Origin of the sequence: Streptomyces sp. NPDC058240 (assembly GCF_042882135.1) — a bacterium.
Lineage (GTDB): Bacteria > Actinomycetota > Actinomycetes > Streptomycetales > Streptomycetaceae > Streptomyces.
In genome coordinates this window covers 1-41,226 of the sequence record NZ_JBHVWT010000048.1, presented here as the reverse complement: position 1 = coordinate 41,226, position 41,226 = coordinate 1, and the positions used below count along the sequence as shown (strand labels likewise).

The 41,226-nt window shown below is 69.2% G+C and carries 35 protein-coding genes and 3 pseudogenes; 20 read left to right on the top strand and 18 right to left on the bottom strand.

Annotation, left to right across the window (positions count from 1 at the left end):
- Positions 1-257: 257 nt before the first annotated feature.
- On the top strand, positions 258-1,790 hold the full coding sequence (locus ACFVX4_RS35910) for an alpha/beta hydrolase (RefSeq protein WP_389985884.1): 1,533 nt from the start codon (positions 258-260) through the stop codon (positions 1,788-1,790).
- A 119-nt stretch (positions 1,791-1,909) separates the two neighbouring features.
- On the opposite strand, the gene ACFVX4_RS35905 is transcribed toward ACFVX4_RS35910, so the two are convergent.
- The 6 genes from ACFVX4_RS35905 to ACFVX4_RS35880 form a co-directional block, all read right to left on the bottom strand.
- Positions 1,910-3,010, bottom strand: coding sequence for a hypothetical protein (locus ACFVX4_RS35905; RefSeq protein ID WP_389985881.1), 1,101 nt, complete (start codon positions 3,008-3,010; stop codon positions 1,910-1,912).
- Positions 3,011-3,281: 271 nt separating this feature from the next.
- Positions 3,282-4,124, bottom strand: coding sequence for a carbohydrate ABC transporter permease (locus ACFVX4_RS35900; RefSeq protein WP_389985878.1), 843 nt, complete (start codon positions 4,122-4,124; stop codon positions 3,282-3,284).
- Entirely contained in the window at positions 4,114-5,079 is a 966-nt protein-coding gene (locus ACFVX4_RS35895; RefSeq protein ID WP_389985893.1) for a carbohydrate ABC transporter permease, read from the bottom strand. Before ACFVX4_RS35895 ends, ACFVX4_RS35900 begins: the two co-directional genes overlap by 11 nt.
- A gap of 2 nt (positions 5,080-5,081) precedes the next feature.
- The gene (locus tag ACFVX4_RS35890; RefSeq protein ID WP_389985876.1) at positions 5,082-6,353 is read right to left on the bottom strand and encodes an ABC transporter substrate-binding protein; all 1,272 of its coding nucleotides are present in this window, start codon (positions 6,351-6,353) and stop codon (positions 5,082-5,084) included.
- A 46-nt stretch (positions 6,354-6,399) separates the two neighbouring features.
- Positions 6,400-7,998 (bottom strand): FAD-dependent oxidoreductase, encoded by a 1,599-nt coding sequence (locus ACFVX4_RS35885; RefSeq protein ID WP_389985873.1) that lies wholly within the window; start codon positions 7,996-7,998, stop codon positions 6,400-6,402.
- Complete coding sequence (locus tag ACFVX4_RS35880) at positions 7,995-9,044, bottom strand: LacI family DNA-binding transcriptional regulator (RefSeq protein WP_389985870.1); 1,050 nt, start codon at positions 9,042-9,044, stop codon at positions 7,995-7,997. Before ACFVX4_RS35880 ends, ACFVX4_RS35885 begins: the two co-directional genes overlap by 4 nt.
- Positions 9,045-9,219: 175 nt before the next feature.
- Here ACFVX4_RS35880 and ACFVX4_RS35875 point away from each other — a divergent pair, with 175 nt between their 5' ends.
- The 6 genes and pseudogenes from ACFVX4_RS35875 (at position 9,220) to ACFVX4_RS35850 (ending at position 15,985) form a co-directional block, all read left to right on the top strand.
- Positions 9,220-11,631 (top strand): hypothetical protein, encoded by a 2,412-nt coding sequence (locus ACFVX4_RS35875; RefSeq protein WP_389985867.1) that lies wholly within the window; start codon positions 9,220-9,222, stop codon positions 11,629-11,631.
- Positions 11,628-11,819 (top strand): annotated as a pseudogene (locus tag ACFVX4_RS35870) (carbohydrate ABC transporter permease); the annotation flags it as partial. The gene ACFVX4_RS35875 and the pseudogene ACFVX4_RS35870, both read left to right, overlap by 4 nt.
- A 125-nt stretch (positions 11,820-11,944) precedes the next feature.
- Positions 11,945-12,521, top strand: a pseudogene (locus ACFVX4_RS35865) (alpha-amylase family glycosyl hydrolase); the annotation flags it as partial.
- Between the two features lie 805 nt (positions 12,522-13,326).
- Complete coding sequence (locus ACFVX4_RS35860) at positions 13,327-14,187, top strand: DUF3592 domain-containing protein (RefSeq protein WP_389985864.1); 861 nt, start codon at positions 13,327-13,329, stop codon at positions 14,185-14,187.
- 43 nt (positions 14,188-14,230) lie between these two features.
- The gene (locus tag ACFVX4_RS35855) at positions 14,231-14,557 is read left to right on the top strand and encodes a hypothetical protein (protein ID WP_389985861.1); all 327 of its coding nucleotides are present in this window, start codon (positions 14,231-14,233) and stop codon (positions 14,555-14,557) included.
- Between the two features lie 465 nt (positions 14,558-15,022).
- Entirely contained in the window at positions 15,023-15,985 is a 963-nt protein-coding gene (locus ACFVX4_RS35850) for an alpha/beta fold hydrolase (RefSeq protein WP_389985859.1), read from the top strand.
- Between the two features lie 582 nt (positions 15,986-16,567).
- Here ACFVX4_RS35850 and ACFVX4_RS35845 read toward each other — a convergent pair.
- The 3 genes and pseudogenes from ACFVX4_RS35845 to ACFVX4_RS35835 all read right to left on the bottom strand — a co-directional run.
- Positions 16,568-17,167 (bottom strand): DinB family protein, encoded by a 600-nt coding sequence (locus ACFVX4_RS35845; RefSeq protein WP_389985856.1) that lies wholly within the window; start codon positions 17,165-17,167, stop codon positions 16,568-16,570.
- A gap of 416 nt (positions 17,168-17,583) precedes the next feature.
- Entirely contained in the window at positions 17,584-17,820 is a 237-nt protein-coding gene (locus ACFVX4_RS35840) for a hypothetical protein (RefSeq protein WP_389985890.1), read from the bottom strand.
- An 84-nt stretch (positions 17,821-17,904) separates the two neighbouring features.
- Positions 17,905-18,009, bottom strand: a pseudogene (locus tag ACFVX4_RS35835) (transposase family protein); the annotation flags it as partial.
- 319 nt (positions 18,010-18,328) lie between these two features.
- Here ACFVX4_RS35835 and ACFVX4_RS35830 point away from each other — a divergent pair.
- From ACFVX4_RS35830 to ACFVX4_RS35820, 3 genes are read left to right on the top strand one after another with little or no spacing between them, the layout of a single operon-like run.
- On the top strand, positions 18,329-18,817 hold the full coding sequence (locus ACFVX4_RS35830; protein ID WP_389985853.1) for a (2Fe-2S)-binding protein: 489 nt from the start codon (positions 18,329-18,331) through the stop codon (positions 18,815-18,817).
- A gap of 1 nt (position 18,818) precedes the next feature.
- Positions 18,819-19,796, top strand: coding sequence for an FAD binding domain-containing protein (locus ACFVX4_RS35825; protein WP_389985850.1), 978 nt, complete (start codon positions 18,819-18,821; stop codon positions 19,794-19,796).
- A 17-nt stretch (positions 19,797-19,813) separates the two neighbouring features.
- Positions 19,814-21,988: a xanthine dehydrogenase family protein molybdopterin-binding subunit gene (locus tag ACFVX4_RS35820; RefSeq protein WP_389985847.1), complete on the top strand. Its 2,175-nt coding sequence runs from the start codon at positions 19,814-19,816 to the stop codon at positions 21,986-21,988.
- Here the strand turns inward: ACFVX4_RS35820 and ACFVX4_RS35815 are convergent.
- Complete coding sequence (locus tag ACFVX4_RS35815) at positions 21,954-22,421, bottom strand: IS5 family transposase (RefSeq protein ID WP_389985844.1); 468 nt, start codon at positions 22,419-22,421, stop codon at positions 21,954-21,956. The two genes, ACFVX4_RS35820 and ACFVX4_RS35815, sit on opposite strands and share 35 nt — an antisense overlap.
- 553 nt (positions 22,422-22,974) lie before the next feature.
- On the opposite strand from ACFVX4_RS35815, the gene ACFVX4_RS35810 reads away from it, so the two are divergent.
- A complete protein-coding gene (locus ACFVX4_RS35810) occupies positions 22,975-24,444 on the top strand; it encodes a M1 family metallopeptidase (protein WP_389985841.1) in 1,470 nt (489 codons plus the stop codon).
- Positions 24,445-25,319: 875 nt separating this feature from the next.
- Here ACFVX4_RS35810 and ACFVX4_RS35805 read toward each other — a convergent pair.
- Positions 25,320-26,216 carry an aminoglycoside phosphotransferase family protein gene (locus ACFVX4_RS35805; RefSeq protein ID WP_389985838.1) on the bottom strand — a complete coding sequence of 299 codons (897 nt, stop codon included), beginning with the start codon at positions 26,214-26,216 and terminating at the stop codon, positions 25,320-25,322.
- Between the two features lie 329 nt (positions 26,217-26,545).
- On the opposite strand from ACFVX4_RS35805, the gene ACFVX4_RS35800 reads away from it, so the two are divergent.
- The 7 genes from ACFVX4_RS35800 to ACFVX4_RS35770 all read left to right on the top strand — a co-directional run bounded on the left by ACFVX4_RS35800 (position 26,546) and on the right by ACFVX4_RS35770 (position 31,299).
- Positions 26,546-26,707: a hypothetical protein gene (locus tag ACFVX4_RS35800; protein WP_389985835.1), complete on the top strand. Its 162-nt coding sequence runs from the start codon at positions 26,546-26,548 to the stop codon at positions 26,705-26,707.
- Positions 26,704-26,886 carry a hypothetical protein gene (locus ACFVX4_RS35795; protein WP_389985832.1) on the top strand — a complete coding sequence of 61 codons (183 nt, stop codon included), beginning with the start codon at positions 26,704-26,706 and terminating at the stop codon, positions 26,884-26,886. The genes ACFVX4_RS35800 and ACFVX4_RS35795 overlap by 4 nt, the downstream gene beginning before the upstream one ends.
- 265 nt (positions 26,887-27,151) lie before the next feature.
- A complete protein-coding gene (locus ACFVX4_RS35790; protein ID WP_389985887.1) occupies positions 27,152-27,961 on the top strand; it encodes an IPT/TIG domain-containing protein in 810 nt (269 codons plus the stop codon).
- Between the two features lie 613 nt (positions 27,962-28,574).
- Entirely contained in the window at positions 28,575-28,901 is a 327-nt protein-coding gene (locus ACFVX4_RS35785; RefSeq protein ID WP_389985829.1) for a Tn3 family transposase, read from the top strand.
- Between the two features lie 117 nt (positions 28,902-29,018).
- The gene (locus ACFVX4_RS35780; RefSeq protein WP_389985826.1) at positions 29,019-29,651 is read left to right on the top strand and encodes an ArsR/SmtB family transcription factor; all 633 of its coding nucleotides are present in this window, start codon (positions 29,019-29,021) and stop codon (positions 29,649-29,651) included.
- The gene (locus ACFVX4_RS35775; RefSeq protein WP_389985824.1) at positions 29,648-31,078 is read left to right on the top strand and encodes an MFS transporter; all 1,431 of its coding nucleotides are present in this window, start codon (positions 29,648-29,650) and stop codon (positions 31,076-31,078) included. The genes ACFVX4_RS35780 and ACFVX4_RS35775 overlap by 4 nt, the downstream gene beginning before the upstream one ends.
- 71 nt (positions 31,079-31,149) lie before the next feature.
- Positions 31,150-31,299, top strand: a complete 150-nt coding sequence (locus tag ACFVX4_RS35770; protein WP_389985821.1) for a hypothetical protein — start codon at positions 31,150-31,152, stop codon at positions 31,297-31,299.
- A gap of 191 nt (positions 31,300-31,490) precedes the next feature.
- Here the strand turns inward: ACFVX4_RS35770 and ACFVX4_RS35765 are convergent, their stop codons facing one another.
- The 4 genes from ACFVX4_RS35765 to ACFVX4_RS35750 form a co-directional block, all read right to left on the bottom strand.
- Entirely contained in the window at positions 31,491-33,638 is a 2,148-nt protein-coding gene (locus tag ACFVX4_RS35765; protein ID WP_389985818.1) for a PQQ-binding-like beta-propeller repeat protein, read from the bottom strand.
- Positions 33,639-34,035: 397 nt separating this feature from the next.
- Entirely contained in the window at positions 34,036-34,293 is a 258-nt protein-coding gene (locus ACFVX4_RS35760) for a hypothetical protein (RefSeq protein ID WP_331747910.1), read from the bottom strand.
- Positions 34,283-34,519: a hypothetical protein gene (locus ACFVX4_RS35755; protein WP_389985814.1), complete on the bottom strand. Its 237-nt coding sequence runs from the start codon at positions 34,517-34,519 to the stop codon at positions 34,283-34,285. Before ACFVX4_RS35755 ends, ACFVX4_RS35760 begins: the two co-directional genes overlap by 11 nt.
- A 146-nt stretch (positions 34,520-34,665) precedes the next feature.
- Positions 34,666-35,094, bottom strand: a complete 429-nt coding sequence (locus tag ACFVX4_RS35750) for a VOC family protein (protein ID WP_389985811.1) — start codon at positions 35,092-35,094, stop codon at positions 34,666-34,668.
- A 204-nt stretch (positions 35,095-35,298) separates the two neighbouring features.
- Here ACFVX4_RS35750 and ACFVX4_RS35745 point away from each other — a divergent pair, with 204 nt between their 5' ends.
- Positions 35,299-36,081: a Tn3 family transposase gene (locus ACFVX4_RS35745; protein ID WP_389985807.1), complete on the top strand. Its 783-nt coding sequence runs from the start codon at positions 35,299-35,301 to the stop codon at positions 36,079-36,081.
- A gap of 289 nt (positions 36,082-36,370) precedes the next feature.
- Here the strand turns inward: ACFVX4_RS35745 and ACFVX4_RS35740 are convergent, their stop codons facing one another.
- The 3 genes from ACFVX4_RS35740 to ACFVX4_RS35730 all read right to left on the bottom strand — a co-directional run bounded on the left by ACFVX4_RS35740 (position 36,371) and on the right by ACFVX4_RS35730 (position 39,978).
- The gene (locus ACFVX4_RS35740) at positions 36,371-38,068 is read right to left on the bottom strand and encodes a sensor histidine kinase (protein WP_389985803.1); all 1,698 of its coding nucleotides are present in this window, start codon (positions 38,066-38,068) and stop codon (positions 36,371-36,373) included.
- A gap of 123 nt (positions 38,069-38,191) precedes the next feature.
- On the bottom strand, positions 38,192-38,962 hold the full coding sequence (locus ACFVX4_RS35735; RefSeq protein WP_389985800.1) for an ABC transporter permease: 771 nt from the start codon (positions 38,960-38,962) through the stop codon (positions 38,192-38,194).
- Between the two features lie 44 nt (positions 38,963-39,006).
- On the bottom strand, positions 39,007-39,978 hold the full coding sequence (locus ACFVX4_RS35730) for an ABC transporter ATP-binding protein (RefSeq protein WP_389985797.1): 972 nt from the start codon (positions 39,976-39,978) through the stop codon (positions 39,007-39,009).
- 264 nt (positions 39,979-40,242) lie between these two features.
- Between ACFVX4_RS35730 and ACFVX4_RS35725 the strand changes: the two genes are divergently transcribed.
- Positions 40,243-40,923: a response regulator gene (locus ACFVX4_RS35725; protein WP_389985793.1), complete on the top strand. Its 681-nt coding sequence runs from the start codon at positions 40,243-40,245 to the stop codon at positions 40,921-40,923.
- Positions 40,924-41,226: the final 303 nt, after the last annotated feature.

The window sequence follows — 41,226 nt, the reverse complement described above, 5'->3', positions numbered from 1 at the left end:
CTGATCGAGCCCGAGCAGGGATTGTTCACCCAGCCGCGGCCATAGCCACCCGGAGAGGCCACCACCAGCCCGACAACTCCAGCTGCAAGCGCGAAACGGGCAGCACGTTACTTACTGCCCTCTGAGTAGTTGCGGTACGGAGAGCGCCGCAACTACTCACACCCCATGTGGGCTGAGTTCTTTCAGGGGGACAACCCCACCTGATTTCGGGGCTTTCCCGGAGTGTGCTGAGGTGTCCGCCGCCCTAGCGTGCGGGCATGTCAACTTCCCGACACATCAAGGCCTTCGCGGCGTGCGTGGCGGTGCTCGCCGCCACCGCGACGACCACCGCCACCGCCGCCGACCCGGACCCGTTGGCCCGCTTCCACGGCCAGCACGTCGACTGGCACGCCTGCGCCCTCGGCGCCGGCGACGAGCTCGGCCGGAAGCTGGACGCCGCCGGCGCCGACTGCGCCGACTGCGCCGACATCACCGTGCCGCTCGACTACGCCGACCCCGGCGGTCGCACCATCACCGTCGCCATATCCCGTCTGAAGGCCACCGGCACCGCCCACCGTGTCGGCTCGCTGCTGCTCAACGACGGAGGGCCGGCCGGCCCCAGCCTCCACATGCCACTGACCAAGTCGGAGGTCATGGGAGAGGTCGCCGACCGCTACGACCTGATCGGCATGGACCCGCGCTTCGTCGGCCGGAGCACCCCGCTGGACTGCGGCTGGGACCTCGGCTCCGCCCTCGTCCGCTCCGCGGGCGCCGACCTGACGGCGTACCGCGAGGAGGTCGCCGTCGCGCGCGAACTGGCCGGGCGGTGCGAGCGCGCCCACGGTGACGTGCTGCCGTACGTCACCACCCGCAACACCGCCCGCGACATGGACGTCATCCGCGCCGCCCTCGGCGAAAACGCCCTCTCCTACCTCGGCTACTCCTACGGCAGTTACCTCGGCGAGGTCTACACACAGCTCTTCCCCGGCCGCACCGACCGCATGGTGCTCGACGGCGTCAATTCCCCGGAGCACTACAGCCAGACCCTGCTGCGTGGCGCCGAGGCGGCCAACGAGGCGGCCCTGCGCGCGTGGGCGTCGTGGGCCGCCGCGCGCGGCACCTACGGGCTGGGCGCCACGCGCGGCGAGGTCCTGGCGACGGTGGAGCACATCCTCGGTGCCGCTGCGGAGGAACCGCTGCGGATCGGAAAGGCGTACCTGCTGGACGAGCACGTACTCCCCTCCGTCTTCATCGGCGGCCTCGGCAGCGACCTCGACGAGAGGCGCGCCGACCTGGCCGGGACCGTACGTCTCCTGGCGCGCGCTGCGGACCGGGAGCCGGTCGAACCGTCCGAAGCACTCGCCGGGCAGCTGGAGTTCCTGCTGACCGGGGCAGGCTCGGCCTCCTCCAGTCAGATGACCGCGATCATCTGCGGCGACGTGGCCGAGCGGCGCGGCGTCGGCAGCTACTGGCGCGCGGTCGAGGAGTCCCGCGAGCGGTTCCCCCTCGCCGGGCCGCTGGCCAACAACATCACCCCCTGCGAGTTCTGGGACCGGCCCGCCGAGGCGCCGACCGTGCTCGACAACGACGTCCCGGCCCTGCTCGTCAACGCCACCGGCGACCCCCGCACCCTCTACGCCGGCGCCGAGGCCATGCGCGAGCAGTGGCCGAGCTCCCGGCTGCTCACCGTGGAGGGCGCCCGCCAGCACGGCCTGTACGGCGAGTACGGCAACGCCTGCGTCGACGGGCGCGTCAACGCCTACCTGCGCACGGGACGGCTCCCCGCGCACGACCTGAGCTGCGAGGCGTAGCCCGGCAGCGGTTCCCGGCGACGCGGGCAGTACCGGCGTCGCCGGGGCGCACACACCGAGACCGGCCTTGGGGAACAGCGGTACCGGCGATCAGCGAGATGCGGCCGACGCGGCGGCCGTCAGTGCGCCGGGGTGCGCCGCACCACCTTGCCCTGCCCGTCCGCCTCCAGCAAGGCCGCTCCCTCGGCACCCGTCACACCGACCCTGATGGTGAGGGAGCCGGTGAGGCGTTCGACGGTGAGCTGCCAGGTCTGCGGGGAACCGACACCCCGGCCGCTCCTCGCCTCCTCGACCAGGGCGGGGAAGCGGTCGTACGGCAGGGAATCCGGGTCGAACGTCGGGGCCTGCGAGCCAGTGGGCGCGTACACGACCGACAGCAGCCGATCCTGTACGACGACGGTGAGCGCCGCGCGCGCGTCCGTGCCCTTGGTGAGCGAGCCGACGGCCTTGCGCAGCTCGCCCTTGTCGAGGAACGACTGGTTCGGGCCGAGGGTGACCGTGCCGGAGGCCGACGACACCACCGTGGTCGACGAAGAGGAAGAGGAAGAGGGAGAGGAAGAGGAAGAGGCCGACGGCCTGCCTGAGGCGCCCTCGTCGAACAGGTCGGCGCGGAACAGCAGGACCACACCGGCCGCGGCGAGCAGCAGGGCGAGCAGCGTGACGAAACCGACGGCACAGCCGTCGGAGGGCTCGCTCACCAAGACCGGCCCCGGCGCCGAGTCGAGGCGAGCGCCGGCCACCCGCTCCTCCCACTCCGGCGTCGGCCGCTTCACGATCCTCACCCGCCACGGCCGGTCCGGCGGGTACTGGACCACCACGACGCCGCCCGGCCGGTAATCGGGCAGGTCCGCGAGGTTGATGTCCTGCGTGAACGCGACGCGGTACGCCGGTACGTCGTCCGGCGCGACCGTCAGGTCGAACCGCACCGCCACGTCGCTCGTCGCCTCACCCCCGACGGCCTCCAGGCTCTCGACCACCGCGAGCGCGGTGCGCGGCGCGACCGCCGCCTCCCGGGCACGCCTCGGCACACCGGCGAGGAAGAAGAGCAGACCGTAGACCACGGGCAGTCCCACACCCGCGACACACAACGGCACACTCTCGATGACACAGCCGACGACGAAAGCGGCCAGCGACACCCCGATCACACCGCCCGTGAGGAAGCCCAGGGCGAGGGCGACGGGGGTGTTGCGCAAGGGCGGCGCGCCCGTGGTGATCGTCATACGGGTGATTGTGCCGGTCTCGGATGACGGTTGGTGGATCTTCAAGCGTCTGCCTCCGGGGTTGCCAGGATCGACCCCGTGCGGGGGCATGGGCGGCCCGCACCGGATGTCCGAGCCTGGTGCTTGGCAGGGACCGCCCCTCCTTGTTCCTGGTGTGGTGAAAGCCTCTTCGCGTACGCGTCCCGGACATCGCCGGTCCGACGCGGATGTCACGTCCGCGGGTTCTGGGACACGTAGTTCGTCAGTGGGATGTGGTCGTGTGGTTCCGGCCTCATTTGAGGCCCGAGTGGGCCAGGCCCTCGACGAACTGGCGCTGGGCGATGACGAAGACGATCAGGACTGGCAGGACGGTCATGGTGGCGGCCGCCAGTTGGGTGTTCCACATGTCGCCCCCGTAGGCGTCGGTGAATCTGGTGAGTGCCTGCGGCAGCGTGAACAGCTCCGGCGAGGTGAGGTACACGGTGGGTTCCAGGTAGAGGTTCCACGACGTGAGGAAGGTCAGGATCGCGACCGCGGACAACGCCGGCTTGGCCAGCGGCAGGAAGATCCGCCACCAGATCGCGGGGCGGCCAAGGCCGTCCAGCCGACCCGCCTCCTCCAACTCGGCCGGAAGGGCGATGAAGAACTGCCTCATGATGAAGGTGGCCAGGACGCACGGTCCGGCCAGCGCCGTGCCCAGGATCAGCGGCCAGTGCGTGTTGATCATCCCGGCTCGTTTGAACATCTGGAACAAAGGCACGATCGTCACCTCGCTGGGCACCAGGAGGCCGGCCAGCACCACCAGGAAGAGGGCGTTCGCGCCGGGGAAGCGGATCCGGGCGAAGGCGTACCCGGCGAGGCTGGAGACCAGCAGGGTGATCAGGGTGACCAGGACGGCGATATACACGCTGTTCGCGTACTGCCGGGCGAACGGCTGGAAGCTGAACGCCTCGCTGTACGCGGACAGCGTGGGGTCATCGGTCCACAGTGACGGCGGGGACTTGAAGATCTCGGGCAGCGGCTTCACCGAAGCCGCCACCATCCAGATGGTCGGCACCACGAACGGGATCGCCAGGACACCGAGGGCCACCACCAGGAACGCTCGCCGGAAGACGGATGTCGACTTACTGCTCATGGAAAACCCACTTCCGGCGCAGCTGCCACTGCAACAGGGTCAGCAGCATGACGAAGGACAGCAGCATCAGGGCCAGCGTCGAGCCGTAGCCGATGTGGTTGAACTCGAAGGCTTGCTGGAAGACGTAGTACACGAGCACCGTGGTGCTCAACTCCGGGCCACCACTGGTCAGTACGGCGATCTGCGCGAACGACTGCAACGCCCCGACGACGGTGATGATCGCGGTCAGCAGCACCGTGGGTGAGATGAGCGGCAGCGTGATCCGGGTGAAAATCACCCTGCTCCCCGCGCCGTCGATCCGGGCGGCTTCGTACAGGTGCGTCGGCACGCCCTGCAAGGCGGCCAGGAAGAGCACCATATTGACGCCGACGCTGCGGATCACCTGCGTGATGATCACCGACAGCATCGCGGTGTCGCCGTGCTGCAGCCAGTTCGGCCCCGCGATGCCGATCGTGCCGAGAAGACCGTTGACACCACCGTTGTCCTGTAGCAGAAAGCCCCAGACCAGGGTCCACGCCACCACGGAGACGACGACCGGGGAGAAGAACAAGGTGCGGAAGAACGTCGCTCCGCGGAACCGCCGGTTCAGGAGTACGGCGAGCAGCAGGCCCAGGCCAATGTTCAGGATCACGACCCCGCCGCAGAAGACGGCGGTGGCCCACAGCACGGACGGCAGTTGCGGGTCGGAAGCCAGGGCTGCGTAGTTGTCGGCTCCGACGAAGGTCTGCTCGCCGGTGAAGACGTTCCAGTCGTTCAGGCTGTACCAGATCGCCAGCCCGACCGGGATCAGCACGAACAGCACGACCCCGACGAGCTGCGGCGCGATGAACAGATAGCCGGCGAGCACATCTCTGCGCCGGGTCGTCCAGAACGGTGGTCCTGAGGTGTCCCGGGCTCCTGCTGGCGCCCGGGAAGCGTCCGGTGTCCTCGTGAGGGTCTTCGTGAGGCCGGCCATGGTCACTTGGCCAGGATCGGTTCGATCGCGGTGCAGACCGACTTCAGCACGGCGGGGACGTCGGCGTCTGCCTTCCACATCGCGTCCAGTGCGGTCTTGCCCTTCTGGGCGGTCTCGGCCGGACCGGTGTGGTTGGGCAGGGTGACGGCGTTCGGCAGCTGGTCGACCACGGCCTCCTGCAGTTGCGCGGCGGTCAGCACCTTGTTGTCGGCGGCGAGCTTCGCGCCGGTGAGCAGCGACTTCCGCGGCGGCGGGAAGAACTGCCCCAGCTTCGCCGAGTTCACCGGATTCGTCAGGTAGGCGAGGAAGTCCGTGGCCTGAGTCTTGTGCTTGCTGGCCGACAGGACACCCACGCCGGCCTGGCCGATGACGGAGTACCTGCCGGCCGGGCCCGCCGGCAGGGGGTACAGCGCGTACTTGAACTTGTCGGTGAGCAGCGAGGCGCGGGAGACCTGAGCCACGGTGAAGGCGGCGTCACCGGCGAAGAAGTCGGCCGTCGTACCGGGCCCGGGCATGGCCTTGGTCTTGAACGCGGCGTCGTGCAGGAAGGTAAAGGCCTGCTGCATCTCGGGGCTGGTGAACGTGCAGGTCTTGCCGTCCGGGCTCCACGCGGCGGCGCCGAAGCCGGTCCATACCGTGGCCAGCATGTTCCACGACTTGTAGTCGAAGTCCCGGACGACGAAACCGGCCTTACCGGTGGCCGAGTGGACTGCCGCGCCAGCGGCGGCGACCTGGTCCCAGGTCAGGGTCTTCGGGTCGACCTTCTGCCCGGCCTTCGCCAGCAGGTCGGTGTTCACATACAGCGCGAACGGCGAGGTCGAGAAGGGGTAGGCGTACAGCGTGCCGCCCTGGCTGAACTCCTTGGTCGCGCTGTCCTCCAGGTCGTCGTACTGCCAGCCGTCGGTCGCCTTCAGCTTGTCGGTCAGGCCGACCAGCGCGCCGGAGGCGATCAGGTCCTTCGACAGGTCACCCATCCAGGCCAGGTCGGGAGCGTTGCCGCCGGCGATCTGGGTGGTCAGGGTGGTGTTGTAGTCGTCGAAGGGCAGGCTCTCGAACGTGATCGAGGAGACCTCGGGGTGCTTGGCGCGGTACGCGGCGGCAATCGTGTCGAACAGTTTGAGCTGGTCCTGATTCGAGGTCCAGACGGTCATTCGCAGCTTGACGTCCGTGGCGTTGTTCGCCCCGGATCCGTCGGTGGATGCGCCGCAGGCGGCTGTCAGCGCCAGCGCCGTCGTCAGCGCGACCGCGCCGAACAGCTTTCTCGCTCTGTTCATGGTGTGGGTCCTTCGTGCTCTCGGCGCGCGCTGCGCCTCGGGTTGGCTAGTAGCCGGCGATGCGCGGCCAGTGGAGTTCGATCCCGGCCGCGGTCAACCTGCCCTGGAGTCGGTCGACGAGGTGCTCGTCGGTCGCTACCTGCTGCGGGCTCAGGCCGAGGTCGAGGCAGTACGCGACGAGCTCGCCGGCCGATTCGCCGACGTTCCACTCGACCGGATGCAGCCGATAGGCGCCGTTGGTGATGTGGGTGGTGCCGATGTTCTTGGCGGCCGGTACCAGGTTCTTTGTGGCCGCCGGGACCAGCGCTCCGAGCGGTATCTCGAACGGCGCGCACTCGACGTCGATGTAGTTGTCGCCACCGGTGGAGGGATGCAGATCGATCCGGTACATCCCCACCCCGACCGAGCCGTCGAACCGAGCCGGTCCGGCGTCCCCGCGGGCTTTGATCGAGATGTCCTGCTCGCGCACGGTGGTGAGTGCTTTGATCCGCCGGGATTCGCGGATGTACGGCGCCTGTGCGAACCCGTCGGCGGTGCCGACCAGGTCGCCACGCAGTCGCAGTCCGGGCCAGCCGCGGCCACCGTCCGGGCGAGGCGCCTCGGTCTGCAGCCAGTACACATAGGCGCGGGACTGCGCCTTCGCTGCGTTCAGGTGGTGCTGTCGGTCGTCGGTGTCGATGATCGAGCCACTGACGTAGTCCAGTTGCGGCCAGTTGGCCAGCACGATGTCACTGTCGTAGAAGCCGCCGGCGAAGTTCTGCCGGGCGGCGATGCGCCGGAACTGCCACAGATCCTGGTCGCCAGCATCGAATCGGGGGTCCCCGGTGGCGTCGCCGGCCGGGTTGACGTTCATGGTCCGTTCCTCCGGCAGGAGGGTCCGTGGGTTCGGCGCGATGAAGGACAGCATCGGCGCACCCCAGAACGGCAGTTCGAATGAGCGCCAGAAGTCGTAGTCGTCCGGCCGGGCGATGGTGTGATCGCCGGCGACGTGATCGAAGACGAAGCACCACGCGATCGACTGCACGTTGCCCGGATCGGCGACCTCGGGAGCGCTCGGCTCACCGGTGTCGGACCGCCCCTCGGCCCCGACGACGTACTCGGTTCCGGTCAGTGGCAGCAGGTCGCCGGTCTCGGTCCCGTCCAGGACGTACTCGGCGGTGATCACGGTCTCGGCTCCGGTCCGCGGGTCCACGACGGTGACGGTGCGGACCGTCGCGTCGCCGACCTCGGCCGCGACGGGCACCGCGGGTTGCAGGACGGTGAGCCGCCCGGTCGACCGGTACGGCGCGAGCAGGGCGGTGATCACCGCGTTGGCCACCCTCGGTTCGTGGCACAGCCTGCTCACCCGGCCACGGCCCGGGTTGAGTTCCCGGTCGGCGCGAGCGGCTGCCGTCAGCGGGTAGTGATCGCGATAGTAGCGACGAATGTCCTCCCGCAACGCGCGGTAGCGCGCGGTGACGCCGAACTGTTCCACCCAGATGTGCTCGTCGGGCGGAACGGCCTGTGAGGTGAGTTGCCCGCCGAGCCAGGCGTACTCTTCGGTCATCACCACGCGGCGGCCGCGCTGCAGCAACGCCAGCGCCGCGGCGACGGAACCGAGTCCACCGCCGATGATCGCCACCTCGGCTGTGATCCTGCCGGTCATGACGGCGCGTCCGTCCGCGCGACGATCGTGTTCCCCAGCTCGACCTCGGCGACCAGAAGCCGCCCCGTGTCCAGACCGGCCCACTCCTGCGGGTCCGTGGTGATCAGGAGCTGCAGAAGATCGAGTGCCTCGGCCGCCAGCTGTTGCCTGGGGACGTGGAAGCCGGCCAGTATCCGGCCCTCTACGCGATGGCCGCGCACCTCGCCGAGGGCGGCGAGCGAGGTCTCGTCCGGTACGGCGACTCCGGCGCCGAACAGCGCGTGCGCGACGTCCTCGGCCAGGAACGCGTCTTCCGCGATGATCAAGGTGGCCCCGGTCGCCCGGGCCAACCGGGGCAGGTCGGCGATTCTCTCCTCACCGACCAGCAGGAAAGCCAGCCTGCCTTCCGCCGAGGCGGCTTCGACGGCGCCGCGCCGGTCCCGCGCGGTCGGCGTATCGCGGCCGCGGTGGACGTACAGCGCCTGCTGGTGCCCGTCGGCCGCAGCCTGATCGATCAGTGCGGTGGTCGGGGTGACGTAGTCGATGGCCACGTACGGCACTGCGGCAGCGGTCTCGTCCCGGCGGCCGATCGCGACGAACGGGAACTGCTCGGCGACCAGCCGTTCCAGCTCGGACGCGACCATCTGCTGACCGAGTAGGACACAACCGTCGGTCAGCCGTAGCCGCGTCTTGCGGTGGAAGAGGCTCCGCGTGCCGTTCTCGACCGGTGAGGAGGTGAAGAACAGCAGGTCCCAGCCGATTTGCTCGGCGGCTCGCTCGATCCCGTTCAGCAGCGGACCGTAGAAGTCCATGCTCTCGGGAGACAACGCGGCCTCGTAGGTGAAGACGCCGATGATCTGGTTGTCCAGACCGGCGAGCCGGCGAGCCGCGGGGTCGGCGACGTAGGTGAGTTGCTCGATGGCCTGCTTGACCCGCGCGCGGGTGGCCTCGGGGACCCGCACGTTCGAGCCGTCGCGGTCGTTCAGCACCACCGACACAGTGGTCTGACTGACGCCCGCCAGCTCGGCGATCTCGCGTTGGGTGACGCGGCGAGGTCTCGGCGACATCGATCCTCCATCGTGATAATGCCTATCTTCACTTGCAGGCGATGAACCTATTACAAGGGGCCCGTCTGGGCAAGCACCCGTTGACACCAATGTAGTGGCCTGGAAACGTATCGTTCACGGAGCTGAAGATAGGCATTATCAGGGTGCGCCTCCGAGCGCTGGACAGGAGCAGACGATGACCCACGAGGCCTTCTCCCGACCCACCCTCAATCGCCGAGGCTTCCTCGGCGCGGCCCTTGCAGCCGGTGTCGTACTGGTCGCCGAGTCGACGCCGATCGCAGCGCACGCCGCGGCCGGCGACGTCACCCTGGGTGCCGGTGGTATCAACCTGCTGGCCAGTCCGGGCGGCAGGCTCACTATCCGTGACGCTGGTGGCGTCACACGGTCAGCCGGGTCGAAGTTCCAGGTCAAAGACAGTGTCACCGGCATCCACGTGTCCACCGGCGGCACCCCGACCCTGAGCGCGCTCCCGGACGGGACGCCGGCGATCCGGATGGACTACACATTCGACGCCGCCGCCGGCTCGACCAGCGTCACCGGCTGGTTCAGCGTCGGCACCTCCCATGCCGGGCTGGAGTGGCGAATCACCGGGGCGGACACGCTGGTCGCGGACGGCTTCCTGTTCAGCCGGGCGATCCAGGCGCCGACAGCGCCCGACGACTACGTCGCGATCGCCGAATGGGTCCGCGACGCAGGCGGAGGCATCCCGTACGAGGACACTCTCGGCGTCGCACACACATCTACCTGGGGAACCAGTCTGCACGGCTTGTTCCTGCTGGACCGGTCCCGCCAGGCCTGGACGAACTCGACCTGGGTGCACGCGCCGGGCGTGGCCGACCCGGCCGGCGGCTGGACCAGCCGGGCCGACTTCTTCTTCTCCGAGACCCGTCCGTCAGCCACCGCCACCATCGGCCGGGGCCGTGAGCTCGGCCTCGAACTCACCACCAACCGCGACTTCAACCTGTATGAGTCGGCCGGTGATCAGATGGAGCTCACCGCCCTGGTGGCCAACGGCGGCGCAGCCAAATCGGTCGACCTGGAACTGTGGGCGCGCAGCTTCGACGGCGCACTGCTGGCCTCCACGACCGCGACCGGCAGCGTCGCCGCAGCCGGCACCTGGCAGCACACCTTCACCCTGACCGCACCTGCCGGTGGGATCGCCCTGGCCGAAGTGGTGGTCCGATCGGGTGACGACGAGGCGTTCGCCCGGACCAATCTCGCGGTACTGCCGTCGTACGACTACCAGGCCGGCGCGGACAGCATGTTCGCCATCGCCAACTACCCGTGGCTCCAGCGGCCGAGCGCCGACGCCGTGCTGGACCTGTGGCAGCGAGTCGGCATCGGTCTGGTCCGGATCGCATACGACGGTGGCCCTGGGCTGCCGCCTGCCGCCTTCGACGCCCGCTGCATGCGGCACAACATCGAACTTCAGCCGTCGCTGGATGTGACCGACGCCGAGGCGGCCACCTGGGCCGCGGACAAACTGGCGGTAGCAGTGGGTGCCGGCGCCGGCTACTTCGAGGTCGGCAACGAGCTGAACAGGCCGTTCAACACCGGCGACGCCGCGCAGGCGTACCTGGACAAGGCGCTACGTCCCGTCTTCGACCGGCGAGCGGCCACCGGCGACGTCGTCAAGCTGATGAACAACGGGCTGGCAGGCATGGACAAGCCGTGGGTGGAGAACTTCATCGCGGGAGGCGGCTGGGACCTGATCGACGCCTTCGCCTACCACCCGGGACGCGGCAACTTCACGCCGGACTACATACCGGCGGGCGATGACTGGAACACCGGCGGCGACGGCACCTACTGGAACTTCTACGGTGGCCTGCGCCAGCTGAAGGCGCTGATGGCCGAGCACGGCGAGAAGGAGATCTGGCTGACCGAGGCCTATGCGCCGACCAAGCCCAACAGCTGGTGGCACGACACCTACCGACACGCCGCGGAGAACGTGCTGCTCACCTTGGCACTGGCTAAGGCCGAGGGGATCCGGGGCGTGTGCTGGTACCAGTTCCACGACAGTGTGCTCGGCATGCCGCAGGTCGCCGACCCGGACAACGTCGAGTACCACTACGGCCTGATGAACCGCGACCTCAGCCCGAAGCCGTCGCTCCTGGCGTACGCGACCGCGGCCCGCGTACTCGATCAGGCCACCTTCCAGGGCTGGCTGACCTTCCCCGACCCGCAGACCTTCGGCCTGTGGTTCGACACACCCGACGGCCCGGCGGTCGTCCTGTGGAACCGGGCCGACGGCTACTTGCTGAACACCTCCGGCCAGCGCACCGACTGGCACTTCCCCGCCCCCGAGGTCTGGATCGACCCCTGGCCGACCAAGACCCTCCTCACGGTCACTGCCGGCAACGCCGTACGCCAGCTGGACGCCATCGGCCGTAGCTGTCAGCTGTCATCGGCCCGGGGCCAGGTGACACTCACGCTCGACGGCTCACCACGTATCTTCTACGGCCTGACACCACTGGCCAGGCCCGGCGCCAATACGCTGGCGGGCTGCCACCGGCGGAGGCCCGGCGGACAACCCAGCGACCGGCCGTTGCAGCCGCCCGGACCGTCCGGGAGGCGTTCCGCAAGGTGATCATCCCGCTCGCCGCACCGGGCATCTTCACCACCGCGATCATCACCTTCACCGCGGCCTGGAACGAGTTCCTCATCGCTCTGTCGATGACGAACCAGCCCGGCATGCAGACAGCGCCGGCCGCCATCTCCACGTTCGCCGGCGCCACCCGGTTCGAGACCCCCTCCGGCAGCCGGATGACGGCAGGGGTCCTGGTCACCATCCCCCTGGTGATCATGGTGCTGCTCTTCCAGCGCCGCATCGTCGCCGGACTGACCGCCGGCGCGGCGAAGCAGCCGCCCAGCACCCCCGCGTCCAAGGAGCAATCAGCCGCATGTCCGTTCCCGGTACCCCACCGTGGTGGCGCAGCGCCGTCATCTACCAGGTCTGCATCCGCAGTTTCGCCGACTGCAGCGGCGTCGGCGACATCGTCGGCATCCGCTCCCGCCTGCCGTATCTCAAGTCGCTCGGCGTGGACGCCATCTGGATCAACCCCTGGTACAAGTCGCCGACGGCCGAACACGGTTACGACGTAGCCGACTACCGCGCGATCGATGAAACTGTTCGGCACCGTGGCCGAGGCCGAGCAGCTCATCGCGGAGGCACACCGGCACGGGATCCGCGTCATCCCCGACATCGTCCCGAACCACACCTCCGACCAGCACGCCTGGTTCCAGGCAGCCCTGGCCTCGGGCCCCGGCAGCCCGGAGCGGGAGCGATACATCTTCCGGCCCGGCCGCGGCCCCGACGGCACCCAGCCGCCCAACAACTGGGTCTCCGAATTCGGCGGCCCGGCCTGGACCCGGCTGCCCGACGGCGACTGGTACCTGCACCTGTTCGCCCCCGAGCAGCCCGACCTCAACTGGAACCACCCCGACGTGGGTGAGGCCAGCGACGTACCGATGCGGTTCGAGCTGACCGTCGCGCCGGACGACGCGTCCGCCTACCGCGTCGAGTTCCGGCAGGACGTCAACATCGTCGAGCTTGCCGACTACCGGCCGCGCGGGGTCGTGGTGGTCGAGTATCCGCCGGACCGGCCGTGGAAGGTGCGGATCGTGAAACGGCCTACGCCGCAGTGGGAGGAGCGGGCGGCCGGGGCGCGCCTGGACTCGGCGCCGGGTCCGGCCATGAAGAGCGATCCCCCGGCGGGCTGCGCCGGCGGTCTCTTCACGCTCTTCGGCCTGCTGCTCGGCGCGGTCGCCGTGCTCCTGCTCTTCCGCGCCGATCTGTTCGGCGCCGACGAGAGCAGCGCCTCCCCAGGGCCGGCCGTCTCCTTCTCGTCGTCCACGACCACCGTGACGTCGGCGACCGACACGGTCACCCTCGGTCCGGGCCAGTCGATGCTCGACGAGGACGAACTGCGCAAGGCCGTCGAGTCGTTGACGCAGGGCGGGGACAGGCGTCAGGCGCTCACCGTGGTCGTGCAGGACTGCCTGCTGACGGTCGTCTTCTCCCCCACCGGCGTGAAGACCGCCGGGTTCGACCCGCGTTCCCTGCCCTACGAGCGCGTCTCCGCGCTGGTCGAGGAGGCCAGGACCACCCTCGGCGTCGAGTCCCCGCAGGGCTGGCAGCTGACCGCCGACGGCGTCACCGGCTCGCTCACGCTCCGGGTCATGGTGACCGGCGACGGGGGGCACGGGAACAATGGAGGCGGACGGGCAGGGCAAAGTGCTGCGGCGCAGCGGCAGTTGACCGGATCGGCAGGAGGAGGGGCGTATGGGGTGGGACGAGTTTCTGGTGCTGTGGTGTGCGGTGTGGGGTGTGATGGCGGTGGTCGGGTACGGGATGTCGCTGGCCGGGGTGACCAAGGCGCAGCGGACGGTCCGGCTCACGGGGCGGATCGAGCGGGTGCGGGAGCCGCGGCACGGCGGGTCCCGGACGGGCGGGATATCGGTGGTCGTCTCCTACCGTGACCCGGCCTCGGGTCAGGAGGTCACCGTGACGAACGACGGTGAGCGCGGCGAGATGATCACCCCTGCGTGGGAGGGCCGGGAGATCGGGGTCAGCCACCCGCGGGGCAGACCGCACGCCTACCGGTTCTCCAACACTCCGGAGGAGCCCAGTCGTGGGCTGGGCTGGCCGAGTTTCGCGGTCTTCCTGGTCTACGTCGGGCTGGTGGTCCTCGCCGCGCTCGAGTGGGGGTGGCCGTGGGCGCTGATCGGCTTCGGCGGGCCATGGGCGGTCTCCGGCGCCGTTCATCTGCCCGGGGCGGTACGCGCCAAGAACCGCCGCATCGAGAGGCTGGCTGCGATGGACACCGCGCAGGGACGGGTCGTCGCGGTCCTCAAGGACGTCAGCGTCGACGACGACGGCCACACCTCGACCACCATCACCCCGGTCGTGTCGTTCACCACCCGCGAGGGCACGGCCGTCACGGCCCACTGCACGTCGAACCTTCCGGACCTCGCCGGCGCGTACGGCCGTGCCGTGACGGTCCATTACACGCCCGCCGACCCGGCCGAATTCACGCTGGACCGCGCGGCCGAACACCGCTCGGAGGAGCGGGACGTGACGTTCCACGTCCTGGCGATCGCCGTGCTCGTGGCGACGGCCGTGGCGGGAGCGGTGTTCCTCTGAGGCCCATGAAGGGGCTCTGGACCAGGTGGGTACCTTCTCCCCCATGGAACCGTTCACGTTCGACTACGAGAACCTGCATGCGCGTGTGGACCGGGGGGTGTTCGAGCTGTTCAACCTGGACAGTTCGGCGCACACGTTCCGTGTCCCGCTGCGCTGGCTCGGGGTGTCGCTGCACTACAAGAAGCCGGACCGGCCCGGCACACTGTACTTCGGCGTGGTCCGTGATCCGCAGGCCGCCCTTTACAACACCGACCGGCTCGCCTTCCGGCACTCGACCTCGCCCGCGTTCCAGGTGCCGCCCGGCGACGAGCCGTTGTTCCGCGCCTACTTCACCGAGGTGGCCCGGCTCGCCGACCGGTCGGTGGTCTGACGTGGAACCGGTGGTCTTCGAGCACAACACCGTGCACATGCGGGTCGACCACGCAATCTTCGAGGTGTTCCGGCGCAACCGCGTCATCGGGTCGTACCGGGCCCCTCCGCACCGGGTCGAGGTCCGCGCGGAGACCCGCAGGGGCGGTGTGGCCCGGCTGCAGGTCTGCCGGGCGAGTTCACCGGTCTTCGCTTCCCGTGCCGCGTATGCCGACGGACGGCGACGAGATCGCCGATGCCGACCAGGTGGCGAGCGCGTCGGGCGATGATCCGAGCGCTTCCTGGGTGCGGAGGTGACCGACAACCCGGGCTCCGCACCCGGAAGCGAGTACTGCCACGCCGGGCGAGGCCGGCCAATCACTCCGATGCACGCGCCTTTCACCCGGTTGGGGGTTACTGCCGGGCCCCGGCGGCGCCACTGAGTGAACGCTGAGGTGCTGTTGGCATCGAGGAAGGCGAGAACAGCATGACCTCATTGGCGATCTCCGGCATATCGCGCGCGCACGTCATCGTGGCCGGATGTGCCCTGGTCCTATGCACGACGACGGCAGTCCCGGCTGCCGCGGACGGTGATATTTCCGGCGCGAAACCCACGGTGGTTCTGGTGCACGGTGCGTTCGCCGATAATTCCAGCTGGGACGGGGTGATTTCGCGCCTTGAGCGCAGCGGCTACCCGGTGATCGCGCCCTCCAACCCGCTGCGCGGTCTGTACAACGACTCCACGTACATCGCCTCGGTACTGAACAGCATCAAGGGCCCCGTCGTGCTGGTGGGCCACTCCTACGGCGGCGCTGTAATCAGCTCGGCCGCGGCCGGAAACCCCAAGGTGAAGTCGCTCGTGTACGTGTCGGCTCTGATGCCCGACGTGGGCGAGAGCGGCATGTCGCTGGCCGCACGGTTCCCCAGTGAACTGAGCACCGCCACCAAGGCCGTCCCGTTCCGGGAGAGCGGTCGCAGTGGGACCGACCTGTACCTCAAGCGCGACAAGGTCCACCAGGTCTTCGCCGCAGACCTGCCGGAGAGCAAGGCGAATCTGCTGGGGGTCACCCAGCGGCCCGTCGCCACGACCGCCTTCTCGGAGAAGGCCAAGGTCGCGGCCTGGAAGCAGATACCGTCCTGGGCGCTGGTAGGCCGACAGGACAAGACCATCAATCCGGATCAGGAACGCTTCCAGGCAAAGCGGGCCGGCTCGCACACGGTGGAGATCAACTCTTCACATGTGTCCCTGATCGCCCACCCCGAGGCGGTCGCCGACCTCATCCTCCAGGCAGCTGCAGCTCCCGACTCCGCCCGGCCGTCATTAGCAGCCAGCGGATCCGCGAATGACGCACGTGCCAGGACCGTCCTCGCTCGTTTCGCCGGGGCGTCCCTGATCGTCGGTGCGGGAGCTGTTCTTCTCGGCCACCGGCTGCGACGCGCCCGCCGCTGACGGCGAACAGGTCGCCCTGTAGTCCCCTTGTGCATTGTTCAGCAGCGCCTCGGTTCCACGGGAGCGTGAAGGAGGCCGGTCGGCGAGACCGTACACGCAGGCGCTGGACCGAAGGCCGTACGAGTGATCCGTAGCGTTCCGCGAGCGTGACGGTTCTCGGCCTGCTGTACGCGGCATCCGCGCCGATGCGCATGACATCGCCGATGGCACCCGCGTAATTGTCAAATCCTGTGGATCACGAGGCTCCGGAGATGTCCTGTAGCCAGTCGTCGAGCGCGGCGAGGTCGGTATCGGTGAGGCCGATTGCGGAATCGCCGCGGTGGATCCTGGAAGGTGTAGATCTACGTGGCACGACCCTCGAAGTACAGTGCGGAGTTCCGGTCCGACGCGATCGCGTTGTGGCGGGCTTCGGCCGGCAGCCGGACGTTCAAGGACGTCGCGGCTGATCTGATCAAGTGAGATTGCCGCTACCGCGCCGAGCTGCACGAGCGTCGTGCCGCCTCGCTCACACCAAAGCACAGGCTGAGCGGCCCCGAGCCAGCTGACCCGGGAGTCGGCGGGGTCGGCGGCAGCAGGGCGAGATCAGCTGTTACCGGCTTCCCGCGCCACGCGCTCCAGTCGGCGCCGGTGGTCCTCCCACCATGTCTGATCGCCTGGTGGCATGTTGTCCTTGCCTTGCAGGTACCCGACGGATCCATCGATGAGCTCTCGCACGATGTCGGCGTGGCCGGCGTGCCGCTGAGTATCGGAGATCACGCGCACCAGGATGTGGTGCAGTGTCACCTCTCGTCGCTCCTCCGGCCACCACGGGACGTGACCGATCGCGTCAAGCGTCAGCGTCGTAATCGTGCTGTTGGAGTGCTCCCACGCCTGGTGATACAGCCCAACGATGTCTTCACGCGATTCGTCTGCAGTGGCCCACATGTCCGCGTTGGGTTCTGCATCCTCCGTATACCACCAGGGTGGCGGCTCCTCGTCGAAGAACGGCCGCCCAAACGTGTCGCCGAAGTACCCCAGCTCCACGCTGGCGATATGTTTGACCAGCCCCAGCAGATTCGTGCCCGTGGGGGTCAACGGGCGGCGGATGTCGTATTCCGAGAGCCCATCCAGCTTCCATAACAGGGCGTCACGCCCGTCTTGCAGGTAACGGAGAAGGTCCGCTTTCGGATTCGGTTTGATCATGCCGGGCAGTCTTCCACCTGGCACTGACAGCCGGCTCTATGGGACAACCCGGTGCCCCGCTCCCGGAGGGCTGCTCCTGGTCGCACTTCTGGTCGCGCCTCACGTCGCGCTCCTGGTCTCGCCAGGATCCAGTGCGATGGAGGGAAAACCGCAGGCCGCAGGGTCCGCCACGGCCAGGCGGCACGCCGACTACTTACCTACAGAAGAGGTCTGTGCGCAGCCGGACCCGTCATCGCCGTCCGATGCAGCAGCCACCCGGCCCGGCCGACGCCGTCCTCCTGGCCGACGCCGCAGTACGTCACCCCTGAGGTGTACGCACCGGACGAAGACGTGCACGGCCACCGCGGCCGGGCCGGACACCCCCGGCCGCTGACCCAATTGCCGACCCGCCCAGCTCGGGGCGTTCCGCAGGACACTCACCCGACTCGTGCCCCGCCCGGCGTGACCGTGGTCAGGAGACGAGGCGGCAGGAGCGCCAGCGGTGGCCGGTGCGGCTGACCAGTCCGCGGGCTTCGAGGCGGCCGAGCTGGTAGGCGACGGACCCGTTCGCCGATCTGCCGGACGGAAGGGCTCTCGCCGGTCTCGGCGATCCAGTCCCGGATCGTGCGCAGGATCGCTTCCTGCCGGGCGGACAGGGCGTCCGGCCGGGTCATGCCGCTCTCGTCCCGCGCTGCTCCTGGCGGTGAGCGAGCCGCCGCAGCTCGACCCGGGCAGCAGGCGTGCCGGGCGGAGTGGACCAGGTGGTCGATGACGCGGTCGGCCGCGGACTTCGAGATGCCGAAGAGCGGGGCAAGCTGGCGCAACGTCAGGTTTGTTCGCCCGTAGGCCACCACGAGCAGCACGGGCGCGTGGCCGGAGCAGGCCAAGGGCGGCAGTCGGCACCGTCAGTCAAGTGACCGATGCCTGGTCACGGGGGTCACACAAGCCTTGAAGTGTTCAGCCCTCCCCGTGGGGCGTCGGCGCTCGCACGAGCAGCCTGTGCGGCGCAGCGAGGCGCAGAGGATGCCCCGAGAACGGAGTGACGGCCCTCAGCAGGCAACGACTATCAGCGCTTTGCACCGTCAATGTTGAATTAGGTTACGTATCCTCTCATATAGGAAATATTTTAATCCTCATGAAAAATGTCCATCTTCCTGAGATCTGCCGCCCCAGGAGCAATGCATGTCAGACGAGTCCTCTACCCCCGAAGCCACCGTGACTCTGCAGGTAAACGGGACAAACACACAGGTCACGTGCGACGTGCGGACAACCCTTCTCGACCTCCTCCGCGAGCGTCTTCGGTTGACCGGAACGAAAAAGGGGTGCAACCGCGGCGAGTGCGGCGCTTGCACGGTCCACCTCGACGGGCGCCGGGTCAACGCCTGCATAGTGCTGGCCGCGAGCGCCGACGGCTCCGAGGTGACGACCATCGAAGGACTCGCCCGGGACGACGAACTCCACCCCGTCCAGCAAGCCTTTATTGAGGCGGACGCCTTCCAGTGCGGATTCTGCACGCCTGGCCAGATTATGTCTGCCGTCTGCTGCATCCAGGAGGGTCACACCGGCTCGAACAACGAGATCCGCGAATGGATGAGCGGCAACATTTGCCGCTGCTCCGCATACCCCCAGATCGCCGCGGCCGTCGAGGCGGCGGCCGGAAAGGAGCAGTGACATGTGGCCGTTCACCTACGTACGCGCCGAATCTCTGCCCGCCGCCCTGGACAACGTGCGCACGGCGGACACCAGGTTCCTCGCCGGCGGCACGGAACTGCTCAACTGGATGCGGACCGGCATCGAATCACCACGCCGACTGGTCGCCATCGGGCGACTGCCCGATCTGAACGAGATCACGACCTACAGCGATGGCCTGCGCATCGGCGCGCTCGCCCGGCTCAACGACGTGGCCCAGGACCCGCGCGTCGAGGCATCGTACCCGGTGCTCTCCCAGGCCATCCTCAAGTCCGCCTCCGCGCAGTTGCGCAACCTGGCCACCATCGGCGGCAACCCTGTGCAGCGCACCCGGTGCCCCTACTTCCGCTCTCACGGACCGGTCGCCTGCAACAAGCGTGTCCCTGGCTCCGGTTGCGCCGCCCTGCACGGCGCCAACGAGCGGCTGGCCATCTTCGGCTGGACCGAGGACTGCGTGGCCGTACAGCCCTCGGACCCCGCCGTTGCCCTCGCTTGTCTGGACGCGGAGATCACCACCGAGCACGTGGACGGCGGACGCCGGATTCCGGCGACGGAGTTCCACACCCTGCCCGGTGAGGACCCGTCGGCGCACAATGTGCTGCGCCCCGGCGAGCTGATCACCGGCATCGAGATCGGCACGCCCGCGCCCAAGTCGGCGTACGTGAAGGTGCGTGAGCGCCAGAGCTATGAGTTCGCGCTCGTCTCGGCGGCCGCCGCCGTCGAGGTCCAAGACGGCCTGATCTCCCGCGCCCGCCTGGCCCTCGGCTCGGTCGCGCTGCGTCCTTGGCGGCTGTACGACGCGGAACAGGCGCTCGTCGGCCTGCGCCCGGGCAGCCCTGCGGTGAGGGACGCGGTTACCTCCGGCTTCTCCGCCAGCCGTCCGCTGTCCTCGAACGCGTACAAGATCCCGCTCGCTCGCAACACCGCACTGCGTGCCCTCGACCTAGCCCTGGAGGCATGATGACCGGCATTCGTGGCGTGACCAGGCAGGACGGCCCCGCCAAGGTCACTGGAGCGGCGACGTACGCGGCCGACTACAACGCGGAAGGCCAGCTATACGCGGCCCTGGTCGGCGCGACGATCACCGCCGGCCGGGTCACGGGATTCGATGTCGAGGAGGCGCGGCGGGAGCCGGGCGTCGTCCATGTGCTGACCGGGCTGCCGGGCGTCGACGAGGCATTCGCCGGGGTGCCCAGCCCTCCGCTCGCCACCCGCTTCCTTCCCATGCAGGGGGACGTCGTCAATTACTGGGGGCAGCCCGTGGCGATGGTCCTGGCCGAGTCCCTGGAAGCGGCCGAGGGCGCTGTGACGCGTGTGCGGGTGTCGTACGAGCGGGAGCCGTTCATCAACCCGGACACGGCGGTGTCCGTGCCGCCGTCGCCGGACAGCGGCTACGGCATGCTCGACGCGCAGGAGTTCCGCAAGGGCGACGCGGCCGGCGCGCTCGCCGAGGCGCCCGTGCGCGCGGCCGGCACCTACACGCAGCCGTCCCGGCACGGCAACCCGATGGAGCCGAGCGCGATCCTCGCCGAGTGGCACGACGGCCGGCTGACCGTCCACGACTCCGTCCAGCACGTGTACGCGGTGCGGGACGCCCTGGCCGCGGTCTTCGGCATCGCCTCCGACAAGGTGCGGGTGATCAATCCGCACACCGGCGGCGGCTTCGGCACCAAGGCGTTCATCTGGCCGCACGAGATCCTCGCCGCCCAAGCCGCCAAGGCGGTCGGCCAGCCGGTGAAGCTGGTGCTTACCCGCCAGGACATGTACAGCATCGTCGGCTACCAGCCGCTGATGGAGCACCGCGTCTTGCTGGGTGCCAACGCCAGCGGCGAACTCCAGGCGGTCGTCCACGAGGTCGACAACGTCACCGCCATCACTGACGACTACGTCGAGTTCGGCTCCGTGCCCGCCAAGGCGCTGTACGCCTCCCCGAACATCTCCACCAGCCAACGGGTGCGGCGCGGCCACGTCAACCTGTCGTCGTTCATGCGCTCGCCCATCGACGGCCCTGGCACCTGGGCGCTCGGCTCCGCGATGGACGAGCTGGCGCACACCCTGTCCATGGACCCGCTCACCCTGCGCCTAGCCAACTACGCGGAGAGCTACCCCGCCGACGGCACGCCCTGGTCCTCGAAGAAGCTCAGGGAGGCGTACGAGGAGGGTGCCCGGCGCTTTGGCTGGTGGGACCGGCCCAAGGACGGCACCCGGGACGGGCACTGGCTCATCGGCTGCGGCATGGCCGACTGCACGCAGGGCCAGTTCCGGTTCACCTCGCAGGCTCGGGTGCGGCTGAGAGCCGATGGCACCGCGAAGGTCGAAGCCGGCTACACCGACATCGGCGCGGGTTCCACCACGATCTTCCCGCAGATCGCCGCGGAGACCCTAGGCATCGACATCCGCTCCGTCCAGGGGATCTCCGGCGACACGGAGCTGCCATACGCCGGTCCCACTTACGGTTCGGGCACCACGATCGCCATGGGCACCGCCGTCCACCTGGCCGCGAACGACGCGCTGCGCCGGCTCGCCGACCTGATGTCCTGGCCGGCCGAGGAGGTGCGCGCCGACTCTGGCGCCCTCATCTGGCGCGAGCACCGCCGACCGTACACGGACATCCTGCGCGCGGCCGAGTTGGACGAGGTGGTCGGCAACGGCGAGATGGTGCTGCCCGGCGGCGCGTCCGCCGACGCGGGAGCGCCCGGTGTCGCCTCCCGCACCTTCGGCGCCATGTTCATCGAGGTCGGCGTCGACCCGGACCTCGGGCTGCTGCGGCTGCGCCGCGCGACCGGCGTCTACAGCGTGGGCGCGGTCGTCAACGAGCGCACCGCCCGCTCCCAGATGATCGGCGGACTCGTGTGGGGCTGGGGCATGGCCGCCATGGAGGCCAGCCGCTTCGAGCCGAATCTCGGCCGCTGGCTGTCCCAGGACCTCGCCGGGGTGGCACTGCCGGTGAACGCCGACATCCCGCCGCACATCGACATGTCCTTCGTCGACGAGTTCGACCCGCACGCCGGACCGCTCGGCGCCAAGGGAATCGGTGAGCTGTCCGCCACCGGCATCGCGGCGGCCGTGGCCAACGCGGTGTTCGACGCGACGGGGCGGCGCGTGCGGGACCTGCCGATCACACCGGAAAAGCTTCTGGACCCCCGCATGTAAGAGCCGGGCCGGGCCCGGTTGCGGATTTGGTCGGCCCGTTCCGGGATGACCGGGTTTCGGAGCCCCCTTTTCGGGCCCCGGCCGCGTGCTGGTGGGCTCGGACGATGGTGGAGTCGACCGACACCAGCCAGTCGACCTCACCGGCCGCATCCGCCCGCACCTGGGCTTCCCGGAGCATCTGCTCGAAGGTGCCGTCCCTGGCCCATCGGCGGAAGCGGGTGTGCAGCGTGGCCCAGGATCCGTACCGCTCTGACACGTCCCGCCAGGCCGTGCCCGTCCGGAACTTCCAGACGATCCCGTTGAGGACCGTCCGGTCGTCCAGCCGCTTCCGCCCTCGCTCCGACCGAGGCAGCAGAGGACGGACGAACTCCCACTCGGCATCAGACAGTTCATGGCGACGTATCACCGACCATGATCCACCACACAAGATCATTTGACGACAGACCCCAGGAGCCCTTCCCGTCCGCGCGGCCCCGGCGGAGGACACCATGGCGTCGTACCGCCCGCCGAACAGGAGATGCCCGACCGTGATCCGTACCCACCACCGGCTCAAGGGTGGCGCCGGCCGACTCGGCGCCACGGCCCCCTGGAAACCGCCGACTCTCCCCGGGGCCCTGGGCCGGCAGCGGCCCGATCTCGCGCGCGGGACTGCCTCAGTGCGCGCCGGACAGCGGCGCCAAGAGGCACTGGTGTCATGCCTTGAACTTCGTCAGAACGGAGCGATCTCCGTCCGAGCGGAGCGGCGAGTTGGTTTTTGCCTGCCTGTGCCGGAGCCCCTGCACTCGGTGTACTGGCCCATTTCTCTCTCCCCCGTGCAGAGCCGAAGGCCGGTGGTCAGCGCGGCCCATGCTCACCTTGATCATGGATCACGAACGTCGCCATGTCAGCCGCAAGGCGCGTAAAGAACTTTTGCCAATCTTGAAGCAACCAATAGACGATGCCGACTTTCTGACGTCTCGCGTCCTGCGATCGATGGGAGACACGAGATGAAACCGCATATGGCGAAGGGCAGCCGGCCTCGGTCGGCGGTCTCGGGCTGTCTGTCCGGCTGGGCTCCGGCCACAGCACTCCTCCTGGCCGTGACGACGTCCTGCACCGGCTCCGCACCGGGAAACGGTGCCGTCGCGGTCGGAAAGCCCGGCACGGCCGGAGTGGGGGATCGGCTGTTCCCAGCGCTCGGCAATGGCGGCTATGACGTGGTGCACTACGGGCTGACGCTGGATTACGTGCCCGAGACCAACCACCTGAAGGGCACGGCGGTCATCACAGCGCGGGCCACGCAGGACCTGAGCCGCTTCAACCTCGACCTGTCAGGGCTGCGGGTACGCACCACCACGGTACAAGGAGCCAAGGCCCAAGTCGCCCGCTCGGAGGACGAGTTGCTCGTGACACCGGCGAAGACGGTGAGGAACCGCGAAGTCTTCAAGACAGTCGTCACCTACGACGGCACACCGCGCACGCTCAAGGACGACGACGGAGGCCTGGAAGGCTGGATAGAGACCGACGACGGCTCGACGGCCCTGGGTCAGCTGTCCGGCTCCATGACCTGGTTCCCGGGCAACCATCACCCGTCGGACAAGGCCACGTACGACACCACGGTCACCGTGCCCAAGGACGAGGACGGCGACCCCTACGACGTGATCAGCAACGGTGAGCTGATCACGGAGGAGGACAAGGGCAAAACGGTGACCCGGCACTGGCGCACTGCGGAGCCCATGGCCAGCTACCTCGCACACGTCTCCGTCGGTTACTTCGAGATCCACAAGGACTGGACGGACGATGACGTGCCCGTCTACGTCGCCATCGACCCCGACGAGGCCGAAGACTCCGCCGATGTCGCAGACCTGGTGCCCGAGATCGTCGACTGGGCCGGCAAACGCTTCGGTCCCTACCCCTTCTCCTCGACCGGTGCCATCGTCGACCACCTGCCCGGGCTCGACTACGCCCTGGAGACCCAGACCAAGCCCTACTTCGGCGAGGCGCCCGAAGAGGCGCTGCTCGTGCACGAACTGGCACACCAGTGGTTCGGCAACTCCGTCACCCCGCGCAAGTGGAAGAACATGTGGCTCAGCGAGGGTCTGGCCACCTACGCGGAGTGGCTTTGGGAGGAGGAGCGGGGCAACAGGAGCACCACGGAGATCTTCGAGGACTTCTACGACGGCACGGACGCCGAGAGCGAGGGCATCTGGGCGTTCCCGCCAGCGGATCCGCCCAGCGGAGGGCGCGTCTCCGACCCGCCGGTCTACGGACGCGGTGCCATGGTCGTGCACAAGGTGCGCAGGGCCGTCGGCGACGAGACCTTCTTCGGCATCCTTCGTACCTGGACCCGGCAGCACCGGCACGGCAATGCTGACACCCGGCAGTTCATCGCCCTGTGCGAGAGCAAGTCCGGGAAGGACTTGACCGAGCTCTTCGACACCTGGCTCTTCGACAAGAAGAAGCCCTCCCGGATGTGAGGAGGGCGATCCGACGAGAGAAGGGCTCTCCCCAGGGGAAGGCCCTTCTCCAGTCGGCAGGAGGCCCTGCGCAGGCGGGTACACCAGCGTGATCTCGCGGTTCAGGCCGGTCTCGTCGGCATCCGGGTACATGGACACCTCACCGTCGGACCACCGCACCAGGAAGTCGTCCGGGTGGCGGTTGTCCGTGTAGTCGCCGGCGCCCAGGATGGTGGCGTGCGTCCAGAGCCGGTTGGGCTTCTTGACCTGGATCTCGCCGTGGAAACCGTTCTGGTCGATGTCCTTGTAGAGGGTCAGTTCGCCGTCCGTCCAGCGCACGATGAGGTCGTGCTGGTCGTTGCCGGTGAAGTCGCCCGACGCGATCGTCGAGGCGTGCTTCCAGGTGCCGTTGGGCGCAGCGAGTTTCTTCTCGCCGTGGAAGCCGTCGCGGTTGACGTCGGTGTACAGGGTGACTTCACCGTCGCTCCAGCGGACCAGGAGATCGTCGGCCCACTTGTTGCTGGTCGTGTAGCGACCACCGGTTATGGAAGTGGCGTGCTTCCACAGGTCGTTGGGCTTCTGCAGCTGTACTTCGCCGTGGAGCCCCTTCTCGTCGACATCGGGATAGAGCGTCAGTTCGCCGTCCGTCCATCGGACGATGAGGTCGTCGCGGTCGGCCCCGGTGAAGTCGCCCGCGGCCATGGTCGCGGCGTGCTTCCAGGTACCGTTGGGCGCGACGAGACGAACCTCCTTGTCGAAGTTGTCGGTTTCCTCCCCGGCACCGCGGTACAAGGTCAGCTCGCCGTCGGACCAGCGCACGATCAGGTCGGAGTAGTCCCAGGATCCCGGATTGCCAACCCACGAAGGCGGGCTGCCGCATGGCCCTCAACCAAGAATCAAACGCCCTTCAGAACGCGATCAAGTGCCGCCCGGCCTGCAGGTCCCCAGTTCGGCTTGCCGCCGGGAAGGCCCCGGTCTCCGTTCTGCCCCATGAGCATCAGGAAGAGGCTCTTCATGGCGGCCAGCCCGCGGGCGCGCCGGATCGCCGCCTCGTCTGCGTGTGCGTACGTGTCGAAGAACCGTGAGGCCGTGCCCGCGGGTAGCAGTACCCATGCGGCGGCGAGGTCCCACGCCGGATCGCCGGCGATCATGCAACCGAAGTCGACGATGCCAGAGAGCGTTCCGTCCGTGACGACGACGTTCGCGGGATGGAGGTCGCCGTGTACCCACACCGGCGGGCCCTCCCATGCGTGGGCCGCGACGGCGTCGTCCCAGACGGCCCGGATGTCGGCAGCGATGTCGTCGGGGGCAACGGCCTGGAAGAAGTTCTCGAAGGCGTCCGTGCAGTTTCTGGGATGGGCACCGTGGTCCGTGGCGATCGGGGCCTCGGCGGGCGCCTCCACATGGAGCGCCTGGAGGAAGCCCGCCAGCGTGTCGGCCGCGTGGGCGCCGCGGCTGATCGAGCCGTGGTCCAGCGGCTCGCCGGGAACCCACGTCATTACGGTCCAGTGCTTGGGGAAGCGCTCGGACGGTTCGCCGAGCCGCACCGGGGTCGGCACCGGGAGCGGCAGGCGCGGGGCCAGCACGGGTAGCCACCGTCGTTCCTTGAGCTGGAGCTCCGGGGTGGGGTCCATGCGCTGCATGCGCACGGCCAACTCGTCCCCGAGGCGCCACATTTGGTTGCCCCAGCCGCCCGCCACCTCGCGGATGGCCAGCTCTGCAAGGTCTGGATGTTGCTCCTGCAGCAGGTCGCGGACCAGGTCTGCGGTGATCTCGATCTCGGTGTCGGTCATGCGAAGTCACAGTACTGAGGTGGAAGGCGGGGCGACTCTCACTCTCCGGAACGTCTCGCTGTGATTCCTCTGGCGTCACCAATTCGGTTTCAGAGAGCTGCAGATCAGAGGCTTTGGGCCGGAGCGGCCCCAAAGTTCAGAGAAGCCTGCCTGACCTGCCCGATGTTCATCACCACCCCCGAGTTCCTGCCACAGCACCGCGAACAGCGCCAGCAGTTGCTGCAGATCGTCTCCGCCGCCGAGGCCCGCGGCCAGGCACGGGTGGTGGAGATGAACCGGCAGGTCCTGGGCAACCTGGAGCAGATCTGCAGGGGATTCCCCGACTCTGGATGGACGGAGTCCTCGACGCCGCCATCGCGGCTGCCGAACACATCGGCGATCCGCAGGTACTCCACCGCTACGGCGAACTGCAGCAGGTCGCGGCCCGCGAGCGAGCTCAGGAAGTCGGCCGGGCAGCCCGCCCCTCTCCGTCGGGACCCGCAACCTCGTGAGCGGGCGTCCGGCGAAGCTCAACGCGACCACCCGCGCGGGAGCCGCTCAGCGGATCAAGGACGGCGCGATCCCCGAGCGGGTTGCCGCCGAGCTCAGCGTCAGCCGTTCCACGCCGTACCGGCAACTGCGCAAGCACCGCGAAGACATGTCCGCGAAACCTGTCATACGGGAAATCTGACCAGATTGCCGGAAGCGGCGTCGACCCAGGTCCTTGATATCCACTCGGTAGGGGCGAGGGATTCGCACGCTCGGCCAAATGGGTGACGAGGCGTCAGCTCTCTTGTCATGCAATTAGCTGGGATGGGTTACTGATACCACTGAACCGGTGGGCTGCCCATCCCTCCTCGAAGGGTGCGCTGCCATCGGCGTGTGCCGGGCCCCGCTCACGGTGCCTGGCGATTTCCGCGTCAGCGATGTCGCAACACGCGTCCTGCGTGGAGGAGATGCAACGGCTCGCACAACGTCTACGTTGCGTAAGGAACGCCATGCCTGTCTCTCCTGATCAGGGCACCACAGCTGGTGGCACCACAGTGACCATCACGGGCACGAACCTCGGCGGGGCAACCGCAGTGAGCTTCGGCTCCAAGTCGGCCACCAGCATCACCAATGTCTCGCCCACCCAGCTCACCGCCATCTCACCTTCGGGAACGGGGACGGTGGCTGTGACGGTCACGACCTCCGGCGGCACCAGTAACCCGGAACCGTTCTTCTACACGGGGCCGCCGTTGGTCGTCTCCGTCAGCCCCGACGCGGGACAGTTCAGCGGCGGTAACACCGTCACCATCACCGGCCTGAACCTGGCAACTGCCAGTGCCGTGGACTTCGGGCCCAACGCGGGCACGATCACCGGCGTCAGCGACAGCGAGATCACCGTCACGGTACCCACGGCAAGCGGTGTCGGCACCGTTCCGATCACCGTGGTCACCGCAGGAGGCAGCGCCGACGGCATCAGCTACAGCTACTTCGCCAACCCGACGATCACCGCCCTCGATCCCGCCTCAGGGCCGTCGTCGGGCGGCACGGCCGTCACCATCACCGGCACCGAACTGAGTTCGACCGAGCAGGTAGTCATCGGCTCCAACGCCATTCAAGCCGGTGGGCCAAGCGCTCCGTTCACGGTCGTCTCCGATACCGAGATCGCCGCTGTCGCACCGCCGAACGCAGCAGGCGCAGCTGACGTCATCGTTAAAACCCCCGGTGGCAGCTTCAGCCTGCCCGGCGGCTACACCTATCTCACCGGACCAGGTGTCTGACACCCAACCGGCACCTAAAAACGGGATTCCGGAGCCGGAGGCCCGGGCCCCGGGCGCGACCCGTGTCGTGCCGTGCGTCGCCCAACAGCGTGTCCGCCGGACCCGGCCGGCTCCGGGGCCCGCTCGCCACACGGACGAGCACACGACTGCGACGATGCGCCGCTAGGCCCTGTCGTCAGCTGAGCCATCGGGCCCGTCCCTTCGCCACCGGAGAATGACCAGGTATACCCACACGTCCCGCTCAACAACACCGGAGCCGACCAGCCCCCTTGGGGTGCCGTTAACGAGCGGCGAACCAACCGACAAGTAACCCGCCAGTAGCTTTGGGATCGAAGGCAGCCGCGTTCGCGTCACGGCGCGGCTGCTTCGTCGTGCTCGCGCAGCATCCGCATGACGGTCGCGGCGGACGGGTGCTGGCCCTTCTTCGCTCCCTTGGTGGGGTCCAGCCAAGGTGAGCCCAAAAGGGGCAGTGAGATGATCTTGGCGAATCAGCAGTGCGGTTCGGCGAAAGCGTCCCTGGCCGGTTCATGCTCGTCTTCCTGGCCGTCCTGATCGGTCCAGGCTCCGAAGGGCCCAGACAGGCCGGGCTCGTCGGCGCCGAGGCGCGAACTCCGTGATCGCCTACGGCAAGGGCGGGGAGATCGCTTCGAACCGGCGCAACGAGCAGGAGATGTTCGTGCTCTGCCTCAGAGTCTTGCAGTCGGCCTTGGTCTACGTGAACACGCTGATGCTCCAGGACGTCTTGGACGAACCGGAGTGGACAGATCTGCTCACCCCGGCCGACCGGCGTGGCCTGACCCCGCTGTTCTGGTCCCACGTGCGTCCGTACGGCGAGGTCAACCTCGACATGGCCGCCCGCCTCGACCTCACCGCGGTCACGGCGCCCGGCCCCCGAACGGCGGGCGATGAGGAGCCGGCCGAGGAACGTACGGACACGTGAGGCTGTCCAGTCCCGTCACCGACGCGGTGCCGGCGAGGCGGGCTAACAGCCAACTTTCCAAAAGAATTTCTGCAAAAATACTTCTGGAAAGCCTCTGAGGCGTTCTACCCTCCCGTCATGGTCAGCGAAGAGCAGAAACGCGTACTCGACCCCGAGCAGGACGCGGCAGCCCTGAAGGCACTCACGCACCCTCTGCGTATCCGGCTGCTGGGGATGCTGCGACAGGACGGCCCGGCCACTGCGAGTGAACTCGCGGTCAGGACCGGGGAGTCGTCCGCTTCCACGAGCTATCACCTGCGGGTTCTGGCGAAGTACGCGTTCGTCGCCGAGGCCGAGCACCGTGACGGGCGGGAGCGCCGCTGGCAGGCCGTGCACTTCGTGACCTCCTGGAGTAACAAGGCAATGGGCAGCCGCGCCTGGGTCAGCCTGTCGCGCAGGGCCCAGATCGAGCACCTGGAGGCCTCTCTCGCCCGGCACGAGGCCGACATCGCCGATGGACGGCTGGGCCAGGAATGGGTGGAGCCGTCCGGACTCAACGACCTGATGCCCCGGCTGACCCCCGAGTCGCTCACCGAACTCTGGGACGTGCTCGACCGGAAGGTGGAGGAACTGACCACCCGCGATGCAGAAGATCCGCGCGCAGCGCAGGTCGTACTCCTCACCGCCGGATTGCCCCTGGCACCGCGCGACCCCGGCGCTGAGGCGGACAGCTCTGCCCCCGCGGGGACAGATGCCGAGGACGCGTCATGACCGGGCCGCTGGACATACGTACCGCACGCCGCCGCTACATCACGGTCTGCGTTCTGTTCTGGCTGCCACTGGGACTGAGCATCGCTCCCGGGATCCTGCTGTTCACCGAGCGCGGCATGGCCATGGCGGCCATCGCGGGCTTCTTCGCCGCGCACTCCCTCACCGCCGCCGCACTGGAACTGCCCACCGGAGGACTGTCCGACGTCCTCGGACGCCGCGCTGTTCTGGCCGCCGCCGGCCTGCTGAACCTGGCCGCCCTGACCCTCGTGGGCCTGGGCACTGCTCCCTGGCTGCTCGGCCTCGGCATGGCCCTGATGGGCGCGGGCCGTGCCCTGTCCAGTGGCCCGGCCGAAGCCTGGTACGTCGACACCGTCCAGGCGCACTCCGGCCCCGACGCCGAACTGCGCATCGGGCTGGCCCGCGGCGGCTCCGCGACATCTGCCGCGCTCGCCACGGGCACCCTGCTCGGCGGTGCCCTTCCCTGGCTGCTCGGACTCGGCCCCGACCTCGGCGCCCGACTGAGCGAGACAACGTCCGAGCTGGTGCTGCCCCTTTCTGTTCCGATGCTGCTGGGTGCAGCGGTCGAGATCGCCTTCGTGCTGTATGTCCTGACCGCTCTGTGGGAGCCGCCCCGGCCGACAGCCACCCTGCCCGACGTACTCCGAGGCATCCCGGCCACCGTCATCGGCGGACTGCGTCTGGGGGGCCGCGACGCGTTGATCCGCCGGGTGCTCCTCAGCGCAGGGGCCGCCGGCAGCGCTCTGGCCGCGATCGAACTGCTCACGCCGGGCCGTGCCGCGGCCCTCACGGGCGCATCGGAGTCGGGGGCGGTGCTTTTTGCCGCACTCGCCTGCGCCGGATTCATCTGCGCGGGTATCGGCAGCCACCTCGCACCGCTGACCGCTCGGCTTGCGGGCAGTGGCGAGCGTGCGGTCATGGTGAGCCTCGGCGCGAGCGCGAGCGGCCTGCTTCTGCTCGGCGCCACCGCAGCGTTCACAGGAGTCGGCTCCATGGTCCTCGCGGCCATCGGCTACGGCCTGGTCTACCTCGGGCTCGGCGCTGCGGGGCCGAGCGAGAACGACCTCTTGCATCGCCGTGTCGCAAGTTCGGGCCGGGCCACCGCGCTGTCCGTCCAGTCTCTCGCCCAGCAACTGGTGGCAGCTCTCACCGGCTTGATCATTGGCGTCCTTCCGTCAGGCCCGCTGCCCTGGCTGTTGGGAGGCACCGTGCTGCTTGCAGGAGCTCTCCTGTGGATTCACTGCAGCGGGACCACACCCCGGACTCCGGCGGCAACGCCTCAGCCACACATCGTGTCGTCCTCCCCGAGCACCGCTGGCTCCGACCACCATCAGCATGCCGAATCAGTAGCGCCGGGACCAACAACCCGAAGCGCTACCGCTGCATCAACACCGCAGATGGCGACCTGAAGACCGCACAGTCCTGGTACACCGCAGTCCGCAACCGCGGATACGACGTCCACACGAACAACTGCCTGCACATGTCCATGGCCGTCTTCAAGGGCTACAGCAGGATCGTGCGCAACGACAAGCGTCTGCCGAGTGCGACCAACAAGCTCCCGAACTCCTACTACAACAACGTCCTCAAGGACAGGCACTGGGAGGCGTCGCACAAGCTCGACAGGAAGTAGTCCTGCTGGTGCTGCGGGGGACAGGCTCAGCCGGTCCCCCGCAGCACCACGCATTGTCGATCGGACGCTGCCGCTCCCATTGGACCTGGAGCGACTCGCCCTTGCGACGGATCGGCCGTTGCCGGCCGGGCGGTCCTGCGGTGCACCGTGCGAAGGGTGACGGCAAGCGCCCGGGACCCGGAGCCGGCGCGTCAGGGATCGATGCGGAACGAGTACAGACCGAGAGCGGTGAAGTACGCGTTGCGGCCGCTGATGTGGATCTCTGAGGAGATCCGGGCGTCGTCCTCGCTCCACGGCAGGGCGGACGGATCCCTCAGCGGCACCTCCCAGCGCGTCTTTCCCGTGCGGGAGTCGAGAGCCAGGAGCTTGCTCGGATGGGACCTCCCCGCGTAGACGGTGTCCCCGACGACGGCGACTGCCTCGGTGCCCGCACCGATCTCGCACCGCCAGCGCTGCTTGCCCGTCCTCGCGTCCAGGGCGTAGAGGAACTGGTCCTGACAGTGGGCGTAGACGGCGTCGCCCTGCACGTGGACGTCATTGATGCTGCCCCCGAGCCGGCGCTTCCAGCGCTGCTTGCCCGAGGCGGTTTCCAGGGCGTGCACCCAGTGTTCCCGGGTGCCCAGGCAGACCGTACCGCCGTGGACGGCAGGCGATCCGCTGGTCGTGTCGCCGGTGCCGGAGAACTTCCATCGGCGCCTGCCCGTGGAGCCGTCCACGGCGTGCAGCACGCCACTGTTGGTCATGGCGAAAACGGTGTCTGCCGCGACGGGGGTCCGGCCCGTCGGCATGCCCTCCCCTGTCTGAAAGCGCCAGCGCCGGCGGCCGGTGGCGGGGTCGAGGCCGTACAGGTAGCCGTCTGTGGCGCGGGCGTAGACGAGTTTGTCGCCCGCCGCCACTGAGACCCCTCCGAGACTGGCCAGCGGTACGTCCCAGCGGCCGCGGCCGGTAACGATGTCGACCGCGTGAAGCCTGCCCTCCGAACTCGCCGCGAAGACCGTGGTGCCGAGGACCGCAGGTTTGTCGGCCATGCCGCTCTCCGCGGTGTAGGCCCACCGTCGGCGGCCGGTGGCCGCGTCGACCGCGTACAGGTTGCTGTTCTTGTAACTCCCGAGATAGAGCGTGCCGCCCGCCATCACCGCCTCGCCCATCTCACTCCCCGGTGCGAAGTGCCAGTTCTGCCTCGGGTCCGGTTGCTCCTCCTGGAAGACTCCGGCCAATTTGTAGGCCCCGGCTCCGGTCGCCGACAACGCCGCGAGGCCGAGAAGCAGCTTTCGGCGGGGCAGCCGCCTGCGACCGGAGCCCGCCGACGGCGAAAACCCCTGCAGCAAGGGCGGGTCCGGCCGAAGACTCCGCTGCGACGACGGCTGCGGTTGCGGTTGCGGTTGCGGTTGCGACACCGGCGACACAGGCCGTGCTGCGGTACGGGTCCGGGTGCCGTGCAGAGGGTCGGCGGCCGGGTCCACCACCGTCGGCACATACCTGACTTGCTCGGCGGCCTCCCTGGTCTGGCGGGCGATCTCCGCGGCGAGCGCGGGTGGCGGCCAGGGCGGCGCCCCACCGGGCAGATTGGACAGCGCAGTCTCGAGCCTCGCCGGTGTGGGGCGTTCGGCGGGATCCCGGGCCAGACAAGCGCGCAGCAGGTCGGCCACGGGCGGATCGATCCCCGTCAGGTCCGGGTCCTCGGACAGGACCCGGACATCGACGGCCGCCGGGTTGCCTGTTCCGTACGACGACCGCCCCGACGCCGCGAACGCCAGCACCGCGCCGAGCGCGAACACGTCGGAACGGGCGTCGAACCGGCCGTGCCGCAGGTACTCCGGAGCGATGTATCCGGACGTACCGACGACACCTGTCCGGGTCAGCCGGGTGTCCTCGTAGGCGCGGGCGATCCCGAAGTCGATGATCACCGGGCCGCCGTTCCCCATCATCACGTTGGACGGCTTGAGGTCGCGGTGCACCAGCCCGGACGTATGGATCTGCCGCAGGGCCGCCGCCAAGAGGACGCCGAGCCGGCGCACGTCCAGCGGCCCGTACGTACGGACGGCCTCGCCCAGTGAAGGGCCGGGGACGAACTCGGTGGCCAGCCATGGCGGGTCTTCGTCCACCCCGTCGGACAGCACCGCCGCGATACCGGGGCCGGAGACCCGTGCCGAGGTCCGCGCCTCGTGTGCGAACCGGCGCCGGAACTGCCGGTCCTCGGCGTACTCGGGGCGGATCACCTTCACGGCCGCGAGACCGTGGGCGCACCCCGTTCCTCCGACGCCGAGATACACCAAGCCCATTCCGCCGCCGCCGAGTCTGCGCAGCACCGTATACGGACCGATACGCTGTGGATCCACACGCCCGGTCATCACCGACCCGCACCCCCCATGCCGTCGCAGATGACTCTATGTCACCTCGCCTCATGTGCACCGGGTTTCCGTGTAACCCGGCGACGGGTGACAACGCCGACGACAGCGCGCCCCGCCGACCGCCGTGCAATCCTGCCGCAGCACTCTGCTGAGGAGGGCCCGAGCGCGATGGAGCAGCGGGGGCCACCGGCAGCATCTGACCCGTGCGACGGCCGGTCCGCTGCACGAGCAGCGCCCGAGTACCGCGGCCTCGCCGTGTCAACGCTCTCCGACCACCGGACACCGCAGCCGAGCACCGAGCGGCATCCCGCCACCCTCTTCACCGCACCGGGAAAAAGACACAGAAGCCCCCCGGACACGGGTCCGGGCCGCTGCTGCTTGCTGCTCAGGCCTCGACGTACGCCACGATCGTGATCGTCTTCAGGGCCGTCACGAAGTAGATGACCCGTACGCCGTCGATCTCGTCCTTGTAGTCGCGCAGCAGGGTGTCGGGCACCGGGGCACCGATCTCGGGGTTGGCGCTGATCGCGACGACCGCGCGGTCCAGGCGGTGCGTCTCGGTCGGTGTGAGTTTCGCCAGCTGGCTGAGCGCGGGCTCCACCAGGACGACCTGGGACCGGCGCGGTGCGTGCTCAGGCGACACGGGGCTGCTCGTCGGCGAGACGGGCGAGGTGGGCGTCGCGGGCGTCCTCCCACAGCACGCCGGACTCCGCGGCCGGGTAGCCGTGTTCGGCGATGTCCTCCAGCACCGAGGCGAGGACGTCGACTCGTGCGCGCTGGTCGGCCGCGTAGGCCCGGATCGATGCAGCGGCGTGCTCATCGAGGGGCTGACGGTCGGGTACGGGCGCGGTGGCCGACTGCTGACTCATCCGGGGCTCCTGGGCGTTGCTGGCGTGTGTTCTCACGGTAGCGCCGGGGCGGTACGGACGAAACCCGCGGCGACGGTACCGGCCGGAGACGATGGCCTCCCGCAGGCCGTCGTCGATGTCGGCAACGGCGCCTGGGCCGTGCAGGGTCAGGCGGTGGACGTCGCCCCCAGGCACAAACGGTCCTGCTGGCCGAGGTAGTTCGCGCGTCCTTCGTCGTCGAGCTCGAAGGTGCCCTCCGGGATGATGCAGAACTCATTGCCCTCAGGGTCCGCCATCACCAGGAACCCCCCTTCGTCGTACTGCTCCAGTCTGCGCCCACCGAGCGTCTCCACCCGCTGCTGCTCGGCTGCGGGGTTGGGCGAGGTGATGTCGAAGTGCATGCGGTTCTTGCCCGATGTGGGTTCGTCGGTCTGCTGGAAGCCCAGGCCGAGGCCGTTCTCTCGCCGAAGCCATACATACGGGCCCATGCGGCCCACGACCGGCCTGCCGAGCAACTCGGACCAGAACACAGCGAGCCGCTCGGGGTCGGTGGCATCGACGATGAGGGCATTGACCTGCACAGGGGAGTCTGTCATGCCCCCGATCCTCTCAGGGTGCAAGGCCGCTCAGCAGCGAGGCTCCGACCAGGGGAAATCAAACTTCCCCACGTTGTCTGCGGGACAGGGCGAGCCCTTCGTATGGTTCTCCCACCCAGGGGCGTCGGGTGTGGCTTTCAAACTTCTGCTGCTCGTGGCTTCCATCGATCGGCCGCCCGACGCTCCACGACGACTCGGCTGCCAATGAGGAAGGGGACCGCCGAGGCCGAGCAGGTCCTGCGCCGCTTCACCCGCGGCGGCCCCAAGCACCCCGCCTACCAGGCGATCGAGGAGCTGGGCCGGGCGGTGCGTACGGCGTTCATCTGTGACTACCTCGCAGACGTCGATCTGCGCCAGGAGATCCACGAGGGCCTCCAGGTCGTGGAGAACTGGAACAGCGCGAACAAGGACCTCTTCTACGGCAAGGATGGTGACCTGGCCGGGCAGGACAAGGAGTCCCAGGAGGTGTCGATGCTCGCCCTTCATCTGCTCCAGTCCGCTGTGGCTCACGTCAACACGCTGCTGATACGGCAGGTCCTCGCCGACCCGAAGTGGGCCGACACGCTCACCGACGCGGACCGGCGGGCGCTGTCCCCACTGTTCTGGACGCACGTGAACCCCCTACGGCCGGTTCGAGCCGGACATGAACAGCCGCCTGGAGCTGGACCTGACCGCCCGGGCCGCGACGTTGCCCGGCCAGCGCGCCCCCGAGAGCGAGAGCGCGACGGTCCCCCGCGTGACCGGGGCAGCATGGCTGGGCGGGTGCGCCGCTGCGAGCTGCGTCCTCTGTCCCCAGCCACTGCCGGTGACCTTCCGCGGCGACAAGCGGTTTGCCGCCTGTCGCACAAGGCCGCCGAGCGGGTGCGAAGCCGTCACCGCCTGCGTCATGCCGTGCCGGAATCACCGGCCCGCGATGAGCAGGCGGTAGCCATGATCGACGGCGTCCCGGGTCAGCAGGTCGGCATGACGGCGGTGCCAGGCTCCTGAAGCCAGGTCTGCGCGCAGTCGCGCGATCGCCGGTTCGACCACGGACGCGGGAAGCTGGGCGAATGTGGAACTCGCCTGTCGAATGACGGGGTCCAGGTAGTGCTCCGGACGCCGCCAGTACGCGATCCGGAAGCCGTCGGTGAAGTCGCGCGGAATGGGGAACGGGAGCACTGTGTGCGCTTCAAGGGCTTCCACCACGGTGGACAGCGGTGCGAAGCGGGCGTGTTCGAGCTGCCGGATCTCAGGAAGGTACTCCTCGATCAGCCACGGGCCGGGCAGATGTCGCGGGTCAGGGTCGGCTTGCGGGCACGGTGTCCTTCGTCACCAGCGTGTTGCCGGACCAGCAGAGCTGGTAGAGGTCGACCTCGTCCAACAGGTCGCGGCCGGAACGGTAGAACTCGCACGTGGCGCCGGGCGGCCGGGGTGCGGAACGGGCGTGGTCGGGCGGGTAGGGGTAGGCGCGGGCCGGCAGCAGAGGGGCCAGTTCGGCGCGCGGCCGGCCGGTGGTCAGCTCGTCGAACCGGGATGGCGGCAGCACGCTCGTCGTCAGTTGCCAGGCCAGGTAAACGGCGGTGGGCACGAAGACGGCGGCTGCGACGGCAGGCGCCGCGAAGGCGGCGATAGAGCGGCGGCGGGCGGCGCTCCGTACAGAGGCGAGCCGCTTGGCGGATTCCGGTGTGCCGGTGTCCGTGTCCGGGGCTGGGTGAAGAGCAGTTCCGGACGGCAATGCGGACTCGGTGTGCCGCCCGCGGGTCCTGGCCCGTGTTCCGGGCGCCGTCCCAGGTTTCGGCGCCGGTGTCCCCGGGCGGGCCGTGGCCTGGTGCGGGAGGACGGCGGTGACGCGGAACCCGCCCTGATACGGGCCGGTCCGCAAGGAGCCCCCGAGAACCGTCACCCGCTCCCGAAGCCCCATCAGGCCCCGGCGGCCGGCGCCGGCCGTCGGGCCTTCGGCCGCGTGCACCGGCCTGTCAGTCGGCGGAGCGGCGTTCACGACGCTCACGCGGGTACGGTCGGCCTCGTGTGTGATCCGCACCCGGATCGCACTGTCCGGCGCGTGCTTCACGGCGTTGGTGAGGGCCTCCTGCACCACCCGGTACATCCCCCGTTCGACCAGGGGGGACAGCGTGGGCATTGTCCCGCGCCGCTCCCAGCGCACCGGCACTCCGGAGGCGACCGCCCGTCCGAGGAGGTCCTCGACGGTGTCGTTGACGGGCGGGCCCGCACCCGTCTCCGTTCCGGGCGGGTCGTGCAGGACGGCGACGGTCTCCCGCAGTTGCTCCACGGCGTCCGTGATCGTCCCGCGCAGCTCGGCGAGATCGGTGCGGTCGCGGTCGGTGAGGTCAGGGGAGAGTTCCAGGGCCCCGGCGCGCAGGGCGACCAGGCTCAGGGCATGGCCGAGGGAGTCGTGCATGTCGGCCGCGATGTCCGCGCGTTCGGTCAGCCGCGCCCGCTCAGCGACCAGGTGCTGCCGCTCTTCCAGGCTCCGGGCCAGCCGCCAGCCCTCCTGTACGAGTTCGCGTCGGCCACGCCAGTGCCGCCCGGCCAGCCAGGGCAACAGGAGGGCGGCGGGCAGCACGGTCAGCGCGTAGAACCACCACACGGCCTGTGTCCGCAGCACCACGCACGTCGCGAGATCGGCCGCGAGGCACCCGGCGAGCAACAGAAGCGGGCGCCGTGCCGCGGCGACCCGGGCGCCCAGCAGGCAACTCAGGGCGGCCAGCGACAGGACGTGGGCGTTGGCGGGGGTCGCGGAGTCGGCCATGCCCAGCGCGCACAGCCCGTTGACCAGGACGACCGCGGCCCCCGGCCGGCGGCGGGACAGCGGCACGGCCACCGCCAGGACGGCCAACGGGAGGAGCAGGTCCAAGGCCGGCGCGGCGGTTGCGCCCGCTTCCTGGAACCCGTAGCCGGTGGCGGCGGCGAGCACGCCCCACAAGGCAACGTCGCCGAGCACGGACCTGGCTGGGGGTATGCGCGTGTGCGGCATGGCGCGTCGACCGTCCCTCCGATGGATGTTCTCAACTGCCCGGGTCGATTCTGTGGGACCGGCCCGGACACCCGGCGAGAGGGTGGGCACGGCAAGGGCTTCCGGGCCGGTTCGGACGCCGGGTCAGGCGTCCCGGCGGCGCAGCACGTACAGGCCGATCAGGTGCGCGGTCGCGGCCCACGCCGCTACGATCAGGACCGCCGTCGCCGGCGTGTACGGGGCCTCGGCGCCGAGGCGCATGAAGTGGTCTCCGGATCCGTGCGGCAGATGGTCGTTGACGTCCGCGAGCGCCGGGCCTCCGAGCCCCAGGAGCACGCTCGGCAGTGCCCACAGGAGTGTGACGAGGATCGAGAGCGCGCCGGCCGGGTGGCGCGTGGCGAACGCCACCCCGACGGCCAGCACGGCCACCAGCGCCTGGTAGAGACCGACCGCGAGGACCTGCAGGAGCGTCGGGCCGACCTCGAAGGAGGCCCGTCCGTCGAACGCCACCCAGGCCACCGCCGTGCCCACGACGGCGAACGTGGTGCCGGCGACGAACGCGACCACGGCCGTCACCAGTGCCTTCGCCGCCTGGACCCGATGCCGCCGGGGCACCGACAACAGGGAAGCCCGCACGCTTCCCGTCGAGTATTCGGAGGTGACCGCGACCGTGGCCAGGACGACGACGGCGAACTGGACGAGGACGGCGGAGGAGGCCGCCGCGTTCCCGACGGGCTGGATCGGATGCTCGTTGATGCGGGCGATCGAAGCGTAGTAGTAGGTGAAGACGCCCGTGATCGCGAGGGCCGCCAGAAGGCAGAGACAGGGGGCTCGGACGGACCACAGTTTGGTCCATTCGGAGGCGATCGCCCCGGCGAAGCCATCGGGTGTCCACCGGCCAGGAGTGTCGGGCACGGCCCGGGGTGGGTCCGTCCGCCTGCCGGGTGTCGTCGCCGTGGTCACTGTTGTCCCCCTTCGCTCGGTGCCGCGGCCACGGCGGTCGTGTCCGCGCCGCTGCCGCCCGTCGTGTACTCGACGCTGCGCGCGGTCAGGTCCATGTACGCCTGCTCCAGCGAGACCCGCACGTCACTCAGCTGGTGCAACCGGACTCGGCAGTGGTGGGCCAGGTCGCCGATCTCGGCTGCGGTGCGGCCCTCGACGGTGAGTTCGCCGGACGCGGTCGTCTCGACGCTCACCCCGTCAGCCGCCATCAGGCGACGGACCAGCGTCGCCCTCTCCTCGGGGTCGGGCACCACGGCGCGTGCCGCCGCGGGAGAGGCGGCAGCGAGGAACTCCGTCATGGAGGTGTCGCTCAGCAGCCGGCCACGTCCGATGACGACGAGATGGTCGGCCGTCAGCTGCATCTCGCTCATCAGGTGGCTGGAGAGGAACACGGTGCGTCCTTCGGCCGCCTGGTCACGGACGAGCCGGCGGATCCACCGCACGCCGTCCGGGTCGAGGCCGTTGACCGGCTCGTCCAGGACGAGCACCGGCGGATCGCCGAGCAGGGCGCCCGCCACCCCGAGTCGCCCGCTCATGCCGAGTGAGTACGTGCCTGCCGGCCGGCGGGCCGCCTTGGTCAGGCCCACCCTCTCCAGCACCTCGTCCACGCGGCGTACCGGGATGCCGTTGGCCCGGGCCTGGGCGACGAGGTGCGTGCGGCCGGAACGGGCCGGGTGGACGGCCCGGGCGTCCAGCATCGCGCCGACCGCGCACAGCGGCCGTCGCAGTTCCGCGTACGGCCGGCCGGCGATCAGGGCCCGCCCGCACGTGGGGTGGTCCAGGCCCAGAATCATGCGCATCGTGGTGGACTTCCCGGCCCCGTTGGGGCCGAGGAAGCCGGTCACACGGCCGGCCTGGACGTCGAATGTCAGCTCGTCCACGGCGAGGGTGTCGCCATAGCGTTTGGTGAGTCCTAGGAGGGTGATCACAGAGTTCCTTCGTGTCGGTCGCGGACCGCGGAATACAGCACGCGGAAATCGACGGCGGAGTGCACCGCCCGACGCGTGGTGGGCCCGGCCCGGGGCGGCCGCCTCGTTTCCCGTACAGAAGCGACGCTAGGAGTCCGCGGCGCCGGCGCCCATTGGTCGAACGGCAGCGGCGTCCTGCCCTTCGTGGGGGGTGCGCCCCGCCCCCAGGGCGGATCTGTAGGGCTCGCCGTTCACACGGTGCTGCGCTGGCCGTAGGCTCGCCGCGTGAAACAGACGACACCAAGCAGCCAGCCGGTCCGGGTCTTGGTGGCCGACGACGAGGCGATGGTCCGGGCGGGTGTGCGGGCCATCCTGGCCAGGGACCCGCACATCGAGGTGGTCGCCGAGGCAAGTGACGGGCACGAGGCCATTGCGCTCACCCGCCGGCACCGGCCGGACGTGGTCCTGCTGGACATCCAGATGCCCGGCTTGGACGGGCTGACGGCGGTGGCGCGGCTTCACCGGGAGCTGACGGCCGTCGGTGTCATCATGCTGACGACTTTCGGTCAGGACGAGTACGTCACCCGCGCCCTGGAAGAGGGCGCCGACGGCTTCCTGCTGAAGGCGGACGACCCGAGGGAACTGCTCAACGGGGTAAGGGCGGTGGGAGCGGGAGGGGCCTACCTGTCTCCGCGGGTCGCCGGCCGGGTCATCGCCGGGCTGCGCGCGCACCGGGCGGCACATCCCCACCGCTCGCTGGAGCGGCTCACCCAACGGGAGCGCGAGGTGCTGGCCGGACTCGGGACGGGGCTGTCCAACGCGGAGATCGCGAGCCGGCTGCACCTGGTCGAGGGCACGGTGAAGGCGCACGTCAGCGCGGTGCTCGCGAAGCTGGGCGCACGCAACCGGGTGGAAGCGGCCATTGCCGCGTACGAGGCCGGCCTGGTCCCGCCACGCCGTGGCTGACCTGGTGTCAGCGTTCCGCCACGTGCCGATCAGTCCTCGGCCACAAAAACGCCGAGCACCCGGGGTGGCGCGGCGGCGCCCGCCAGCCTGTCGTCACACCTCAACGACATATGCAGCCGAGGTCGGCTGTGTCGGTCTCCGCGGATGTCGTTTCGCGCTGACTCCGGGAGTCACTTGGCGTTCTTTTCCATGATCGATGTCAGTGAGTTCTGAGAGGGCGGTATGTGACGTGATGCCACGTTTGCTGTCGCTGGAACGTGTGGCACAGGCGTATCGGGGCTGATCGGAGAGTCCTGTCGTGCT

Excerpts from the sequence above, each read along its gene's own strand:
- ACFVX4_RS35910 (WP_389985884.1), top strand. The coding sequence starts at position 258 with ATGTCAACTTCCCGACACATCAAGGCCTTCGCGGCGTGCGTGGCGGTG.
- ACFVX4_RS35905 (WP_389985881.1), bottom strand. The coding sequence starts at position 3,010 with ATGACGATCACCACGGGCGCGCCGCCCTTGCGCAACACCCCCGTCGCC.
- ACFVX4_RS35900 (WP_389985878.1), bottom strand. The coding sequence starts at position 4,124 with ATGAGCAGTAAGTCGACATCCGTCTTCCGGCGAGCGTTCCTGGTGGTG.
- ACFVX4_RS35895 (WP_389985893.1), bottom strand. The coding sequence starts at position 5,079 with ATGGCCGGCCTCACGAAGACCCTCACGAGGACACCGGACGCTTCCCGG.
- ACFVX4_RS35890 (WP_389985876.1), bottom strand. The coding sequence starts at position 6,353 with ATGAACAGAGCGAGAAAGCTGTTCGGCGCGGTCGCGCTGACGACGGCG.
- ACFVX4_RS35885 (WP_389985873.1), bottom strand. The coding sequence starts at position 7,998 with ATGACCGGCAGGATCACAGCCGAGGTGGCGATCATCGGCGGTGGACTC.
- ACFVX4_RS35880 (WP_389985870.1), bottom strand. The coding sequence starts at position 9,044 with ATGTCGCCGAGACCTCGCCGCGTCACCCAACGCGAGATCGCCGAGCTG.
- ACFVX4_RS35875 (WP_389985867.1), top strand. The coding sequence starts at position 9,220 with ATGACCCACGAGGCCTTCTCCCGACCCACCCTCAATCGCCGAGGCTTC.
- ACFVX4_RS35860 (WP_389985864.1), top strand. The coding sequence starts at position 13,327 with ATGGGGTGGGACGAGTTTCTGGTGCTGTGGTGTGCGGTGTGGGGTGTG.
- ACFVX4_RS35855 (WP_389985861.1), top strand. The coding sequence starts at position 14,231 with ATGGAACCGTTCACGTTCGACTACGAGAACCTGCATGCGCGTGTGGAC.
- ACFVX4_RS35850 (WP_389985859.1), top strand. The coding sequence starts at position 15,023 with ATGACCTCATTGGCGATCTCCGGCATATCGCGCGCGCACGTCATCGTG.
- ACFVX4_RS35845 (WP_389985856.1), bottom strand. The coding sequence starts at position 17,167 with ATGATCAAACCGAATCCGAAAGCGGACCTTCTCCGTTACCTGCAAGAC.
- ACFVX4_RS35840 (WP_389985890.1), bottom strand. The coding sequence starts at position 17,820 with ATGACCCGGCCGGACGCCCTGTCCGCCCGGCAGGAAGCGATCCTGCGC.
- ACFVX4_RS35830 (WP_389985853.1), top strand. The coding sequence starts at position 18,329 with ATGTCAGACGAGTCCTCTACCCCCGAAGCCACCGTGACTCTGCAGGTA.
- ACFVX4_RS35825 (WP_389985850.1), top strand. The coding sequence starts at position 18,819 with ATGTGGCCGTTCACCTACGTACGCGCCGAATCTCTGCCCGCCGCCCTG.
- ACFVX4_RS35815 (WP_389985844.1), bottom strand. The coding sequence starts at position 22,421 with ATGATCTTGTGTGGTGGATCATGGTCGGTGATACGTCGCCATGAACTG.
- ACFVX4_RS35810 (WP_389985841.1), top strand. The coding sequence starts at position 22,975 with ATGAAACCGCATATGGCGAAGGGCAGCCGGCCTCGGTCGGCGGTCTCG.
- ACFVX4_RS35805 (WP_389985838.1), bottom strand. The coding sequence starts at position 26,216 with ATGACCGACACCGAGATCGAGATCACCGCAGACCTGGTCCGCGACCTG.
- ACFVX4_RS35800 (WP_389985835.1), top strand. The coding sequence starts at position 26,546 with ATGGACGGAGTCCTCGACGCCGCCATCGCGGCTGCCGAACACATCGGC.
- ACFVX4_RS35790 (WP_389985887.1), top strand. The coding sequence starts at position 27,152 with ATGCAACGGCTCGCACAACGTCTACGTTGCGTAAGGAACGCCATGCCT.
- ACFVX4_RS35780 (WP_389985826.1), top strand. The coding sequence starts at position 29,019 with ATGGTCAGCGAAGAGCAGAAACGCGTACTCGACCCCGAGCAGGACGCG.
- ACFVX4_RS35775 (WP_389985824.1), top strand. The coding sequence starts at position 29,648 with ATGACCGGGCCGCTGGACATACGTACCGCACGCCGCCGCTACATCACG.
- ACFVX4_RS35770 (WP_389985821.1), top strand. The coding sequence starts at position 31,150 with ATGTCCATGGCCGTCTTCAAGGGCTACAGCAGGATCGTGCGCAACGAC.
- ACFVX4_RS35755 (WP_389985814.1), bottom strand. The coding sequence starts at position 34,519 with ATGAGTCAGCAGTCGGCCACCGCGCCCGTACCCGACCGTCAGCCCCTC.
- ACFVX4_RS35750 (WP_389985811.1), bottom strand. The coding sequence starts at position 35,094 with ATGACAGACTCCCCTGTGCAGGTCAATGCCCTCATCGTCGATGCCACC.
- ACFVX4_RS35745 (WP_389985807.1), top strand. The coding sequence starts at position 35,299 with ATGAGGAAGGGGACCGCCGAGGCCGAGCAGGTCCTGCGCCGCTTCACC.
- ACFVX4_RS35740 (WP_389985803.1), bottom strand. The coding sequence starts at position 38,068 with ATGCCGCACACGCGCATACCCCCAGCCAGGTCCGTGCTCGGCGACGTT.